This is a genomic window from Nocardioides imazamoxiresistens (genome assembly GCF_032378595.1).
Classification (GTDB): Bacteria; Actinomycetota; Actinomycetes; order Propionibacteriales; family Nocardioidaceae; genus Nocardioides; species Nocardioides imazamoxiresistens.
The window spans coordinates 1-55,240 of the sequence record NZ_JAVYII010000006.1 but is presented as its reverse complement, the minus strand read 5'-3'; the positions used below and the strand labels follow the sequence as shown (position 1 = coordinate 55,240).

Genomic DNA, 55,240 nt, shown 5'->3' with positions numbered 1-55,240 from the left:
TCGGCGACCCCCGTCGCCTCGCCCTGCGCCGCCGCGGCGGCGGCCCGTCGACCGGGGTCGTGATGGCGCACGGCGACCTCGTCGTGATGGGCGGCAGCTGCCAGCGCACCTGGGAGCACGCCGTGCCCAAGGTGGCCCACGCCGGCCCCCGCCTGTCGGTGCAGTTCCGCCCGGCCGGGGTGTTCTGAGTCCTGGCACGCTGGAGGCCATGACGGCCTCCGCCTCCGACATCGAGCGCACCACCCGCGACCTGCTGGCCCGTCGCCGCGACGGCGCGACGATCTGCCCCTCCGAGGTGGCCCGCGCGCTGGGCGGCGAGGGGTGGCGCGACCTCATGGAACCGGTACGCGGGGTGGCCGCGGACCTGGCCGACCGCGGCGAGGTCGTGGTGACGCAGGGCGGCGAGACGGTGGACGTACGCACCGCGAAGGGGCCCGTGCGGATCGGGCTGCCGCAGGGCTGAGACGCGCGGAGGCCCCCGCTCCGTGACGGAGCGGGGGCCTCGCGGTGCTTCAGCGACGGGCGGGACTCAGAAGTCCATGCCGCCCATGCCGCCGGTCGGGTCGCCCGCGGGGGCGGCCTTCTCCGGCTTGTCGGCCACGACGGCCTCGGTGGTGAGGAAGAGCGCCGCGATGGAGGCGGCGTTCTGCAGCGCGGAGCGCGTGACCTTGGCCGGGTCGATGATGCCCTCGGCGACCAGGTCGACGTACTCGCCCGTGGCCGCGTTGAGGCCGTGGCCCGGGGTCAGGTTGCGCACCTTCTCCGCCACGACGCCGCCCTCGAGGCCGGCGTTGATGGCGATCTGCTTGAGCGGGGCCTCGATGGCGAGACGCACGATGTTCGCGCCCGTCGCCTCGTCGCCCGTGAGCTCGAGCTTGTCGAACGCGGAGGCGCCGGCCTGGACGAGCGCCACGCCGCCACCGGCGACGATGCCCTCCTCGACGGCGGCCTTGGCATTGCGCACCGCGTCCTCGATGCGGTGCTTGCGCTCCTTGAGCTCGACCTCGGTGGCCGCGCCGACCTTGATGACGGCCACGCCGCCGGCCAGCTTGGCGAGGCGCTCCTGGAGCTTCTCGCGGTCGTAGTCCGAGTCGCTGTTCTCGATCTCGGCGCGGATCTGGTTGACGCGACCGTTGATCTGGTCGCTGTCGCCCGAGCCCTCGACGATGGTCGTCTCGTCCTTCGTGACGACGACCTTGCGCGCCTGGCCGAGGAGCTCGATCCCGGCGGTCTCGAGCGAGAGGCCGACGGTCTCGGAGATGACCTGGCCGCCGGTCAGGATCGCGATGTCCTGCAGCATGGCCTTGCGGCGGTCGCCGAAGCCGGGGGCCTTGACGGCCACCGACTTGAACGTGCCGCGGATCTTGTTGACGACCAGCGTGGACAGGGCCTCGCCGTCGACGTCCTCGGAGATGATGAGGAGCGGCTTGCCGGTCTGGATGACCTTCTCCAGCAGCGGCAGCAGGTCCTTGACGTTCGAGATCTTCGACTCGACGAGGAGGATGTAGGCGTCCTCGAGGACGGCCTCCATGCGCTCCATGTCGGTGGCGAAGTAGGCCGAGATGTAGCCCTTGTCGAACCGCATGCCCTCGGTCAGCTCGAGGTCGATGCCGAAGGTGTTCGACTCCTCGACGGTGATGACGCCTTCCTTGCCGACCTTGTCCATCGCCTCGGCGATGATCTCGCCGACGGACACGTCGGCCGCGGAGATGGCCGCGGTGGCCGCGATCTGCTCCTTGGTCTCGATGTCCTTGGCCAGGTTCAGCAGCTGCTCGGAGACCGACGCGACCGCAGCCTCGATGCCCCGCTTGAGGGCGATCGGGTTGGAGCCGGCGGCCACGTTGCGCAGGCCCTCGCGCACCAGCGCCTGGGCGAGGACGGTCGCCGTCGTCGTGCCGTCACCGGCGACGTCGTCGGTCTTCTTCGCGACCTCCTTGACCAGCTCGGCGCCGATCTTCTCGTAGGGGTCCTCGAGCTCGATCTCCTTGGCGATGCTCACACCGTCGTTGGTGATCGTGGGGGCGCCCCACTTCTTCTCGAGCACGACGTTGCGGCCCTTGGGACCGAGGGTGACCTTGACGGCGTCGGCGAGCGTGTTCATCCCACGCTCGAGGCCGCGCCGGGCCTCCTCGTTGAAAGCAATGAGCTTCGACATGTCTCCTGCGATTCCTTGTCTGCTGGAGATGCGGACAAGCCCGGCGGTCGCCCGCGACGGACGATCAGACCGACCGGCGGACCCTTCCCGCCGTCGCTGCTGACCTCGACCTCCGAGCCGAGATGCTGCGTAGCACTCTCAGAGGGAGAGTGCCAGCGTCATGTTTAGCACTCGCCCCCTGCGAGTGCAAGCAGCCGGGCTCAGCGCAGCCGGGCCGCGACGAGGTCGGCGAACCGGGCGGCCATGGCCGTGTCGACCTCGAGGTAGAGGCCGGGCTCGATGAGCTCGAGCTCGCTGACCACGAGGCGGCCCTCGTGCTCGAGGAGGTCGACGCGGGCGTACGCGAGGTCCGCGGCGTGGCGGGCGGCCGCGGCGCGCACCGCGGCCTCGGCGACCGCGCCCGCCTGCTCCGCGACGGGGACGCCCCGCGTGGTGCCGCCCAGGTGGCCGTGCACCCGGATCTCGCCCGCCGCCGGCACCTTCTCGACCTGGACGACCGCGCGGCCCTCGAGCACGAACACCGAGGTCTCCCCGCGCGTGCGCACCGACTCGACCAGCGGCTGCGCGACCCACGGCCCGGCGGTGAGCTGCTCGAGCACGGGGTCCAGCGGACCGGTGGCGACGACGACGCCGACCCCGCCGGCGCCGGTGGCCGGCTTGACCACCGCGGAGCCCCATCGCTGCGTGACCTCGGTCAGGACCGGGACCAGGGTGCGGTCGTCCAGCGGCACCGTCGGCACCACGGCGACGTCCTCGCCGAGGCCGACCAGGTAGTCCTTGACCGCGTTCCAGGCGAAGACGTCCGGACCGTTGAGCACGGTGGTGACCGCCGCGGTCGCGCGGGCCCAGTCGAGGAACTCCCCGAGCCGGCGGTGGTAGTCCCAGGTGGCCCGCACGGCCACCAGGTCGGCAGCGGCCCAGTCGACCGCGGGGTCGTCCCACACCGCCCAGGCGGCCTCGATCCCCCGCTGCTCGAGCTCGGCGACGAGGAGGTGGCCGCCCTCCTCCCCCTGCGGCATCAGCTGGAAGGTGGCGAGGAGGACGCGGGGACGGGTGCTCATGGGCGCGACCCTAGGACCGTCACCGGTGCGCGGACGAGCCGGCCTGGCTGTCGGTCCGGCTGTCGGGCGGGCCGTCGGGCTCGACCTGGTCGTCGATGCCCCAGTCGTCGAGGTCCCCACCCGCGTACGCCCGCGGCGCGGCCTCGTCGACGACCTCCGGCGCGTGGTGGCCGAACGGCACCTCGCCGACGTGCCCGAGGGCCGCGAGTACGGACGGCAGCACCGCCTTGGCGGTGCGCCGGTAGCCGGCGGCGCTGGGATGGAAGCGGTCCAGGCTGAACATCTCGTCGGGGTTGGTGATGAAGAACGGGCCCACGACGTCGGCGAGGGAGACGGCCCACGCCCCGGAGGCGAGCGCCGTCGCGCGCTGGGCCGCGGCCAGCTGGCGGGAGGCCCGCGCCCCCAACGCCCGCAACGGCTGCGGCACCGGTCGCAGCGCGCCGAGGTCGGGGCAGGTCCCCACCACGACGCGGGTCCCCCGGGCCTGCAGCTGCTCGACGGCCTCGCGCAGGTGCAGCGCGGACTCGGCGACCGGGACCCGGTGGGTGACGTCGTTGCCGCCGACCACGACCACGGCGACGTCGGCGGCGTAGTCGGCGGGCAGCGTCGCGAGCTGCTCACCCAGCATGCTCGACTCGGCGCCGACGCGCGCGACGGTGCGCAGCCGCACCGGGCGCTCCGCGTGCCGCCCGACCAGCTTGGCCAGGCGCGCGCCGAAGGTCTCGTTGGGCGCCTCGGCGCCGAGCCCGGCCGCGATGGAGTCGCCGACCACGAGGAGCTCGACGGGGTCGCCGGCGTACCGCTTGCGGTAGACCTTGTCGGCATCCAGCGCCGTCTCGCCGAGCGGCTTGCCGATGATCCGGCGGGCCGCCGCCGCCTGCCGACGCAGCAGCGAGCGCCCGCCGTAGCCGACCGCGACTCCGAGCCCGCCCGCGGTCGCGGCGAGCACCGCCGCGACCTTTCCCTTCGAGGACATGGGGACGGAGGTTGCCGGCCCCGCGCGAGCACCGGGTGAACGCACCCCGAACGCGCCGCGAGAACCCCGTGGAGGTTCCCCGCGGACGGGCGTCCCGAGATTCTCGCGGGTGGGTGTCGATCGGGACGGACCTCGCGCGTCATCTCGGTGGAAGACTGACCGGACGGACCAGGAGAGCGGGGAGACGGCATGAAGTTCGTGGTGCTGATGACGGAGGACGACCACTACGCCAAGTGGGACGCGGCGGACGACGAGCTCAAGCAGCGCGTCGTCGCCGACTTCCACGCCTTCGACGCGGCGGTCGCCGCCCGGGGCGAGGTGCTCGGCGGCGAAGCGCTGGCGGCGCCCGACCAGGCCCGCACCGTGCAGCCGGCGCCCGAGGGCGAGCGGGCGGTGACCGACGGTCCGTTCGCCGAGACCGTCGAGCAGCTCGGCGGCTTCTACCTCGTCGAGCTGCCCGACCTCGAGACGGCCGTCGAGGTCGCGCGACTGCTCCCGCGAGAGTACACGATCGAGGTCCGGCCCGTAGTCGGGATCGACGTCTGAGCGAGCAGCAGGCCCTCGACGGCGTCGCTGCGGCCCACCGGGAGCACTGGGCCCGGTTGCTGTCGCTGCTGGCGGCCAGGTTCGCGCGGCTCGACCTCGCCGAGGACGCCCTCGGTGACGCGTTCGAGGCGGCGGCGCGGACCTGGCCGCGCGACGGCGTGCCGGCCAACCCGCCGGCGTGGCTGCTCACCGCCGCCCGCCGCCGGGCCCTCGACCGGCTGCGCGCCGAGGCCGTCGCGGCGCGGTCCGTGCCGGAGCTCGTCGTCGAGCACGAGGCCCGGGAGGAGGCGCAGCGGGTGATGGCGGACGCGGGCGAGGAGGTCACCGACGAGAGGCTGCGACTGGTGCTCCTGTGCGCCCACCCACGGCTGCCCCGCGAGAACGCCGCCGCGCTGACGCTGCGGCTCGTGCTCGGCGTGTCCACCGAGGACGTGGCGCGGCTCTTCCTCGTGCCGACCGCGACGATGGCCGCGCGGCTGACCCGCGCGCGCAAGCGGCTCGCCGGCGCGGAGCTCGCCGTGCCGTCGGGCGCGGCCCTCGCCGAGCGCACCGCGGTGGCCGCGGAGGCGGCGTACCTGGCGTTCACCGCGGCCTACGCCCCCGGCAGCGGCGACGACGTCGTGCGCGCGGACGGGGCCGGCGAGGCGGTGCGCCTCGTCCGGGTGCTGCGCGACGTGGCCCCGCCGGGCGCGGCGGCCGACGGTGAGCTCGACGCCCTGCTCGCGCTCGTGCTGCTGCAGCACTCGCGTCGCGACGCCCGCGTCCGCGACGGTCGACTCGTGCTGCTGGCCGACCAGGACCGGCGACGCTGGCGCCACGACGAGGTCGCCGAGGCCCTCGCCCTGCTCACCCCGCTGACCCGGGCGCCGGCCGCGCCCTACCTGCTGCAGGCGCTGGTCGCCGCGGAGCACGCGGTCGCACCCACCCCGGGGGCGACGCGCTGGGACCGGGTGGTGGCGCGCTACGACGAGCTGCTCGCCCTCGCCGGGTCCCCCGTCGTGCGCCTCAACCGGGCGGTGGCCCTGGCCGAGCGGGACGGCCCCGACGCCGGGCTCGCCGCCCTGGCCGGGCTGACCACGCGCGACCTGCCGGGCCACCGGCTCCCCGCCGTGCGGGCCGAGCTGCTGGCCCGCACGGGCCGGGACGACGATGCGGTCGCGGCGCTCGAGGCGTACGACACCGCACTGACGCTCTGCCGCAACGAGGCGGAGCGCGCCCACCTGCTGCGGCGCCGTGACGAGGTCAGCAGCCGCCGGCGACCGCGGGGATGATCGAGACCTGGGCGCCGTCGGGGGTGGCGGTGGCCAGGTCGTCGAGGAAGCGGACGTCCTCGTTGCCGACGTAGACGTTCACGAAGCGACGCAGGTCGCCCTCGTCGTCGAGCACGCGGCCTTTGATACCGGGGTAGCTGGCGTCGAGCGCCTCGAGCACCTCGCCCAGCGAGCCACCCTCGGCGCTCACCTCGGAGGCGCCGCCGGTGTAGGTGCGCAGGATGGTCGGGATGCGGACGGAGACGGGCACGTCGGTTCCTCGTTCTCTGGTCGGGGCGGTCGCGCTCAGGCGAGGCCGGTAGCGGCGAACGCGGCGTAGGTCGGCGCGATGGTCGCCGCGGGGGCCACGCTGCCGGCGACCGCGTCGAGCGTCTTGAGGCCGTGGCCGGTGTTGATGACGACCGTCTCCAGGTCCGGGTCGAGCTGGCCGGACTCCACCAGCTTCTTCAGCACACCGACGGTCGTGCCGCCCGCGGTCTCCGTGAAGATGCCCTCGGTGCGGGCCAGCAGCACGATGGCCTCGCGCACCTCGTCGTCGCTGATGTCCTCCACGACGCCACCGGTCCGGCGGCACACGTCGAGCACGTAGGGCCCGTCGGCCGGGTTGCCGATCGCGAGCGACTTGGCGATGGTGTCCGGCTTGACCGGGCGCACCACCTTCTTGCCGTCCTTGAACGCCGCCGAGACCGGCGAGCAGCCGGTGGCCTGGGCGCCGAAGACCTTGTACGGCTTGTCCTCCACCAGCCCGAGGTCGATCAGCTCGCGGAAGGCCTTGTCGACCTTCGTCAGCTGCGAGCCCGAGGCCACGGGGATGACGATCTGGTCGGGCAGCCGCCAGCCCAGCTGCTCGGCGATCTCGTAGCCCAGCGTCTTCGAGCCCTCGGCGTAGAACGGACGGACGTTGACGTTGACGAACGCCCAACCCTCCTCCTCGCCGGCGATCTCGCTCGCGAGCTTGTTGACGTCGTCGTAGTTGCCCTCCACCGCGACCAGGGAGTCGGTGAACACCGCGGAGTTCACGACCTTGGGGGTCTCGAGGTTGCTGGGGATGAACACGACCGTCTTGATGCCGGCCCGGGCCCCGGCGGCCGCGACCGCGTTGGCCAGGTTGCCGGTCGAGGGGCAGGCGAACACGCGGGCGTCGAGCTCGCGGGCCGCGCTCAGGGCGCAGGCGACGACGCGGTCCTTGAACGAGTTCGTCGGGTTGGTCGAGTCGTCCTTCACCCACAGCTTGCTCAGACCGAGGGTCGCCGCCAGGTTGTCGGCGGCGAGCAGGCGGGTGAAGCCGGGCTCGGTGTTCGGGCTCGACTCGATGTCGCTCGGCACCGGCAGGAGCGCCTTGTAGCGCCAGATGTTGGCCGGCCCGGCGGCGATCTCCTCGCGGGTCACGGCCGGGAAGTCGTAGGACACCTCGAGCGGGCCGAAGCACTCCGGACACGCGTAGAAGGGGCCCAGGGCGACCTGGTGGCCGCACTCGCGGCAGGCCAGCGCGGTGGCGTTGCCGAAGGCGCCCTCACGCAGGCCGGGCGACGGTGCAGGGGTGGTGGTCTCGGTCTCGACGACGGACGCGCTCATGAGTCCTCCTCCTCATCTTCCCCGCGACGGCTCTCGCCCCGGGCCGGATTTAGCACCGTCTCCGCGACTGCGCCCGATGGGCGCAGGGAGATCGCGGCGGTTGCCGGGACGTCAGCGGGCCGTTCCCTCAGTCCCTCTCGATGAGCTGGTCAGAGCGTAGGGACGGCGCGGCGGGCACGCCTAATCGCCGTCCCGAGATGCGGGACGGTGCGCCACATGGTGAGACTCGGTCGTCGTCGGCGGGTCGGAACGGGCGGCCCTCTTCGACCGACGCATCGCGCCCCGCCCTGCCCCGCCGACGAGAAAACGCGGACCGGTCTCGGGAGAACGCGGACGCACGGGCGCCCGGAGGCGGTCCGGGTCCGCGTTTTCCCGCGCACGGTCCGCGTTTTCTTTCGCGGCGCGGCGCGGCGGGTCGGGCCGGCAGGGCGGAAGGGTCGGACAGACAGGTGGTCGCTCAGGTACGCACGGACGCGGCGTCGGCAGTGAGCCCGCGCAGCAGGTCGAGCACGCCCTCGGGGCCGGCGACGACGACGTCGGCGAGCTCGGCGAGCGCGCTCTGCTCCTCCGAGGCCGAGCAGACCAGGAGGGTCGGCATGCCCTGGCGGCGCAGGTCGTCGACCGCCTTGAACGCCTCGACGTCGCCGAGGTCGTCGCCGGCGAACAGGAAGGCGCCGGCGCGGGTCTCGCGCACGAGGGTGCGCACGGCCTCGCCCTTGTGCATGCCGGGGGCGCGCACCTCGATCACGCTGCGGCCCGGCTCGACGCCGAGGTCGTTGGCGGCGGCCAGGTCGGAGACGCTCGGGAGCAGCCGCTCGAAGGCGCCCTGCGGGTCCGCCAGGCGCCGGGTGTGCACGGCGATGGCGAGGCCCTTCTCCTCGACGTACGCGTCGGCGGCGTCCGCCTCGCGCAGCACCCGGGGCAGCCCGAGCAGGAAGGTGGACAGCCCGTGCGGGGGGCGCGGGGAGCGGACGCGGCGGTCCTGGGTGTCCCAGCGCTCGTTGCCGTACTGCCCGAACACGAACAGGTCGCTGCCGGCGTCGTGGACCAGCTCGCCCACCTCGTCCAGGCCGCCGAGGGCGAGCACCTGGCGCGCGGGGCGGCCGGTGACGACCGCCAGGGCGCGCACGTGCACGGCCAGGTCGACGAGCACTCCGGGGGCGTCGTCGTGGATGTGGGCGACCGACGGGTCGTCGACGATGGGCGAGAGCGTGCCGTCGAAGTCGAGACCGACCACGGCGCGCGACGCGGCGCGTACCAGCTCGGCGTAGCGCCGCTGCGCCTCCGGCGAGGAGAACTCCATGAGGGCTAGTGCACCACGTCAGCGGGGTGCCGCGCCCATCAACGAGGCCCTCCGAGCCCCCGGCGGGGCCCGATCGTGAGGGAACTCTCGCCGGGCTCAGCCCTGGTCGGTGTAGTCCGCGGTGAGGATGACGGTCAACCGGTCGCCGCGCATCGGGTCGACCGCGGGCATCAGGCGCCCGATGCCGAGGTCCTCGGCGAGCAGCTGCGCCTCGGGCTCGAGCCGCTCGGGGAAGTAGACCGTGGTCGAGGGGATGGTGCCGACCCAGTTGTCGGACCCGACGACCTGCCAGCCGAGCGCCGTGGTGGCCTCCGCCGTGGTGCCGGCCAGCCCGCTGACCCGCGAGTTGTTGTAGACCTCGACCACGACCTGGCTGCGGTCGATCTCGGGCTCCTCCGGCTCCTCGGGGGCCGGCGCCTCGGTCGTGGGCTCCTCGGTCGGCTCGGCCGTGGTGCTGGTCGGGGCCGGCTGCGCGGCGGTGCGGATCTCGTCGTCGCCACCACCGCCGGTCACGACGAAGGCGAGCGCGGCCATGGCGACCGCGATGACGCTGAGGGCGACGAGGGGGGCGGGGTACGCGACGCCGCGCTGGTCGGAGGAGGTGCGCACGGCCGGCCTCAGGCGTCGAAGCCGAGGCGGCGGGCGGAGCGCTGCCGCTGGCGGGCGGCACGGAGGCGACGCAGGCGGCGGACCAGCAGCGGGTCGGCGGCGAGGGCCTCCGGCTTGTCGATCAGCGCGTTGAGGACCTGGTAGTAGCGGGTGGAGCTCATCTCGAACTTCTCCCGGACCGCCTGCTCCTTGGCCCCCGCGTACTTCCACCAGTGGCGCTCGAACTCGAGGATCTCGAGGTCACGGTCGGACAAGGCGTGGGTCTCCGGGGTGTTCCGCTCGTCTGCGGCGACGGCGTTCGCTGCATCCATGGTCAGGGCTCCTCGAAGGGTACGGGCGGTCGCGCGGCTGGCGTGAAGTGAGAGCGACCCTGCTCGATGGTAGGTGACGAACCACAACGGTGTCATTCGATGCGGTACGCCCGCGCGTCGCGGCCGCAGGCGCCCCTCCCGGCTCGCACGGACGACTAGGGTTGCGGTCGTGGCACCCACCCGCACCGCCGACCTGGTCATCGTCGCCAACCGCCTGCCCGTCGACCGCACGACGCTGCCGGACGGCTCGCAGGGCTGGCGCCGCTCCCCCGGCGGCCTGGTCAGCGCGCTCGAGCCCGTGATGCGCGCCGCCGACGGCGCCTGGATCGGCTGGCCCGGCGGCACCGGCGACGAGGACCTCGAGCCGTTCGTCGAGGACGGCCTGCAGCTGGTGCCGGTGGGGCTGAGCGCCTCCGAGGTCGAGGAGTTCTACGAGGGCTTCTCCAACTCGACCCTGTGGCCGCTCTACCACGACGTCGTGGCCAAGCCGGAGTTCCACCGCGAGTGGTTCGACGCCTACGTCCGGGTCAACGAGCGCTTCGCGCGCCGCACCGCCGAGATCGCCTCCGAGAACGCGACGGTGTGGGTGCAGGACTACCAGCTGCAGCTCGTGCCCCAGATGCTGCGCGAGCTGCGCCCCGACCTGCGCATCGGCTTCTACCTGCACATCCCGTTCCCCCCGAGCGAGCTCTTCCAGCAGCTGCCCTGGCGCCGTCAGGTGCTCGAGGGCCTCCTCGGCGCCGACCTGGTCGGCTTCCAGCTGCCGGCGGGCGCCCAGAACTTCATCCGCCTGGTGCGCCAGCGCGTCGGGCACAAGACGCACCGCGACACGGTCTACCTGCCCGACGGCCGCACCGTGCGGGCCGCCGCCTTCCCGATCAGCATCGACACCGCCGGCTTCGAGGACCTGGCCCGCTCCGAGAAGGTCGAGCAGCGCGCCCAGGCGATCCGCGACGCGCTCGGCAACCCCGCCAAGATCTTCCTCGGCATCGACCGGCTCGACTACACCAAGGGCATCTTCGCCCGGCTGCGTGCGTTCTCCGAGCTCATCTCCGACGGCCACTTCGGCGTCGAGGACGCGGTGTTCGTCCAGGTCGCCACGCCCTCGCGCGAGCGGGTGGAGCAGTACCGGATCCTGCGCGACGACATCGACCGGCTCGTCGGGCGCATCAACGGCGACCTCGGCCGGATCGGCCGCCCGGCCATCTCCTACCTGCACTCCTCCTACCCGCGCGAGGAGATGGCCGCGCTCTACCGGGCCGCCGACGTCATGGTCGTCACGCCCTACCGCGACGGCATGAACCTCGTGGCGAAGGAGTACGTGGCCTGCCGCTACACCGGCGACGGCGCGCTCGTCCTCTCGGAGTTCGCCGGCGCCGCCGAGGAGCTGCGCCAGGCGTGGCTGGTCAACCCCTACGACATCAACGGCATGAAGCAGGCCCTGCTGGCGGCGTACCGCGCCGACCCGAAGGACGTCGCGCGCCGGATGAAGGCGATGCGCAAGACCGTGAGCGAGAAGGACGTCGCCTTCTGGGCCGACCGGTTCCTCACCGACCTCGCGGCCACGCGCCCCGAGCACGGCAAGACGGTACGCCCGGCCCGTCGCTCCTGAGCGGGTCCCGCGGCCCGCTCAGTCGACGTACCCGTAGACCTCGCGCAGGCTGCGCCGCTCGGTGACGCCGTCGACGATGTCGACGTCGTCGACGGTGATCCGCGCGGGGTGGTCGACGCCCACGGCCTCCGCGACCTTGAGCAGGTCGCGGCGCAACGACACGAGGTAGTTCGCGACCCGCTCGGCCTTGAGCGGGACGTCCAGGCCGCGCACGAAGCGCGGGTCCTGCGTCGCGACGCCGACGGGGCACCGGTCGGTGTGGCACTTCTGCGCCTGGATGCAGCCCAGCGCCAGCATCGCCTCACGCCCGACGTTGACCAGGTCGGCGCCGAGGGCGAAGGCCACGACCGCGTTCTCCGGGATCCCGAGCTTGCCGGCCCCGATGAACGTCAGGTCGTCGGAGAGCCCGGCGGCGTCGAAGCGTCGGCGCACCTCGGCGAACCCGATCCGGAAGGGGTAGGCGACGGCGTCGGAGAAGATCAACGGCGCCGCGCCCGTGCCGCCCTCGCCCCCGTCGACGTTGACGAAGTCCACGCCCCGGTCCCCCGCGCTCATCTGGGCGACGAGCTCCTCCCAGAAGTCGAGGTTGCCGACCGCCGACTTGATCCCGACCGGCAGCCCGGTCGCGTCCGCGATCGTCTCGACGAGGTCGAGCATGGAGTCGACGTCGGAGAAGGCGGTGTGCCGGCTGGGCGAGGCGCAGTCCTTGCCCACCTCGATGCCGCGGATCTCGGCGATCTCGGGCGTCACCTTCGCGCCCGGCAGCAGGCCGCCCAGGCCCGGCTTCGCGCCCTGCGACAGCTTGATCTCGATGGCGCGCACGGGTGCGGACGCGACGAGGTCGACGAGGCGGTCGAGGTCGAAGCGGCCCTGGGCGTCGCGGCAGCCGAAGTAGGCCGTGCCGATCTGGAACACCAGGTCGGCGCCCCGACGGTGGTAGGGCGAGAGCCCGCCCTCGCCCGTGTTGTGCCACGCCCCCGCCCGCGCCGCGCCCTCGTCGAGCGCCTCGACGGCCGCGTGCGAGAGGGAGCCGAAGCTCATCCCGGAGATGTTGACGACCGAGGCCGGGGTGAATGCGTGCCGGCGTCCCCGGGGGCCGCCGAGCACCTTGAGCCCGGGCAGCGGCACGCCCTCCTCGGAGTGGGGGTGGGTGCCCGGCCCGACGCCGAAGGTGCGGTGCTTGACGATCGGGTAGCCCACCGTGCGCTCGACGTCGTTGTCGGTGCCGAAGCCGACGTAGGCGTTCTCCAGCTTCGAGCTCGCGTAGACCCAGCGCCGCTGGTCGCGGGTGAAGGGCCGCTCCTCGTCGTTGGACGCCACGACGTACTGCCGCAGCTCGGGCCCGAAGCGCTCCATGAGGTAGCGCGCGTGACCCACGACGGGGTAGTTGCGCAGCACCGCGTGGTGGCGCTGCGTGAGGTCGTACGCCGCGAGGCCGCCGAGGGCGGCGGCGCCGAGGCCGAGCAGGGAGCGGGTTCTCACGACGCCAAGCCTGCCCCACGGGAGGTGACCGGCGAGTACCTTCGGCCCATGGACCTCCTCCCGAAGCCGGACCAGGTCGTCTCCGCGACCGGCAACGTGGCCCACAAGCTGCTCTACGGCGGCCTCGCCGACCTGCGGCCGATGCCCCGGGTGCTGATCGACGACGGGCAGCTGCGCGAGGTCTACCACTACCGGCCGGACCCGGCGGTGCCCGAGACCGGCGACCCCGTCCTGCTGGTCACCCCGCTGGCCGCGCCCTCCTCGTGCTTCGACCTGCGCCGCGGCTGCTCGCTGGTCGAGCACTTCGTGGCCCAGGGGCGTCCGACCTACCTCGTCGAGTACGGCCAGGTCTCCTTCAGGGACCGCAACCTCGGCATGGAGCACTGGATCTCGGAGGTCGTGCCCACCGCGATCCGGGAGGTCGCGGCCCACGCGGGCGGGCGCTCCGTGCACGTCGTCGGGTGGAGCCTGGGCGGCATCTTCGCCGCGCTGACCGTCGCGCACGACCCGGCCCTGCCGGTGGCGTCGCTGACCGTGCTCGGCTCACCGTTCGACCTGTCGAAGGTGCCGCTCATCGCGCCGCTGCGCCCGCTGCTCAACCTGAACCTGCCACCGCAGCTGCGGGCGGTCACGCGGGCGTACCAGACCCTGGGCGGAGCGCCGCGCCCCCTCGTGCGCTGGGCCTTCCAGCTCACCGCGTTCCAGAAGCTCGTGACGAAGCCGCTCGCGCTGGTCCAGCACCTCGACGACACCGAGTTCCTCGCGCAGGTCGAGGCCGTCGACGACTTCACCGCGAACATGATCGCCTACCCCGGCCGGTCGTTCGGGCAGCTCTACCACCGGATGTACCGCGGCAACGCGCTGCTCTCGGGCACCTTCGAGCTCGACACCCCCGACGCCCCGGGCTCCCCCGACGGGACGACCACGATCCACCTCTCCGAGATCTCGTGCCCGGTCCTGGTCTTCGCCGGCGCCACCGACGGGATCGCCCCGGTCAGCGCCGTGCGGCCGCTGACCGAGCTGCTGACCGGCGCCCGCGAGGTCGGCTTCGAGGTCGTGCCGGGCGGCCACCTCGGGATGCTCACGGGCCGTGCGGCCCGCACGACCACCTGGGTGGCTCTCGACGAGTGGCTCGACCGCTGGTCGACGCCCCGCCCCCTCGACGGCTCGGAGCCGGACCCGGACGCACCGCCGAGCGCACCCCGCGCCGACCGGATCGGCTCGAACCGGACCCGCCGCTACGGCTCGGCGGCGTCGCGTGCCTTCGGCTGAGCCCTCACCGGCCGGGCCACCGGGCGAGGCACTCCCCCTCGGCGTGCGGGCGGGGTACGGCGCGGGCTCGGTCGCCACGGGCGCGTTCGGCACCGTGCCGGGGCTGATGCTGCTGCCCTACCTGACCGACGAGCTCGGCCTCGCGGCGCTGTGGGCGGGCCTGGTCGTGGTCGCGCCGAAGGCCTGGGACGTGCTGCTCAACCCGGTCGCCGGCCGGATCACCGACCGCACCCGCGACCCGCGCGGTCCACGGCGCCCCTGGCTGCTGCGGGCCGGGCTGCCCCTCGCCGTGCTCTTCGCCGCGATCTTCGCCTCCCCCGGCCTCGGCAGCGCCGGTCTCGAGGCCGTCTGGGTGCTGGTGTTCTTCCTGGCCTGCGCCACGGCGTACGCGTTCTTCCAGGTGCCGTTCGTCGCGATGCCCGCCGAGATGACGGCCTCCTACGACGAGCGCACGCGGCTGATGACCTGGCGCGTGGCCCTGCTGGCGCTGACCATCCTCGTCACCGGCGCGAGCGCGCCCGCGATCCGCGACGCGGTCGGCGGCCGCGACGGCTACCGCCTGATGGGCGTGGTGGTCGCGGCGGTGATCGTCGTCGGCGTGGTGGCCGCGTACGCCGGCACCCGCCGCGCCCCGGTCACCGCGCCCGCCGCCGGGGCGGGGAGCCTGCGCGAGCAGCTGCGGCTGGTCGCCGGGGCGCGCGACTTCCGGCTGCTGCTCACCACGTTCGTCCTGCAGGCGCTCGCGACCGGGACGATGCTGGCGGGCGTCGACTACGTCGCCCGCACCGTCCTGGAGCGCCCGGGCGCCGCGACCGTCCTGTTCGTGTGCTTCGTCGGTCCGGCACTGGTGCTCACCCCGGTGTGGACGGCGTACGGCGAGCGCGTCGGGAAGCGGCGCGGCTACCTGCTGGCCTCCTTCGTGCTCGCGACGGGGGCGCTGCTGCTCGTCGGCGCGCAGGTGGTGCCGGCGGCGGTCGTCTTCGTCGCGGTGGCGCTGGTCGGGGTGGGCTACGCCGGCGCCCAGGTGTTCCCGCTCGCGATGCTGCCCGACGCCGCGGCCCTCGACGCCCGGCGCACCGGCGAGAACCGCACCGGCGTCTACACCGGGGTGTGGACCGCCGGCGAGACGCTGGGCCTGGCGCTCGGGCCCGGCGTCTTCGCGGTGGTGCTGGCGCTCGGCGGCTACGTCTCGGCCACCGGCGGCGGCGCCGAGCAGCCCGCGTCCGCCGTCACGGCGATCGTGCTCGGCTTCTCGCTGCTGCCCGCCGCGCTCGTGCTCCTCAGCCTGCTGTGGCTGCGGCGCTACTCCATCGACGCCGCGACCCTGGCTGCCGCCGGTCCGGTCCCGTCCGACCCCGAGGAGGTGGGGCGGTGAGCCTCGAGCCCATGAGCCCCGACGAGGTCCGCGCCCGCCTGGCGCGGCTGCAGTCCGACGACCTGCCCACGCACGGCGGGCGCACCCTCGCCTACGTGTACGACGGCGGGCTCGCCGACGTGGACCGGCTCGGACGCGAGGCCGTGGCGGCGTACGCGGCGACCAACGGCCTCGACCCGACCGCCTTCCCCAGCGTGCTCACGCTGGAGAACGAGGTCGTGGGCCGCACCTGCGACCTGCTCGACGCGCCGGCGAGCACGGTCGGGACGGTCACCTCCGGCGGCACGGAGTCGGTCCTGCTGGCCGTGCAGGGCGCCCGCGACGCGCGCGGCGACCTGCGGGAGGCGGGCGTGCGCCCCCGGATGGTGCTGCCCTCCACGATCCACGCGGCCTTCCTCAAGGCGGCCCACTACTACGACGTCGAGGCCGTCGTCGTGCCCGTCGGGGCGGACTTCCGCGCCGACGTCGACGCGATGCGCGCGGCCGTCGAGGCCGACCCGCACCGCACGGTGCTGGTGGCCGTCAGCGCGCCGTCGTACGCCCACGGCGTCGTCGACCCGGTGGCCGAGGTCGCGGCGGTGGCCGCGGCCCACGGGGTGCGCTGCCACGTCGACGCGTGCATCGGCGGGTGGGTGCTGCCGTACGCCCGTCGGCTCGGCCGGGCGGTGCCGCCCTGGACCTTCGAGGTCGAGGGCGTCACCAGCATCTCGGTGGACCTGCACAAGTACGCCTACGCCCCCAAGGGCACCTCGGTGCTGCTGCACCGCACTCCGGCGCTGCGCCGCCCGCAGTACTTCGCGAACGCCGACTGGCCCGGCTACACGATGCTCAACACGACGCTGCAGTCGACGAAGTCGGGCGGGCCGCTGGCCGGGGCGTGGGCCGTGCTGAACGCGATCGGCGACGACGGCTACCTCGACCTGACCCGCCGCGTCCTCGACGGCGTGGACACGGTGGTCGCCGCCGTGCGCGACCTCGACGGCCTCGCGCTCGTCGCCCCGCCCGACTCGACCCTGCTCGCGCTCGCCGCCGACGGGTCCTGCGACGTGTTCACCGTCGCCGACGAGCTCGCCGAGCTGGACTGGCTGGCGCAGCCGCAGCTGACGCACGCGGGCCGGCCGCCGACGCTGCACCTCTCGCTGAGCGCGGCCACCGACGCGACCGGGCTCGTCGCGGCCCTACGCACCGCGGTCGCGGCGGCGCGGGAGCGGGGGCCGGTGCGCATCGACCCGGACGTCGTGGCGTTCGTCGCGGCCCTCGACCCGGCGACGCTGGGCGACGAGGAGCTGGACGGCCTGCTCGCAGCGCTCGGGCTCGCAGCGGGCGCCGATGGCGGTGCCCCGGCCCTGCCGGAGCGGATGGGCGAGGTCAACGCGCTGCTCGACCTCGCGTCCCCCCGCCTGCGCGAGGCCCTGCTGACGGCGTTCCTGGACCGTCTGGCCCGGCCCGTGCGGCTCGCGCCCGCGGACCCGGCAGAATCGGGCGGGTGAGCCTCGACGGACTGGTGGAGAAGGGCCTCGTCGCGCCGGACTGGGCCGAGGCCCTGCGCGGGGTCGACGCGACGATCGACGACCGCGTCGGCGCGATGGGTGCGTTCCTGCGCGAGGAGCTGGCGGCCGGACGACCCTACCTGCCCGCGGGCGACGCCGTCTTCCGCGCCTTCCAGCGGCCCTTCGCCGAGGTGCGGGTGCTCGTCGTCGGGCAGGACCCCTACCCGACGCCCGGGCACCCGATCGGCCTGTCGTTCGCCGTCGCCCCCGACGTGCGCCCCGTGCCCCGCAGCCTGGAGAACATCTACCGCGAGCTGCGCGACGACCTCGACGTGGCCACCCCGGACCACGGCGACCTCACCGCCTGGGCCGACCAGGGCGTGATGCTGCTCAACCGCTGCCTGACCGTGCGCCCCGGCGCCTCGGCGTCGCACCGCGGGAAGGGCTGGGAGCACGTCACGGCCACCGCGATCACCGCCTGGGTGCGCCGTGGCGGCCCCCGCGCCGCGATCCTGTGGGGCCGCGACGCCCAGACGCTCGTGCCCCACCTCGGCGAGGTGCCCCACGTGGCCTCGGCGCACCCCTCGCCGCTGTCGGCCAGCCGCGGATTCTTCGGCTCGCGGCCGTTCAGCGCGGTGAACGCCCTGCTCGTCGAGCAGGGCGGCGACCCGGTCGACTGGCGACTCGCCTGAGGTCCAGGGGTCGGCCCCGCAGCATCGTCGTGTCCGGGCGGTCCGGCGCTGCCACGAAGCCCCGGCCGGCGTAGAGCCGCCGGGCCGGGTTGCCCGCCTCGACGCTGAGGCTGACCCGCAGGCCGAGACGGTCCGCCGCCGCGAGCGCCTCGTCGAGCAGCAGCCCGCCGATCCCGGCTCCGCGGTAGCCCGAGAAGACGCACAGCCCCAGCTCCGGCACGCCGTCGGCGACGAAGCCGTGGCCGGGCGCGGAGGCGTCGAGGAACTGCAGCCAGACCACGCCGACGTCGCGGCCCTCGAGCCGCGCGGCGAACCCGAGGTCGCCCCGGTCGGGGTCCAGGACCGTGTAGCACCGCAGGTCGGGTCGACGGTCCACGTCCGCCAGCGTGAAGCGCTCGGGGCCCACCCGGTTGAGGTTGACGTGCGTGGCGGTGCGCAGCAGGTGCTCGTCGGCCGGCTCGAGCGGGCGCAGCACGACCTCGGGCACCGTCAGCCGTCCAGCGTGCGCAGGCCGGAGGTCTCGAGGTTGCCGCGGATGGTGGCGGCGATCGCGGTGAGCTGGCGCACCTGGTCGCGGCTCAGCCCGTCGAGCACCAGCTGCCGCACCGTCCCGACGTGGCCCGGCGCGGCCTCGACGAGGACGGCGTACCCCTCCTCGCTCAGCGTGCACTCCGTGACCCGTCGGCTCGTCGGCGACGGCGAGCGCTGCACCCAGCCGCGCGCCTCCAGCTTCTTCACGACGTGGGAGAGCCGCGAGAGCGACGCGTTCACCCGGCCGGCGAGCTCGCTCATCGGCAGCCGGCGCCCCGGCTCGTCCGAGAGCATCGCGAGCACCTGGTAGTCGAAGTGCGTCATGCCCGAGTCGCGCTGCACCTGGGAGTCGAGCGCGGGGCCGAGCCGCAGCAGCACGCCCACGAGGGCCAGCCACGCCTCCTGCTCCTCGGCGTCCAGCCACGGTGCGTCGTCGGTCACGTCCCGCACCCTAGGGCCTGGGCGTCCGGCTGGACCTGAGACCCCGCCGCACCAAATGCTTGAACCTTCAATCGTTCTCGCCTACGGTGGACCCGGACGAAGGAGACGACGTGACCGCCACGGGGACCACCACCACGAGCACCACCGACCGCATGCCCGCCCTCTACATCGGGCACGGCGCACCGCCGCTGCTCGACGACCCGACGTGGTCGGGCCAGCTGTCGGCGTGGGCGGCGACCCTGCCCCGCCCGAAGGCCGTCCTCATCGTCAGCGCCCACTGGGAGTCGGCCCCGGTCAGCCTCAGCGCGTCGGGGCCGGGCGTCGAGCTCGTCTACGACTTCGGCGGCTTCCACCCGCGCTACTACCAGATGCAGTACCGCACGCCCGACGCCTCGGCGCTCGCCCGCCGCGTCGCCGCGATGATGCCGGACGGCGAGCCGGTCCACCAGCACCGCACGCGCGGGCTCGACCACGGCGCCTGGGTGCCGCTGAAGATCATGTACCCCGAGGCCGACGTCCCGGTGCTGCAGATGTCGCTGCCCACCGACGACCCGTACCGCCTGCTCGCCCTGGGTGAGCGTCTGCGGCCGCTGCGCGACGAGGGCGTGCTCATCGTCGGTTCCGGGTTCCTCACCCACGGGCTGCCCTTCCTGCGCGACTTCAGCATCGGGGCGCAGGCACCCGGCTGGTCCGTCGACTTCGACCTGTGGGCGGCCGACGCCCTGGCCCGCGGCGACGTCGACGAGCTCGCGGCGTACCGCTCCAAGGCCCCCGGCATGCCCTACGCCCACCCGACCGTCGAGCACTACACGCCGCTGTTCATCACGCTCGGCGCCGCGCTGCAGCCCGACGCCCCCGGCGACCAGCGCATCGACGGCTACTGGATGGGGCTCTCGAAGCGGTCCCTGCAGGTCGCCTGAGCGCCCCACGCGGGCGCGCCGTGCGAGACTCGCGCCCGTGAAGATCCTGTCCATCCAGTCGTCGGTGGCCTACGGCCACGTCGGCAACTCCGCCGCCACGTTCCCGCTGCAGCGCCTGGGCCACGAGGTGTGGCCGGTGCTGACCGTCCACTTCTCGAACCACACGGGGTACGGCGCGTGGCGCGGCCCGCTGCTGGCCCCCGCCGACGTCGCCGACGTGATCACTGGCATCGGCGAGCGGGAGGTGACCGGTCCGGACGGACGGGCGGTCAGCGTGCTCAGCACGGCCGACGCGGTGCTGTCGGGCTACCAGGGCGCCGAGGAGGTGGGGGCGGTCGTCCTCGACGCGGTCGCCCGCGTCAAGGAACTCAACCCCCGCGCCGTCTACTGCTGCGACCCGGTGATGGGCGACGTCGGGCGCGGCATGTTCGTTCGCCCCGGGATCCCCGAGTTCATGCGCGACGAGGTGGTGCCGCACGCCGACGTCCTCACCCCGAACCACTTCGAGCTCGACTTCCTGGCGGGCACCACGACCCGCACGGAGGCCGAGGTGCTCGCCGCGGTCGACACGATCCGCGACCGGGGCCCCCGCGACGTCCTCGTCACCAGCGTCATCACCGACGAGACCCGGGAGAACACCCTCGAGGTCGTCGCCGTCTCCGACGACGGCGCCTGGGCGGTGACGACCCCGCAGCTGCCGATCGCCCCCAACGGCTGCGGCGACGTCACCTCGGCGCTCTACCTCGCGCACCTCACCACCACCGGCTCCCCCGCCACGGCCCTGGAGCGCACCACCTCGACCGTCTTCAGCATCCTCGAGGCGACGATCGCGGCCGGGACCCGCGAGATCCAGCTGGTCGGCGCCCAGGCCTCGATCGCCGCACCGCCGGACCGCTTCGCCGCCCGCCAGCTGCGCTGAGACCGACGCCGTGCTGAGCCGCGACGTCGAGGTCGTCCTGCCCGGTCGCACGCGCGCCCGCGTGGTCGAGCGCGCGCGGGCGTACGAGGGCCGCCGCTGGACGGGTCTGTGGGTCCGCGTCGACGGCGACCGCGTGACCGCCCGCGACCTCGGCGGTGGGCGGTCCATGGAGGACGGCGTGCTGCGCGGCCGGCTGCTGCAGGAGGGCGACGACGTCGTGATCCGCGGCCGGATGCGGTGGGGCAACCTGGTCGCGTTCCTCGGGCTGTGGCTGGTCATCGGGGCGGCGATCCTGGCGATGGCCGTCCACTACGGCGACGGCGTGATCTACCTGGCCGCCTGCCTCCCGCTCGGCTTCGCGGTGCTGTGGGTGCGCTGGATCCTCGGCGTGCGCGAGGAGCACGAGACGCGGCTGCGCCGGCGGCTGCAGGAGGCGCTCTGAACGACGGGCCGTCCGGGCCCCGAGCCGCGTGAGAGACTCGAACTCTCGACCGCTCGCTTACAAGGCGAGTGCTCTACCAACTGAGCTAACGCGGCGGGTCGCTCGCGCGACGCGCTCATCGTAGTCACGGCCGCGGGAGCGTCGCGCGCCGCCGTGCGCGTCACACTTCCACGGCGCCGGAGTCACGCCGTAGGGTCCTGGGACGGAGGTTCCCCATGGCGCTGCGCATCACCGCGAACCGGCCCGACCCGGCCATCCTGTCCCTGCCCTGGGACACGCCGCTCGAGGACTGGACCGACCACGTCGTCCGGCTCCCGCAGGGGATCTCGCGGCACGTGGTGCGGATGGTGCAGCTGCCGGGTCGCCGCGGCGTGGGCGGGGCGACGTACGCGGTCAAGGAGACCCAGGAGCCGATCGCCTTCCGCGAGTACGCCACGCTGCGGGACCTCCAGCGCGCGGGCCAGCCCGCGGTGGTCCCGCACGGGGTCGTGGCGGGGCGCGCCACCAAGGACGGCGAACCCCTGCCCGCCGCGCTGATCACCCACCACCTCGGCTACTCCCTGCCCTACCGCAGCCTCTTCGCGCACGGCGCCAGCGCCGACAACGTCCCCGCGCTCGTCGACGCCCTCGTCGTGCTCCTCGTCCGGCTGCACCTGCGCGACTTCTACTGGGGGGACGTGTCGCTGTCGAACGTGCTGTTCCGCCGCAGCGCCGGAGGATTCGCCGCGTACCTCGTCGACGCCGAGACCGGCGAGTGGCGCACCACGCTGTCCGACCGGCTGCGGGAGTACGACGTGGAGGTCGGCTGCCAGAACGTGTTCGCCGAGCTGATGGACCTGCAGGCGGCGGGCTCGCTCGCGACCGACGCCGACATCCTCGCCGTGGTGCGCCGGATCGAGGAGCGCTACGCGGCCCTGTGGACCGAGCTCACCGAGTCGGAGGAGTTCTCGACCGCAGAGATGTGGCGCATCGAGCAGCGCATCGACCGGCTCAACGAGCTCGGCTTCGACGTCGAGGAGCTCGACATCGTCACCGACTACGACGGCGACCGCGTCGAGATCCAGCCCCGGGTCGTCGAGGCGGGGCACCACTGCCGCGAGCTGCAGGCCCTGACCGGGCTGGTCGTCGAGGACGCGCAGGCGCGCCGCCTGCTCAACGACCTCGCCGCCTTCACGGCCCACCACGACCTGGGCGGCGCCGACCGCATGCAGACGGCCCACCGCTGGCTCTCCGAGGTCTACGAGCCGCTGACCCGCATGCTGCCGGCGGACGCCCGCGGCGAGATCGAGCCGCCGGAGATGTTCCACCAGGTCCTCGAGCACCGGTGGTTCCTCTCCGAGCAGGCCGGGCACGAGGTGGAGATCTTCGCGAGCGCCCGCGACTGGATCTCGAACGTCCTCGAGCAGGGCCGCGCGACCACGGCACGGGCCTCCGAGACCGCCGAGCGGCTGGCGGTCCACGACGACGGGGCGTAGGTCCGCGCGGCGTAGGTTGACTGCCATGACGCTCTCGACGCGCCGCCTGGGCCCCGACGACTCCGCCGCGGTCCACGACGCGTCCGTGGCCCTCGGGGTCGAGGCCTTCGGGTCCTGGCCCGCCCACCTGCCGCGACCCAGCGCGCCCGCGCCCGGCGCCTGGCCGGACGGCGTCGCAATGTGGGCCACCTTCGACGAGGCGCACCCCGACCCCGCCACCGGAGAGCCCCCGCTGGTCGCCCGCGTGCGCACCCACGACTACACCTCGTGGTTCGGCGGCGCCGCGATCCCCACGAGCGGGTACGCCGGGGTCGCGGTCGCCGTGGAGCACCGCGGCGCCGGCCTGCTCGCCGACCTGTTCCGCGCCTCGCTCACCGACCTGGTCGCCGAGGGCGCCGTGCTGTCCAGCCTGTTCCCGACCGCGCCCGGCATCTACCGCCGCCTCGGCTACGAGACGGTGACCGCGCTTGACGAGCTCGAGCTGCCCGCCGCGTCCCTGTCCGGGCTGCGTCCGGAGCCCGAGGTGCGGCTGCGCCGCGCGGGCCTGGCGGACCTGCCGGCCGTCGCGGCGACCTACGACGCCTGGGCCCGGCTGCAGAACGGGCCCCTGACCCGTCGCGGCCCACTGTTCCGCATCGAGAAGCTGCTGAACGACGTCACCGGCGTGACGCTCGCCGAGGTCGACGGCCCCGACGGCTCCCGCGTGGTCGGGTACGCCTCCTGGGAGCGCGGCAGCGGGTACGGCCCGGACAAGGTCCTCACCGTCCCCGACCTGGTCGCGCTCACGCCCGGCGCCGCGCGGGCCCTGTGGCGCGCCGTCGGGACCTTCGCGCCGGTCACCGGACGGATCCGGGTCAGCACCTCCGAGCCCGACACGACCCGCCTCGTCCTGCCCGGGACCGGCGGCGACCGGGTCGCCACCCATCCCTACATGCTGCGCGTCCTCGACCTGCCGGGTGCGGTCGCGCCGCGCACCTTCACGGTCGACGGCCGCGTCGACCTCGCCGTCGCCGGCGACGTCCTGGGGCTCGTGGACGGGTCGTGGCGCCTCGAGGTCTCCGGCGGCGTCGCGCAGGCACGGCGTACCGACGGCTCCGCCGACGCGCCCACGCTGAGCGTGCAGGGCCTGGCGCTGCTGTACGCCGGCACCCTCGGCACCGCGAACCTGCGCCTGGCCGGCCACCTCACCGGACCGGCGCACGCCGACACCCTGCTCGACCTCTGGTTCGGCGGGCGCCAGGTGCACGTGCGCGACTCGTTCTGAGCCGGGCCCGAACCTGGTCCGGTCGGGCTCAGCCCTGGTCGTCCTCGGGGCCGGCCGTGTCCTCGGGCGCCTCGGGCGCGTCGGAGCCGCCCGGGATCGTCGGGTCGTCCGGGTCGGCGGGGGCGGTCGGGTCCGCCTCGGGGTCGGTCGTCGCGTAGTCGAGCGGCTGGTACTCCCCCACGTCGAAGCGGCCGTTGGTCTGCAGCACGACCCACTGCATGCCGACCGGACGGCCGTCGCGGTAGGTGATGAGGGTGGTCTCGGCGGGACGGCGCGGCTTGCTGCCGACCGCGATCGCGTACGCCGCGCCACCGGTCGTGCCGCTGGTGTAGGTGTAGCCGACCTCGCCGTTCTCGCCCTCGACGGCCGTGGGGCCCGAGCGCACGTGGATGTGCCCGCCGATCACGAGGTCGACGCAGCCCTCCGCCAGCGCGTCGCGCCCCAGGGCGGCGTCGTGCACCAGCAGGGTGGCGATCCGCTCGTCGGCCTCGCAGCTCGCCTCGGTGATCCGGTCGCGCACCTCGTCGAAGGACAGCCCGGGCTCGTCGCGCCAGTTGCCGAGACCGCTGGAGCGCGGGTCGTCGACGCCCATCAGGACGCTGCCGCCGGGGCCCTCGACGATGTCGCCCTCCGCGAGGCGCGTCCAGCCCAGGTCGCCGAGGTAGTCGCCGACGAAGGAACCGTGGTCGTGGTTGCCGACGACCGAGTAGCGGTCGAGGTCGGAGAAGGCGTCGTTCACGGAGTCGAGGCTGAACGCCTCCCAGGGCTGGCCCGACGAGGTGTCGTCGCCGGCGTTGTAGACCGCCGTGGCTCCCCCGGCGTCGCCGATGGCGCGGGCGACGGGGTCCATGCCGATGTTGTCGTGACGGTCCGAGACCAGCACGACCACCGTCTCGTCCTCCTCGGGCTGGCGCAGCTCGAGGTCGGCCGCCTCCTCGGCGGCCTCGGAGTAGAACGTCTGGGACTGCTCGTAGGTCGAGATCGCGCTCTCGACCAGCCGTCGCGACTGCACGGTCGTGACGTCGGAGCGGACCTCGATCCCGGCGACCTCGGCGGGCAGCGTCACCGCGCCCTCGAGGAAGGAGTCCAGCGACTGCCAGTCGTCGGCGTCGTCCTGGGCCTGCGTGGTGGTCAGCGGATCGCCCTGCCACGGCTGCACGATCAGCACGCCCGCCGCGACGAGCGCGGCGACGGTGGCCGCGCCCTGCCAGCTGACGCCGCGGCGCAGCAGGTAGCGACGGCGCCCCTGCCCGACCAGCAGCCACAGGCCGACGGGCACCAGGCCGGCGACGGCGCCGCGCAGGGCGGCCGCGAGCGCCATGTCGACGACGAGGTCGCTGACCTTGTCGATCTGCGCGTCGGGCTGGGAGGCGATGAACGCGTAGCGCTGCACCAGCTCCTCGGTGGACGTCGCCTCGGTCTTCCCGAGCGCGACCTCCACGCCGACCGGCGAGTCGAGGTCCATCCGCAGGTCCGGCAGGACCGCACCGGGGCGCACGACCGCGAAGCCGTCGAGCGTCGGTCGCACGACCGCGTCGTGGCCGGCGACGACCGACTCCCGGCTGCTGTTGACGAACAGCAGCAGGGACACGGTCACGGCGACGACCGCCCAGACCGCGAGCAGGACGAGGCCCGTGACGAGACGACCGGCGTGCCGACCCACGGTGCGCAGCCGGCGCTCCCGGGCCGGGTCCGGCTGCGGGGTCGGTTCCGGCTGCGGGTCCGGCTGCTGGTCCGGCGGCGGGGTGCTCACGCCTGCCGACGCGCCTGGGCGACGGCGTACAGCGCCACCGACGCCGCGACGCCCGCGTTGAGGGACTCGAGGTCGTTCGCCATCGGGATCGAGACCAGCTGGTCGCAGTGCTCGCGCACGAGGCGCGACAGACCGGCGCCCTCCGAGCCGACCACGACCACGAGCGGGCCGTCGCCGAGCTGCAGCTCGGGCAGCTCGACCTCGCCCTCGGCGGCGAGGCCGATGATCATCAGGCCCGCGTCGGCGTACGCCTTGAGCTGGCGGTTGAGGTTGACCGTCTGCGCCACGGGGATGCGGGCGGCCGCGCCCGCGGAGGTCTTCCACGCCGAGGCCGTCATGCCGGCCGCGCGGCGCTCGGGGATCAGCACGCCGTGGGCGCCGAACCCGGCGGCGGAGCGGATCACCGCACCGAGGTTGCGGGGGTCGGTGACGGAGTCGAGCGCCACGACCAGGGGCGGCTCGCCCAGCTCCTCGGCGCGGTCGAGCAGGTCGTCGGGGTGGGCGTACTCGTACGCCGGGATCCGGGCCGCCAGGCCCTGGTGCACCGCACCCGAGGTGAGCCGGTCGAGCTCGGCGCGGCTGACCTCGAGCAGCGCCACGCCCGTCTCCGCGGCGAGCTGGAAGGCCTCGCGCAGCCGTCCGTCGCGCTCGGCGCCCTCCGCGACGTAGACGGCGGAGGCCGGGACGCCCTCGCGCAGCGCGTCGACGACGGAGTTGCGCCCCGCGATCCACTCGGCGTCGCCGCCGCCGCCCTTGGTGCGGCGCTGCTGGGGCGGGCGGCGGTTGGCGGCCCGCTGCGCGGCGGCCTTCGCCTTGTACGCCTTGTGGTACTCGCGCTCGTCCGCCCGCGGCGTCGGGCCCTTGCCCTCGAGCCCGCGGCGCACGCGCCCGCCGGACCCGGCGGTCGGGTTGCCCTTCGAGGACTTCCGGATAGCGCCCTTGCGCTGGGAGTTGCCGGCCATCTGGGGGTGCTCGCTTCCGGGCGTGGAGGACGGGACGATCGTGGGTGATCCTACGGTCGAGCGCCGACGGCGCCCGATTCGACGCCGGAGATCGCCGCACCACCGGTCACAGACGTCCCACCCGTAACGGCTGACAGCGGCCGCCGGCCGACGTACCGTGGCCCGATGACCCGGCGGACCCTCCCCACCGACACCGCGCTCCCCCACCCCCGGCCCGAGACGCGGCCCGTCCCCGCGGCGTTCGAGCGCCGCACCGTGCTGCGCGCCCCCGCCCTCGCGGCGCTGGCGGCCGGCGCCGCCGGCGTGGCCGGCTCCCTGGGCGCGCAGGGCCTCACGAACGCGGCGGCCGCGGCCGAGAACCGCCAGATCGCCTTCCGCCACTGGATGAACCGCCGCTGGCTGAGCGAGGGCACGACGCAGGGCCTGACCTTCGACGGCGCCGGCCGGCTGGTGATCGCCTCCAGCGGCTGGACGCGCACGACCCACGAGGGCCGCCGCTACGCGGGCGGCACGTGGCACTCCCCGTGGGTGACGGAGTCGTTCGCGTTCACCGAGCTGATCGCCTCCTGGAAGGCCACGACCCCCGACGACTCCTTCGTGGTGGTCAAGGTCGCCGGGCGCGACGGCTCGGGGCGCACCTCCTCCTGGGACACGCTCGCCTACTGGGCGGCCGGCGACCTCAAGGTGTCGCGACGCTCCTACGGCCCGCAGTCCGACGACCTCGCGAAGGTCTCGGTCGACACCTGGCAGTCGCACTCCTCGGCCGGGCTGCGGGCGTACCAGCTGCGCGTCTCCCTCTACCGCCTTGCCGGCGCGAACACGCCGTCGCCCGCCCTGTCGGCCGTCGGCGCGATGACCTCGCGGCTGCCGAGCACCTGGTCGCCGTCGAGCCACAAGGGCGTCGTGCGCACCCTCGACGTGCCCGGCTACTCGCAGATGATCCACACCGGCCACTACCCGTCCTTCGGTGGCGGCGGCGAGGCCTGGTGCTCCCCCACGTCGGTGTCGATGGTGCTGGGTTACTACCGCCGGCTGCCGTCGGCGAAGTCGTACGCCTGGGTGCCCTCGGGCCACCCGGTGCCGTGGGTCGACCACGCGGCGCGGATGACCTACGACCACACCTACAAAGGGTGCGGCAACTGGTCGTTCAGCGCCGCGTACGCCAGCCAGCTCGTCGACACCGCGTACGTCACGCGGTTGCGCTCGCTGCGCGAGGCGGAGGAGTTCATCGCGCAGGGCATCCCGCTGGTGGCCTCCATCCGGTTCGGCCGCGGCCAGCTGACCGGGGCACCCATCTCCGCCTCCAACGGCCACCTGCTGGTGATCGTCGGCTTCGACCGCTCGGGCAACGTCGTGGTCAACGACCCCGCGGCCCCGAAGGCGGCGTCGGTGCGCCGCACGTACCGCCGCGCGGAGTTCGAGCGCGCCTGGCTGCCGACGTCCGGCGGGCTGGTCTACGTCATCCACGACGCCGCGCACACGCCGCCGAGCCGGGCGGGCCGCAGCAACTGGTGAGCCCGGCGCCGCGCCGGCGTCAGTCGGGCTCGACGACCTCGACCTGGATCTCGTGGAGGCCGACGGCGCCCGTGGCGGCGTCCCCGGACGCCTCGTCGCCCGACGCGTCGTCCTCGTCGGCGTCCTCCTGCTCGACGCCGACCCGGTCGCGCACCCGCACGCGGACGCGGTGCGTCCCGGGCGCCAGGTCCAGCGTGGTCCGCCACTGCGCCCACGCGTCCGTCTGGCTCGCCGCCCCGAGGGCGGCGAGCTCCCAGCCGCCGCCGTCGACCTCGACCTCGACCGCCCCGACGCCGATCGGCGGCGCCCACGCGACGCCGCCCACCTCGACCGGGCCGGCCACGAGCTCGGCGCCGTCGGCGGGGGTGTCGATCCGCGACGCGATCCGCACCGGCGCCCGCAGCGGCCGGTCCTCGTCCCAGGAGGCCTCGACGACGTCGAGACGCGTGACCTCCCAGTCCACGACCCACTTGCAGGCGGACACGCCGCCGTAGAGGCCGGGCACGACCGTGCGGGCGGGGAAGCCGTGCTCGAGGGGCAGCGCCTCGCCGTTCATGGCGAACGCGAGCAGCGCGCGCCGGCCCGGGTCCTCGAGCACCTGGGTGGCGGTGACGCAGCGCCAGCCGTCGTCGCCGGTCTGCACGACGGCGTCGGCCCCCGTGCGTACGCCCGCGAGCTGCAGCAGCCGGTGGGTCGGCACGCCGGACCACCAGGCGTTGCCGACCTGACCGCCGCCCGGCTCGTAGGTCAGCCCGACGAGGGTCACCCACTGCTCGCGCACCGCCATGCCGATGAGCTGCTCGTAGCTGAGCACGACCTCGCGCTCGACCTCGCCGTGGATCCGCAGCGTCCACTCCTCGGCCGCGATCGCGGGCACCACCACGGCCGCGTCCTGGCGGTAGAAGTCGTCGTTCGGGGTGGTCCAGGGCGCGACCTCGTCCAGCCCGACGGCGACGTCGGCGGGCTCCTGCGGGGCCGAGATCATGGTGAGCCGCAGCAGCCGCCGGCCCTGCTCGACCGCGCGCCGCCCCCGGCCGACCACCTCGCCGACCACGGCGGCGGCGAGGCCGAGCGCCGCGGTGGCGGCCGCGGCGCCCAGGACCGTGCGCCGGTTCGCCGCGACGCGCGCCGGGGCGTCCGGCGCGGCCTCGACCTGCGGCGCCTCCGTCGGGTCCGGGTCGAGGCCCTCGTCGGGCCCCTCGTCGGGGCCCGGGACGCCCTGCCGGCGCAGCACGCGGCGCAGGACGGTCAGACCGGCCCCGAAGCCGAGCACCCCGAGGAGCACCGGCACGACGTCGACCAGGGAGGAGTCCGGGCGCAGCCACTCGCTGCCGAGCCCGAGCAGACCCACGAGGAGCGCCAGCACCGCCGGTCGCCGCGAGCCGTCCGCCGCGGCCACGCCCGCCGAGGCGGCGAGGGCGACGAGGGCGCCGACGAACAGGACGACGAGGAGGGGCCCGGTCGCGATCGCGACGAGGTCGATGCCGTTGTGCACGACGAACTCGTCGGGGAGCAGGACGACCACGGCCTCGCGGAAACCGAGGACCGGACCGTTGCGCAACGTCAGCGCACCGGCGGCGAGCTCGCCCAGGCCGGCACCCAGCGCGGCCGCGGCGACGCCGACGACCGACCAGAGCAGCCGAGCCTCCCGCACCTTCCCGTCCTCCCGCCTCACGTCCAGGCGCACCCCGGCTCCCGAGCCCCGGCCGGGCGGCGGGGTCGGGCATGATGCGCACCGTGACCGTACCGGGCGCCGACCCCACCCCGATCCTCCCGACCGTCCCGCGGGTCGGGATCGGCACGGACGTGCACCGCTTCGCCGAGGGCGCCCCCATGCACCTGGCCGGGCTGCACTTCCCCGACGAGGCCGCGGGCCTCGAGGGTCACTCCGACGCCGACGTCGCCGCGCACGCGGCTTGCGACGCCCTGCTCTCGGCGTGCGGGCTGGGCGACCTGGGCAGCAACTTCGGCACCGCGGAGCCCGCGTGGGCGGGCGCGTCGGGCGTCGCTCTGCTGGGCGAGACGGTACGCCGCGTGCTCGCGGCCGGCTTCGTCGTCGGCAACGTCGCGGTCCAGGTGATCGGCAACCGCCCCCGGCTCTCCCCGCGCCGCGCGGAGGCCGAGGAGGTCCTGTCCGCCGTCGTCGGCGCGCCCGTGACGGTCTCGGCGACCACCACCGACGGTCTCGGTCTGACCGGCCGAGGGGAGGGCGTCGCCGCGATCGCGACGGCGCTCGTGGTCCCCGTCCACGCCGACTGAGGCGCCCTCAGGACCGCGGGTCGGGACCCGCGTCGGGCTGGTCGGGCTGGTCGGGCTGGTCCCCGAAGAGCATCCGCGCCTGCTCGCCGGTCAGGGCGCCGAGCTCCTCGCCCACCACGCGCTGGATGACCTGCGCCAGCTCCCAGCGGAACGACGCCAGCACGGCCTGGCTGACGATGGACAGCAGCGCCTCGATGCTGCGCACCAGCTCCTCCCAGCGCTCCTCCGGCATCCCCGCGGAGATGAAGTCGCGCCACACGTCGTCGCGGAACGCCTCGACGTAGGAGGTCGCCATCGCGCCCAGCCGGTCCTCGGCCTGGTCGAACAGGTCCAGCACGCGGTGCTGCGCGAGCCCCATCCGCATCGCCTGGGCGCCGGCGCGCACGAGGGCGGGCCGCAGCATCCGCACCGTCTCGTCGTCGACCCTCGCCAGCAGCTTGCGCTCGACGAGCCGCTCCACGAACTCGGGATCGTGGTCGATGCCCGCGAGCTCCGAGAGCGCCCCGACGGAGATCTCCTCCGCCTCGATAGCGCCGCCGATCGGGCGCGTCAGCAGCGTGAGGAGGTCCAGCGCATGGGTCTCGGGCACGTCCGGGTTGTCGACCAGCGCCTTCTCCACGGCCGTCAGCGTGTAGCCGCGCTCGAGCAGGTCGCGCACCAGCGCGAGCCGGGCGACGTGCTCCTCGTTGTAGTAGCCCTTGCGCCCCACGAGCCGCGGCGCCGCCAGCAGGCCCCGGGTCGCGTACGCGCGGACGTTCCGCACGGTCATCCCGACCCGCGCGGCGAGCTCGTCGATCGTCAGCTCTCCTCGTCGTGCACTCATCGCCCGGTCATTCTCGCAGGCCACCCCTCATGCGGCGACCGTGCGACCCGGCGCGGCGTGCTCAGGCCGCCGGGAGCGCGCCGGGACGGACCCGACGCGCGGCGGCGTCGAGCAGGCGCGCCCCGGCCAGGTAGCGGCGCGCCACGAGGGCGACCACCATCGGGTGGGCGCCGACCGGCTCCGCGACGGCGTCGGCGCCGGCGACCTCGGCCCCCGCGCGTACCCGGTCGAAGACCTCCCCCGGGCCCAGCACCCACGGGGCGACGACGACTCGTCCGGCAGCCGCGCGGCGCACCTCGACGACCCGGTCCGCGAGCGGGGCGTCGGCGTCGAGCAGGCCCGCCGTGCGCACGTCCGCCCCTCCCCTGCGGGAGCGGAGCAGCGCTGCGGCGGCCCTCAGGTCGTCGTCGGCTCCGGCCAGGACCACCGTGTCCCGCTCGCGCAGCCCCACGGCGGCCACGCGGCGCACGAGGGCGTCGACCACGAGGGGGTGCGCGCCGAGCGGCGGCGTGACGGCGACCCGGCCCGCGACCGCGTGCCCGCCGAGCCGGGCGACCTCCGCGGGCCCGGACCCGAGCGCCAGGGGGACCACGACCGCCCGCAGGCCGGCCTCGTCGAGCCGGACGAGCAGCCGTGACAGGTCGCGGCGGTCGCCGACGGGCAGGTGCACGAGGTCGCCCTCGGCGCTCGGCGCGACCTCCCGCTCGACCGTCGCCCGCGAGGTGGCCGCCGCCCGCGGCACGCCGCCGAGGCGGCGCGCGGCCTGCACGGCGACGGCACGCGCCACGATGTGGTCCGCGCGCCCGGCGACGGACGGGGTCACGGTGACCAGCACGGGACGCTCGCTCACGCGACGGCCTCCTTCTTCCGGCTGCCGACGAGCACGACGCCCTCGACGATCTTGACGGCGTAGACGGGCACGGCGACGCCCTCGTCCTCGCGGCAGCGCCCGGTGCGCAGGTCGAAGGAGCGGCGGTGCACGGGCGAGGCGACGAACGGCACGCCGTCGCGCGAGCCGACGATCCCGCGGGCCAGGACGGAGGCGTGGGCGAACGGGTCGTGGTTGCCCAGGGCGTGGACCGAGTCGTCGCCGAGCCGGAACAGGGCGATCGCCTGGCCGTGCACCAGCGCCGTCGCCCCCCGCTCGATCTCGAGCTCCGTGACCCGGCAGACCGGTCGCCAGTCGCGTGCGCCGCCCATCACCCTCCCTCGCCCGTCTCCCGTCGGTGGCTCGGAAACTAGGCTCCGTACGTCAACCACGCGTGTCGGCGTGTAACACCCGTGAAAACAACCTGGCGGCCGGGCCGCCGGACGGAGGACAGATGAGCGTCGCCGCGGTGGTGCTGGCGGGCGGCTCGGGCACCCGGGTCGGGGCCGAGGTCAACAAGGTGCTCCTGCCGCTGGCCGGCGCGCCGCTGCTGGCCCGCTCGGTCGCGACCGTCGCCGCGCTGCCGGACGTCGCGGTCGTCGTGGTGGTCGCCCGCGCCGGCGACGAGGAGGCGGTGGCCGCGGCCGTGGGCCCCCACGTCGGCGCCGGTCCGGAGGTCCGACTGACCGTCGGCGGCGCCACGCGCCACGCCTCCGAGGCCGCGGCCCTCGCCGCGCTCACCGACACGGACGTCGACGTGGTGACGGTCCACGACGCGGCCCGCCCGCTCGCCGACGCCGACCTGTACGCCCGCGTGGTCGCCGCCGCGAGGGAGCACGGCGGGGCGGTTCCGGCGGTGCCCCTGCCCGGGCTCGTGCGACGCGACGGCGGGCCCGTGCCGGGGCTGGCGGGCGACGCTGTGGCCGTGGGCGTGCAGACCCCGCAGGGGTTCCGCGCCGACCTGCTGCGCGAGGCGTACGCCCACGCCGCCCGCACGGGCTTCGAGGGCACCGACACCGCCGCCTGCGTCGCCGCCCACCTCGCCGCCGACGGCGGGGGCGACGGGCAGGGTGGGAGCCGCGCGCGCATCGTGGTCGTGGGCTCGTCGCCGACGAACCTCAAGGTCACGTACGCCGAGGACGTCGCCGTCGTGGCGCGTCTGGCCTGAGGGGACACGGTTGCCCGAGCACCCCGAACACCCCGAGCACCCCGAGCACCCCGAGCACCCCGAGCACCCCGAGTACTCCGAGGACGAGCGTTGGCTGGTCGTCGACGGGCGGCGCTGGCGCCGCACCGATCCCGCCCTGCCCGAGGACCTGGTCGGGGCGCTGACGTCGCACCTGGGCCGGGGACGATCCGGGGTGCGCACGGCCAAGCGGGCGGGTGACGAGGACGCGGTCGCCGCCGCGCGGCGCCGGGTGGGCCTGGCCAAGCACGGTCTGGGCGAGCGGGGGCCGCGCTGGTGGGAGGAGCCCGAGGCGGACCGGCTGGCCCGGGCGCGCGAGCGGTTGGCGGAGCTGGACGCGCTCGACGAGGACCCGGACGCGCCGCAGGCGTGAGCGCTGCGCCTCAGCGGGCGGTGAGCGCCTCCAGCACTCGCACGTCCTCGGGCGAGGCGACCCGGCGGCCCGCCGCCGGCACCTCGACGAGCACGACCGGGTAACGGGCCTGCAGCACGGTCGTGAGCGCCGCGAAGTCGACGCTCGGCAGGCGCTCGAGGTCGGCGACCACCCACGGCGGCAGCACGACGGGCGAGGCGACCGCCGCCAGGTCGTCACGGTCGACGGTCTCGCCGAGCTCGCCCGCCCGGGCGATCTTCACGGTGTCGGTGACGGGGCGGACCCCGACGACCACGACGTCCTCGGCGGCCGAGCGTCGCACGCACCGCGCGATCTCGTCGGCGTCCAGCAGGGGGCACAACGCGTCGTGCAGGACGAACGGCGTACCGGCCTCGCCCACCGACTCCTGCACGACGGTCCACGGGGTGCCGAGCGCCACGGCCTCCACCCCCGCGGCACCCAGGGCCCACGAGGCGCAGGCGACCAGCGACTCGCCGTGCACCAGCGAGAACGGGAGCGAGCCGCGCTCCTCCTCCACGACCGCGCCCAGGACGTCGCCGTCCAGCGGGTCGGCCAGGGGCTCGAGGGACGCGGGGGTCAGGTCCGGGGTCGAACCGGCATCGGGGTCGGACACCCGACCGAGCCTAGGTCATCCGGCGGTCGGCCCCGGGTACGCCGACGGCCCCGGGCGCGGAGCCCGGGGCCGTCGGTGCGGCTGCGCTGCAGCCGTGGTTCAGGAGGCCAGCACGTCGTCGAGGATCGACTCCGCCTTGTCCTCGTTCGTGCTCTCGGCCAGGGCCAGCTCGGAGACGAGGATCTGGCGCGCCTTCGCCAGCATCCGCTTCTCGCCGGCCGACAGGCCGCGGTCGCGCTCGCGGCGCCAGAGGTCGCGGACGACCTCCGCCACCTTCATGACGTCACCGCTGTGCAGCTTCTCCAGGTTGGCCTTGTAGCGCCGCGACCAGTTGGTGGGCTCCTCGACCTGGTCGGCACGGAGGACGTCGAACACGCGGTCGAGGCCCTCCTTGTCGACGACGTCGCGCACACCGACCAGGTCGAGGTTGCACGCCGGCACCCTCACGACCAGGTCCTGCTGGGCGACGATCCTCAGCACCAGGTACTGCCGATCTTCTCCCTTGATCTTCCGCATCTCGATGTCCTCGATGACTGCGGCCCCGTGATTGGGATAGACGACCGTTTCGCCGACGGTGAAAGTCATATGTCAGGTTCCCCTTCCTCGACCTCCGAGTCTACCACGGCTCTCATCTGCCTCTCAGGGCCGTTTGCGCAGGTCAGCGGGCCAAACAGGGGTTGACAAGGGGCCTCGGGGTGTGCCGCGAGGCCGTCGGGTCGCACAGGCGTTCGTCCCGTCGGCGCCGCGATCGGCCGGATGAACGCCCGCCGGCAGGGTCCTCCGCACGACGGTCGCGACCTGCGCCGTTACCGTCGCGCGAACGGCCGGCGTGGCCGATACTGCGGGACATGGCGGCAGCGACGACGAGCGACGAGGACGCGACCACGACGGCGTCCCCGACGGCACCGACGGCACCGGTCGAGGACGCCCCGAGCCCGGGTGGGGCCTCGCGGGGCGCGACGGCCCGGGCCCGCCTCGCGGCCTCCTTCGGCCGCGGCGACGGCTCCGCGACCCCGCTGCCCTACCTCGGCACCCTCGTCGCGCTGGTGCAGGCGAGCCACCCACGCCAGCTCGTCCTCACCGCCGGCGGCGTCGCGCTGGCCGCCTTCCTCGCCGGTCGCCCGCTCGGCGAGGTCGCCCTCGTCCTGGCCACCGTCGCGGTGGGGCAGGCCGTGCTCGGCTGGCACAACGACATCGTCGACGCCGAGGACGACGCCCGCGCCGGGCGTCCGGGCAAGCCCCTGGCCACCGGACGCCTCGACGTCCCGACCGCCTGGTTCGCCGTCGCCGTCGGCGCCCTGGCGCTGGTGCCGCTCGCCGTGGCGAACGGCTACCTGGCCGCGGTCGCGTACGCCCTGTCGGTCGCGGTCGGCCTCGTCGGCAACGTCGTGCTGCGCGGAGGACCGCTGTCCTGGCTGCCGTGGGCGGTGGCGTACGCGCTGTACCCCGCGTACCTGTCGTTCGGCGGGCTCGGCGGGCAGCACGAGGGCGAGGCGCCGACGTGGGCGCTGGTCGCGCTCAGCGCCGTGCTCGGCGTGTGCGTCCACGTGCTGCGCGCGCTGCCCGGGCTCGTGCAGGACAACCGCGACCGCCGCCGCCACCTGCCGCTGCGGCTCGCCGTGCGCACCGGGGCACCGCGGCTGCTGGTCCTCACGATGGTGGCCACCGCCGTCGTCGTGGGCGGGCTCGCCGCCGTCGGCGCCACGCTGGGCCTCACCGCCTGAGGTCGTCGACCACCCGGGTCGCGGCACGATCCGCCCGAGCCGGACGCTAGGCTGTGGCCCGCCGCGCACCTCCGGGTGCGGAGGCGACTCTCGACCACCGCCGACCGTGAAGGTTCCCACGATGCAGCGCACTCCGGCACGCACCGTCTCCCCCTCGTCGCGACGACGCCGCCGCGCAGGTCTCGTGCTGGCCGCAGGCCTCGCCGTGGCCCTGTCCGGCTGCGCGAAGGTCACCGGCTTCAACGTCGAGACGGACCTCCCCTACGTGCCGGCCCACGGCGCCAACTACCGCGTCGCCTCCGTCGAGGCGCCGGTCGACGTCACCGGCATGGTCATCGTGTCGGGCCAGGACGGCAGCGGCACCCTCATCGCGACCTTCGCCAACAACGACCCCGAGGCGCACCCGACGCCGGCGATCGAGGGCGGGGACGGCGTCACCATCACGGGCTACACCTCGTTCGAGCTGCCGGCGAACGACTTCGTGAACCTCGCGCTCGACTCCTGGGCCGACGAGAACGAGCCGATCGTCGTGCGCAGCTCCGACATCACCCCCGGCGCGATGATCCCCGTGACCGTCGGCGAGGGCGACCTGGCCGAGGGCCTCTGGGTCCCGGTGGTCCCCGACAGCGAGACGACCTCGACGCTGGCGCGCACCGACGAGCACCACGAGGAGGAGGGCGCCGAGGGCGGCGAGGGTGCCGACGGGGCCGAGGAGGAGGACCACGGCACCGGCGACAACATCGGCGAGGACGACGCCGTCAACCCGTGGGCGGGCCTCGACCGCAGCGCCGAGCCGCAGGCCGGGCGTGCCACCGTCGACCCGACCGCCGACGCCACCGACGACGCGACCCAGGGCTGATCACATGACCTACACCCTCGTGCTGCTCCGCCACGGCGAGAGCGAGTGGAACGCCAAGAACCTCTTCACCGGCTGGGTCGACGTGGCCCTCACGGAGAAGGGCCGCGGCGAGGCGGTGCGCGGCGGCGAGCTGCTGCGCGACGCCGAGGTGCTCCCCGACGTCGTCCACACCTCGCTGCAGCGCCGCGCGATCAACACCGCGGCGCTCGCGCTCGACGCGGCCGACCGCCACTGGATCCCCGTGCGGCGCTCGTGGCGGCTCAACGAGCGTCACTACGGCGCGCTGCAGGGCAAGGACAAGAAGCAGACCCTGGAGCAGTACGGCGAGGAGCAGTTCATGCTCTGGCGCCGCAGCTTCGACACCCCTCCCCCGCCGATCGACGACGCCGACGAGTTCTCGCAGAGCGGCGACCCGCGCTACGCCGACCTCGGCGACGAGGCGCCCCGCACGGAGTGCCTCAAGGACGTCATCGCCCGTCTGCTGCCCTACTGGGACTCCGCGGTCGTGCCCGACCTGCGCGAGGGCCGCACGGTCCTCGTGGCCGCCCACGGCAACAGCCTGCGCGCGATCGTGAAGCACCTCGACCAGATCTCGGACGAGGACATCGCGGGTCTCAACATCCCGACCGGCATGCCGCTGGTCTACCGGCTCGACGAGGACCTGCGTCCCACCGTGCCCGGCGGGGAGTACCTGGACCCCGAGGCCGCCGCGGCCGCCGCCGCGGCCGTCGCCAACCAGGGACGCTGAGCCCCGGGCGTACGCCCGAGCCGCCGCACGGCCGCGGAACCGGAAGTCTCCGGTCCGCGGCCGTTCGCGTTCCGGGTCGGCGCCACTACCGTTGACCTCTTCCGCCCCACCCACCCGACCGGTGGGGCCGCGCAGCAGAGGAGACCCGGGTGACGGCGGCGCCGAGCGAGGCCACGGACCAGCAGGCCAGCGCGTTCGCGAGCGCCCTGCGCGCCGCGGTCGAGGACAGCGGCCTGGGCCTCGAGAGCATCCAGCGGCGACTCGCGCAACGGGGCGTGCGGATCTCGGTGGCGACCCTCAGCTACTGGCAGACCGGGGCACGCACGCCCGGGCGCCGCGCCTCGCTCGAGGCCGTCGTCCACCTCGAGCAGCTCTTCGGCCTGGAGGCCGGCGCCCTGGTCTCCCTCGTGCCACCGCCCCGGCCGCGCGGCCCGGTCGTGCGCCGCACCGACGAGGTGACCCTGCCCCGGTTCGCCGCACGGGCCGCCGTGCGGCGGGTGACGGCCGCGGTGGAGAACCCGCACAGCGTGCTGCTGACCCGGCTGTCCCACCACGACGAGGTCGTCGTGGACGCCGAGCGACGGCTCGCCTCGGCCCGCACCCGGATCGTCGGCCGCGCCGACGACGAGGGGCTGACCGGGATGGGCATCACCCAGTTCCTCGACGACCCGACGGCCGGGACGCCCCGCCTGACGGTGCACGGCGGCGGTCGGGTCGAGGTCGAGGAGCAGGACGCGCAGCACCGGGTGGTCGGGGTGCGCCTGGCCTACGACGTCCCGCTCGCCCGCGGCGAGACGGTGCTCGTCGACTACGAGCTCAGCACCGACGGGCCCGGGCCCCGCGACACGTCGTTCGACGCCAGCTGCAGCCTCGTGGTGCGCGAGTACGTCCTCGTCGTGCGCTTCCCGCCGCACGACCCGCCCACGCGGTGCGAGGCGTACCAGGTGCTGCGCGACGGCAGCCCCGTCTTCCCGCGCCGCCGGGTGCGCGTCGACGAGCGCGGGCACGCCGTGCTCGTCGCACTCGACTGCCCGCCGGGCACGGTCGGGATGGCGTGGTCGTGGGACGCCTGACGCGCCGGCGACGTCAGCGGCGTCAGCGCGGGACGGCCACCGGGTGCTCGCCCGTCACCACGAACACGACGCGGTTCGCCACCGAGACCGCGTGGTCGGCGATCCGCTCGTAGTAGCGACCGAGCAGGGCGAGGTCGACCGCGGCCTCGACGCCGTGCGGCCAGTCGTCGTTGAGCATCGCCGAGAAGGTGGCGCGGCGCAGCTGGTCCATCTCGTCGTCGATCAGCGCCAGGTCGGCGGCCGAGGAGACGTCGCGCTCCGCGATGATCCGCTGCACCTGCGCGGTCATCGTCTCGGCCACCTTGGCCATCCGCTCCAGCAGCGGGCGCACCGGGCCCGGGACCGCGAGGTCCGGCACGCGCAGGCGCGCGATCTTCGCGACGTGCACCGACAGGTCGCCCATCCGCTCGAGCTCGGCGACCATCCGCAGCGCGGCGACCACGATCCGCAGGTCGCCGGCGACGGGCGCCTGGAGCGACAGCAGCGAGAACGCCTGCTCCTCGATGCCCTCGCGCAGACGGTCGAGGGTGGCGTCGTCGGAGATGACCTGCTCGGCAACGGCGACGTCACCCGTGAGCAGGGCCTTGGTCGCCTCGGCGACCGAGACGCGGGCGAGACCGGCCATCGTGGCCAGGTCGTCGAAGAGGGAGTCGAGCTGATCGTGGAAGACGTCGCGCATGGGGGAAACGGTACGGGCGCGGCCGGGGCGGGGGCCGCCGGAACCGGTTCCCACCGCGTGAACGCGTGGTGAACACTGCTGCGGCGGACTTCGCGGCGACCGGTGGCAGCGAGCAGGATGCGTACGATCACCCCGTGGACCCGACGACCCAGGCATTCGTGGCTGCCCTCCTGGGCGCCCTCGTCGCCGGTTCCGCAGCCTTCGCGTGGCACGTCAGCGAGCGCCTGCAGCGCTCCCCCGAGCCCGAGGAGCCGCGGCTGCCGACCGGTGTCGCCGGCGTGCTGTCCGTGCTGCGCAGCAGCGCCGTGGTCGTCGACGAGAACGACAGCGTGCTCAAGGCGAGCGCCCCGACGTACGCCCTGGGGCTGGTGCGCGGCCGCGACGTCGTCGACGAGGACCTCGCCGGCCTGATCCGCGACGTGCGCCGCGACGGCCAGATCCGCGAGCGCGAGATCACCAAGACCCGCCCCGGCTACCCGACCCGCACGGTCGTCACCCGCGTCGCGCCCCTGCGCGGGCAGCTGGTGCTGGCGCTGATCGAGGACCGCACCCGCGAGCACCGGGTCGAGGCCGTGCGCCGCGACTTCGTCGCGAACGTCAGCCACGAGCTGAAGACCCCGGTCGGCGCCATCCGGCTGCTCTCCGACGCGGTCGTCGAGGCCTCCGACGACCCGGAGGCCGTCGAGCGCTTCGCCCGCCGGATGATGAAGGAGAGCGAGCGGCTCTCCACGCTCGTGCAGCAGATCATCGAGCTCTCCCGCCTGCAGGGCGACGACCCGTTGGAGCACGCCGACCCGGTCGTCGTGGCCGACGTGGTCGAGGCGGCGGTGGACGCCAGCGCCATCGACGCGCAGAACCGCGACGTGACCGTCTCCCACGCCACCGCGGAGGACCTCGTCGTGCTCGGCAACCGCGAGCAGATCGAGATCGCCGTCGGCAACCTGGTCAAGAACGCGATCACCTACAGCCCCACGGGCGCGACCGTCGCGGTGACGGTGCGCGGCGACGACGACGCCGTCGAGATCTCGGTGACCGACCAGGGCATCGGCATCCCGGCGACCGACATCGACCGGATCTTCGAGCGCTTCTACCGCGTCGACCCCGCCCGGCACCGCTCGACCGGCGGCACCGGCCTCGGGCTGTCGATCGTCAAGCACATCGCGGCCGTGCACGGGGGCGACGTCAGCGTGTGGTCCGTCGAGGGCCAGGGCTCGACCTTCCGCCTGCGCCTGCCCCGCGGCCACGACATGCCCCACGAGGACGTCCTCGCCGAGCGCGGCGACCGCGAACCGGTCGACGTGCCCGGGGACGCTCGCGACCTCCTCCACGAGGTCCCCACCCGCCCATCCGCCCAGCACCAACCGGCACAGCAGGAGGAACGCCCGTGACGCGGGTACTCGTCGTCGAGGACGAAGAGAGCTACAGCGACGCTCTCGCCTACATGCTCCGCAAGGAGGGTTTCGAGGTGGCCATCGCCGCCGACGGCAACACCGCCCTGACGGAGTTCGACCGCAACGGTGCCGACATCGTGCTGCTCGACCTGATGCTCCCCGGCATCCCCGGCACCGAGGTCTGCCGCCAGATCCGCCAGACGTCCACCGTCCCGGTGATCATGGTCAGCGCGAAGGACGACGAGGTCGACAAGGTGGTCGGCCTCGAGCTCGGCGCCGACGACTACGTCACCAAGCCCTACTCCCCCCGCGAGCTCGTCGCCCGCATCCGCGCCGTGCTGCGCCGCGGCAGCGAGCCCGACCTGTCGCCCTCCACCCTCGAGGCAGGCCCGGTCCGCATGGACGTGGACCGGCACGTGGTCACCGTGGGCGGCAGCGAGCAGCGCCTGCCGCTCAAGGAGTTCGAGCTCCTCGAGATGTTCCTGCGCAACCCCGGCCGGGTGCTCACCCGCGGGCAGCTGATCGACCGCGTGTGGGGCTCGGACTACGTCGGCGACACCAAGACCCTCGACGTCCACGTGAAGCGGCTGCGCGCCAAGCTGGAGCCGGACCCGAGCGAGCCGAAGTTCCTCGTGACGGTGCGCGGGCTGGGCTACAAGCTCGACCTCTGAGCAGGTTGGCGCCGGATCGACGCTCCGTGACCGTCGCCGACCGCGACGTCGGCGCGCAGGAGCACTAACGTCGGCGGACGTGAGCACCGAGACCTCCCCCGCCGCCGACCCGAGCTGCCCGCCGGAGTCGGCGCTCGCGCCGTCGTCGCCGGGCGGCACGCCGTCGTTCGCGGCCGCCGCGGCGGCGGTCACGCTCGTGCTCTGGGCCTCCGCGTTCGTCGCGATCCGCCACCTCGGCACCGACGTGCCCCCGGGCTCGCTGTCGTTGGGGCGCCTCGTGGTCGCGGCCCTCGCCCTGGGAGTCCTGCTCGGGATCCGGCGCGTGCGCACCCGGCGGGCGCCCCGGTGGCCGGAGCGTCGCCACCTGGGCCTGGTCCTGCTGTGCGGGGTCGCCTGGTTCGGGATCTACAACGTCGCCCTCAACGCCGCCGAGCAGCGCATCGACGCCGGCACCGCGGCGCTGGTCGTGCAGATCGGGCCGATCATCGTCGCGCTGCTCGCGGCCGTCTTCCTCGACGAGCCGCTGCACCGCTGGCTGGTGGTCGGTCTCGGCATCGGCTTCGCCGGTGTCGTGGTCATCGGGCGCGCGTCCTCCGGCGCCGAGCACGGCGACCTCCTCGGCGTCCTGATGGCCGTCGTGGCGGCGCTGACGTACGCCGTCGGGGTGCTCAGCCAGAAGCCGCTGCTGGCCCGCGCGGGAGCCCTCGAGGTCACCTTCGTCGCGACCGTGGTGGGCGCGGCCGTGTGCCTGCCGTGGAGCGGCGAGCTGGTCGGCGTCGTGCGCGATTCCTCTCCCTCGACGCTGCTGTGGATCGGCTACCTCGGCCTCTTCCCGACCGCGATCGCGTTCAGCACCTGGGCGTACGCCCTGGCGCGCACGAACGCCTCGACCATGGCGCTCTCGACGTTCCTCGTGCCGTTCCTGGCCGCGGGGATCGCGTGGGTCGCGCTGTCGGAGGTGCCGCCGCCGCTCGCGTTCGTCGGCGGGGCGCTGTGCATCGTCGGCGTGCTGGTCTCGCGGCGCCGGCCGCGGGCCCGGGCCTGAGCGGGCGGCCGGGCGGGCGCCAGCCGCGGGCTCAGTCCTCGAGCCAGCCTCGGAAGGCCTCGAGGTTGCGCGTCGACTCGCCCCGCTCGCGCCGCCACTCCCACTCGCGCCGGATCGACGTGGCGAAGCCCAGCTCGAGGATCGTGTTGAACGACTCGTCGGCGTAGGTGAGCACCGAGCCGAGGAGCCGGTCGAGGCCCTCCGGGGTGAGCGTCTCGAGCGGCAGCCGGGCGTCGAGGTAGATGTCACCGGTGCGATCGACCGCGAAGGCCACCGCGTACATCCGCAGGTTGCGCTGCAGCAGCCAGCGGTAGACGCCCTCGTGGTTCTCGTCGGGGTTGCGGCACACGAACGCGTGCACCCCCAGCGCGTGCCGCCCCACGTCGAGGCGCACCGGGATGGTCAGCTTGCGCTCGCCCGGCAGCGAGAGGGACAGCACGCCGGGCGCCGTCTCCTCGTGCTCGATGCCGCCGGCCTCGAGGTGCTCGCGCACCATGGCCACGGCCGCGGCGTCGACCTGCTCGGCCGGGCCCGCGGGGTCGGTCGGGTCGGTCGGGTCGGTCGGGTCGGCGCTCACCGGTCGGCCCCGACCCGCATGCTGCGCGCTGCGTGCTCGTACGCCTCCAGCGTGACCTCCGCGCAGCGCTCCCAGGCGAAGCCGCGGGCGTGCGCGAGCGCTCCCGCCGACAGCGAGAGCCGCAGGTCGTCGTCGCGCAGCAGGCGCCGCAGGGCCGCGGCCCAGTCGCTCGGCTCGTGGGTGTCGACGAGCATCCCGCTGACACCGTCGTCGACCGCCGTGACGAGGCCGCCGACGCCGGCGGCGAGCACGGGCGTACCGGCCGCCTGCGCCTCGAGCGCGACCAGCCCGAACGACTCGTTGTAGGACGGGACGGCGACGAGGTCGGCCGCCGCGTACCACCACGCCAGCTCGGCCTGGGTCACCGGCGGCACGAAGCGGACGACGTCGTCGAGACCCAGGCTCGTGACCAGGTCCGCCAGTGCGTCGGGCCGCTCGCGACCCGAGCCCGACGGCCCGCCCACGACCGGCACCACGAGACGCGGACGCAGGCCGGGGTCGCGCTCGAGCAGCGCGGCCACCGCGCGCACGAGGACGTCGGGGGCCTTGAGCGGCTGGATGCGTCCGGCGAAGAGCACCACCCGTGCGTCGGCGGGCAGACCGAGGGCCGCGCGCACCGAACCGCGGTGCTGCGGCCGGAAGCGGGACAGGTCGACGCCCGGGTGGATGACCCGCACACGATCCGGCGGGGCACCGTAGAGGCTGACCAGCTCGTCGGCCTCGCGGTCGGTGTTCGCGACCAGCAGGTCCGCGGCGTCGACGACCTGCTCCTCGCCGATCACCCGGACGGCGGGCTCCGGCTCGTCGCCGGTCGCGAGCGCCGCGTTCTTCACCTTCGCCATCGTGTGCATCGAGTGCACCAGCGGCACGCCCCAGCGGTCGCGCGCCAGCGCGCCCACCTGCCCGGAGAGCCAGTAGTGGCTGTGCACGGCGTCGAAGTGCCCGAGCGGCGCCTCGGCCCCGGTGCGCAGCACCTCACGCGCGAAGGTGCACAGCTGCGCCGGGAGGTCCGCCTTGTCGATGCCCTCGTAGGGGCCGGCGACCAGGTGCGAGACGCGGACGTTCTCCGCGACCTCCACGACGGGCGCGTTGCGCGACGAGGTCGCTCGCGTCATCACGTCGACGGCGACGCCGAGCCCGCCGATGCGGCGCGCGAGCTCCAGGACGTACACGTTCATCCCGCCCGCGTCGCCCGTGCCCGGCTGGTCCAGCGGTGAGGTGTGCAGGCTGATCATCGCGACCCGCTTCACCCGCCACCTCCTCGTCCCTCGGCCCCCGCCGTCCGTCTCGGCGGCCCATTCTCCACCGTCGCGGCAAGTCGGGGAGACTGGGCGTCATGTCGACCCCCGCCACCCCCGCCACCCCCGTTCCGTCCGCTCCGGCCGCCCCGTCCGACGCCTCCGGGAGCGCGCGCCGCACCGCCGTCGTCACCGGGGCCAGCAGCGGCATCGGCGCCGCGAGCGCCCGGGCCCTGGCCGCGGCCGGGTTCGACGTCGTCTGTGCGGCCCGCCGGGTCGAGCGCATCGAGGCGCTCGCCGCCGAGATCGGCGGCCGGGCCGTGCGCTGCGACGTCACCGACGCCGCCGACGTGGCGGCCCTGGCCGAGGTCGTCGGCGGCGAGCTGCACGTGCTCGTCAACAACGCCGGCGGCGCGTTCGGTTCCGAGCCCGTCGAGCGGGCGGACGCCGACCAGTGGCGCGCGATGTACGAGGTCAACGTCATCGGCCTGCTGCAGGTCACCCAGGCGCTGCTGCCCGCGCTGCGGGCCGGGGGCGACGGCCTCATCGTCAACATTGGCTCGACCGCCGGCCGGATCGCCTACGAGGGGGGCGGCGGCTACACCGCCGCCAAGCACGGCACCCAGGTGGTCACGGAGACCCTGCGCCTCGAGCTGTGCGGCGACCCGATCCGCGTCAGCGAGATCGCCCCCGGCATGGTGCGCACCGACGAGTTCGCGCTGGTGCGCTTCGGGGGCGACCAGGCCGCGGCCGACAAGGTGTACGAGGGCGTCGCCGAGCCGCTCGTCGCCGAGGACGTCGCCGACGCCGTGGTGTGGATCGCCACCCGGCCGAGCCACTTCAACGTCGACGAGATGGTGATCCGCCCGCGCGCCCAGGCCGCCCAGCACAAGGTGCACCGCGTCAGCGGCTCCTGACCGGGCTCAGCGGCTGCGCTCGGCGATGTCGGCGAGCCGACCCACGTAGCCCTCCCACCACTCGTCGTCGACCGGCGGCAGGTTGTCGTTGCCGTCGGCCAGGCCCCGGCCGCCGTCGAGGCTCTCGCGCACCACGTCCGCGTGGCCCGCGTGCCGCGCCGTCTCGGCGAGCAGGTGCACGAGGACCTGGTGCAGCGTGACGTCCTCCTCCCACCACGGCACCCGGCCGCGCGCGTCGAGGTCGAGCGCGGCGATGGTGGCCTCGCTGTGCGCCGCGACGCGGCGGTAGAGCGCCGCGATCTCCGCCGGCGTCTCCTCGGCCGTCGCCCACATGTCGGCGTTGGGCTCGGCGTCCGGGCCGTCCGCCTCGACCATCCAGGCGGGCGGGTCCGGCAGCGGGCGCCCGAACACCTCGCCGAGGTAGCCGGCCTCCGTGAACGCCAGGTGCTTCACCAGGCCGAGCAGGTTCGTGCCGGTCGGGGTCGCCGGCCAGCGCTGGTCGCGCTCCGAGAGGCCGTCGAGCTTCCACAGCACCGTCTCGCGGTGGCTGTGCAGGTAGCGACGCAGGGTCTCCTTGGGATCGTCCATGGCCCGGACCGTACGCGCCCCCGCCGACGACGACCGGGCAACGTCGTCGCAACCTCCCGGGAGCCATCCTCGACGGGTCACGTGACGCCGGTCACACGGGCTCCGTGGCGCGACAGGGAGGAGCGGGTCGGTGCCAGCAGACCTCGATCGCGGGTGCCGGGTCGCCCGCACGTCCTCGGCGAGGGCGGCATGACCGCGGTGGCGCCCGAACGGCCGCTCGGACGGTCCGACCACCACCACGGTCGCGGGGCCGGCGCTCCGGACGACGCCCGCGAGCAGCCCGGGCTCGTCAAGTTCCACGCCCCCGAGATCGTGTTCGGGGTCGGCTCGCTCGCCGAGGCCGGCTTCGCCGCCGCCCGTCTGGGAGCCCGCCGGCCGTTCGTGGTCACCGACCCGGGCATCCGCGCTGCCGGCTGGGTCGACGAGCTCGTGACGCACCTGCGCGCCGCCCGTCTGCACCCCGTCGTCTTCGACGCCGTCTCCCCCAACCCCCGCGACCACGAGGTGCGGGAGGCGTACGCCCGCTACGTCGACAGCGAGGCGGACGTCGTCGTCGGCATCGGCGGCGGCTCGGTGATGGACGCCGCGAAGGCCGTCGCGATCCTGTCGGGGAACGGCGGCGACATCCTGGACTACGCGGGCGTCGACCGGGCGACCCGGCCGATCCCGCCGATGCTGATGATCCCGAGCACGTCGGGCACCGGCGCCGACGTCAGCCAGTTCTGCATCGTGACGGACACGGCGCGCTCGGTGAAGCTCACCATCATGGGCCGGGCCCTGGTGCCCGACATCTCGGTGACCGACCCGCGGCTGCTGGTGACGATGCCCTCCGAGCTCAACGCCGCCACCGGGCTCGACGCGCTCACGCACGGCATCGAGTCCTTCGTCTCGCTGGCCCACAACCCGCTGGCCGACAGCCACGCGCTCAACGCCGTCGGACTGGTCTGCCGGCACCTGCGCACCACGATGACCGACCCCCGCGACCACGCGGCGCGCGCGAAGATGGCGCAGGCCAGCCTCGAGGCCGGCCTCGCGTTCACCAACGCCATCCTCGGCGCGACCCACGCGATGAGCCACCAGGTCGGCGGCCTCCTCGACGCCCCGCACGGCGTGGTCAACGGGGTGCTGCTGCCCCACGTGATCCGCTACAACGCCCGCGCCACCCCCGACCGGTTCGTCGATCTCGCCGGCGCGGCCGGCCTCGACGTGGACGGGGTCGGCGGGGAGCGGGCGGCCGAGCTGCTGGCCGCGCACGTGCGCCGACTCGCCGACGACGTCGGCGTGCCCGACGGGCTCGGCGCGCTCGGGGTCACCGCCGAGGACGTCCCGCGCCTGGCGCGCACGACCCTCGACGACGCGTGCCTGACCACGAACCCGCGTGCGGCCTCCGAGGCCGACGTCGAGATGCTGTTCCGCGAGGCGCTGTGAACGGCCGGCGGCCGTGACCGTCGACCACCCCGCGCGGCCCGACCTGGCCGCGCTCACGGGCGTACGCTCCGGCAAGGAGTCCTACTACCGCGCCTACGTGCGCTCCGACGAGCGCACGCAGCGGGCCGTGCGGGCGATGGACTCCATCTCGCGGGCACTGGTACGCACGGTCGAGGGGCCGCGGGGCCTGCTGGAGGAGGTCGTGCGCGCGGCGAGCGCCCACCTCGAGGCCGAGTGGACCCTGCTGGCGGTCGCCGACGCCCACCTGCCGGGTGCGCGTCCCCGCTTCCTCGCGATCGGCGCGGACGGCGAGGTCGCCGACGACGACTCGACGCTGCCACCGTTCGTGCGGCGCGAGCTCGGCGCCGTCCGGGCCGGTCACGCGGTGCGCTCGTCGGAGGACGACCGGTGGGTGCGGGTGCCGATGATGCTGGAGGGCCGCCGGATCGGCAGCCTCGTCGCGCTGCACGGCCTTCCCGTCGAGCCGGAGCCGGGCGACCTGTCGGTGCTGCGGGTGCTGGCCAACCAGGCGGCGGTCTCGTTGCACACCTCGGAGCAGTACCACGCCGGCCTGGCCCTGCACCGACGCGCGCAGCGGCTCTACGACGAGGCGCAGGCGCAACGGCGCGACCTCGAGGCCCGCACGGCCGAGCTGCGCCACGCCGAGCAGCGCCTCCTGGTCGCCCACCAGCGCGAGCTCGTCGACACGGAACGTCACCGGATCGCCCGCGAGCTGCACGACTCGGTGACCCAGTTCGTGCTCTCGGCGGGCATGGCCGTCGAGGTGGCCCGCGGCGACGCGGAGCTGATGGGCGCCGAGGGCGTCCTCGCGCAGCTCACCACGGCCAAGGCGCTGACCGGCGAGGCCGTCGACCAGCTGCGGCGGGCGATCTACGCCTTGCACCGGCCCCACAGCGAGACGGTGGCCACCCTGCCCGAGCTGATGCACGAGCTCACCGACCACCACCGCCACCACCTGGCCGTCGCCGTGCGGGTCGAGGGCGACGTCCAGGAGCTGCCCGCGGACGCGGACCACGAGCTGGCGCGGGCGGTGGGCGAGGCGCTGTTCAACATCGTCAACCACGCCGAGGCGACCCGGGCCGTGGTGCGCGTGCGCTACCGCCGCGACCAGCTCCTGGTCACGGTCGCCGACGACGGCCGGGGCGACCCGGTCGCGCTCGCCCGGATGCTGCGCCTCGAGCGGGGGGCCAGCGCCGACGGGCGGCACCGCGGGCTGGTCAACATCGAGGCCCGCGTCGCCGAGCTCGGCGGGACCCTCGCCTTCCGGCGGGCCCGCATCGGCGGCGTCCGCGTCGAGCTGCGCGTGCCCCTGCCCCTCACCCCCGCCCGCCCGTCGCGTCCCGCCGTCATCTCCGGGCTCGTCCGCCCGGCCGCCGCCCACCGAGAGGAGCCGTCATGACGATCGCGCCCCAGCAGCCCACGACGCAGCCGCCGACCCGCCGGGACACGGTCGGCATCCTCCTCGTCGACGACCACGCCATCGTGCGCCAGGGGCTGCGCTCGATCCTCGAGCGCGAGCCCGACCTGCGCGTGCTGGCCGAGGCGTCGACAGCGGCCGAGGCCCGTGCGGTGGTGCGTCACGTCGCCCCGGACATCGTCCTGCTCGACCTCAAGCTGTCGACGTCGTCGGACACCGAGGGCCTCGAGCTGTGCGCGCAGCTGGTCGAGGAGCACCCCGGTCTCGGCGTGCTGGTGCTGACCACCTTCCTCGACGACCAGCTGGTGCTGCGCGCGATCCGGGTCGGGGCCCGCGGCTACGTCGTCAAGGACGTCGACACCTCCGGTCTGGTGCGGGCCATCCGCGACGTCTCCCGCGGCGGCAGCGCGTTCGACGCCCGCAGCGCGGCCGCCATGGTGCGCGGCCTCAACGCGCCGGCCCCCGCCGCCAACCAGCAGCTCACCGAGCGCGAGCTCGAGGTGCTGCAGCTGCTGGCCCGGGGCCACTCCAACCGCGCGATCGGCGAGCGGCTCTTCATCTCCGAGACCACCGCCAAGTTCCACGTCGGCAACATCCTGCGCAAGCTCGAGGTGTCCCGGCGCGCCGAGGCCGTCTACGCGGCCAGCAAGCTGGGCGTGATCTGACGGGCGTGATCTGACGGGTGGGGGGGCAGGCCGGCCCAGGTCAGCGGTCCAGGTCGACGACCAGCCAGCCGCCGTGCAGCTCGTGCACGTCGTAGGGCCGGCCGGTCGCCGCCCCCCACGCGTCGAGGTCGGCGAGGCTGATCGTGCGCACGTGCCCCCACGTCTCCTCCGCCACGTCCTCCAGCGGCACCGCGACCACGACGCGGCGCCGCGCCAGGCGCAGGGCCTCGGCCAGGACCTGCCGGCCGTGGTCGGCGTCGACGTGCTCGAGCAGGTGCAGGACCAGCACGTTGTCGAAGGCGGCGTCGGGGTGCGGGTGGTGCGCCGCGTCGGCGACCAGCGTCCGCACCGGCAGGTCGAGACGCCGGGCCGTCTCCCCCAGCAGCCGCACCGTGCCCGGAGCGAGGTCCGAGGCGGTCACCGAGCGGCCGGCGGCAGCGAGCCGCAGGCTGAGGAAGCCGAAGCAGCAGCCCGTCTCGAGCACCGAGCCGTCGGCGAGCAGGCCCTCGGCGTGGGCGTAGACGGGGGCGTACTCCGCGATGGTGCCGTGCGCGCCCCCGGGCCCCGACGGGTGCGTGCCGGCGCGCTGCTCCGCGTCGAGCCGCTCCATCGTGTTGCGGTAGAACAGCGCCCAGGCGGCGGCCGGGTCGGGCCGCACCGACCGCACGACGCCGGTGAAGACCCGCTCGAACATCGCGACCCCGCGCAGCCAGCCGGGCCCGAAGAGCTCCGTGGACACGAGCCCGGCGATGTCGTCGTCGACCTGCTCGTCGCGCAGCACGTGCTCGATCCGGATCCGCCGCCCGTCGCCGGCCGGGGTGAGGTCGAAGTGGGTCGTGCGCACCGTGTGCAGCCCGCGCCGCGAGCGGTGCCCGCCCACCGCGCGTACCTCCACGACGTCGTCGCGGTAGGCCCCGTCCGCCGCCACCGGCGTGAAGGGGTCCAGCGGCCGCACCTCCGCGACGCCCGGCGGGTCCAGCCCCGCCCGGCTCATCGCGTCCGCCCGGCGGGCAGCAGGTCGGTCACCTTCTCCAGGCCGGCGAGGTTGCGCACGACCTGCACGCGGCTGCAGTGCTCGGAGTACGCCGGCAGGTCGCAGCGCCCCAGGGCCCACGAGTAGCGGGGCTCCGGCGTCAACCACACGGTCTCGCGGGCGCGGCGGCTCAGCTCGGCGAACGGCTCGAGCCCGGGGTCGCGGCCGTTGCTGCGCCCGTCGCCGAGGACGACCAGCGTCGTGCGGCGGGTGATCGCGCCGCCCCACGTCTCGAGGAAGGAGCCGAAGACGTTGCCGTAGTCGGAGTCCGCGTCCACGTCCAGGACGCCGCCCGCCGGCAGCCCCGCGAGCACCAGGGACAACGCCTCCTCGGTGCGGTGCTCGGCGAAGAGGTCGGTCGTCTCCACGCAGTCGGCCACGAAGGCGAAGGTGCGCACCGACGCGGCGACCGACTGCAGGCCGTGCACGAGGTGCAGGGTGAACCGGGCGGCGGAGCGCACGGACAGGGAGACGTCGCACAGCACCATCAGCCGCGGACGGTCCTCCACCTTCGAGACCGTGACGGGCCGGAAGGGCACGCCGTCGTACTTCATGTTGGAGCGCATCGTGCGGCGACCGTCCACCACGCCGCGGGCCGCGGCCCGCCGCCGAGGACGCGGGGCACCGTGCAGGGACCGCAGCAGGCGCCGCAGCGCCTCCTCCAGCGCGGCCCGCTCGCCCTCGTCGACCGTCTCGGCCTGACGGGCCTCGATCTCCCTGCTCTCCAGGTCGACGTCCATCGCCATCAGCGCCTCGAGGTGCTGCTTCAGCTTCTCGGGCAGCGCTGCGAGGAACGGCGCGAGGGCCTCGCGCAGGGCCGCCAGCGTGGCGGCGTGCTCCGGGTCCTCGGGCTCGTCGGTGTCGTCGGCGCCCTCGCCGTCGTCCAGCCACGCCAGCAGCGTCAGCTCCTCGGCCACCGTCAGCTCGGTCTCGAGCTGGAGGCCCGGGCGGCCGGCGATCTCGCCCGGGTTGCCCGGGTTGTGCATCCGCTGCGTCGAGATCTGCACGCGTGCGGCCTCGCCGATCGTGGCCTGCTCGTCGTCCGAGATGATGATCTCGTCGGTCATCGCGGCCATGTCGATCTTGTTGGCCTCCTGGTGCAGGTTGTACTGCTGCGCCAGGTCCTCCGGCTTGAAGAACTCCTTGATGTCCTTCGGCTTGTCGTGGCTGTGGCCGTCCTCGGGCAGGTCGCCGGGCGTCTCGGAGAGGGTGAACCGGTCCAGCTCGCCGGTGTCCGCGAGGTCGTCGTGGGTGTGGTCGTGGCCGTGCTCCGCCGGGGCGTCGACCACGGCCCGCAGGCCGAAGAAGCGGTCGAAGACCCGCTCGTACGCCGGCAGGTCGCGGCGGTCCTTGACCAGGCACACGGCGAGCGCCGAGCGGAGCACCTCCCGGTCGTCGAGCACGCCCGGCGTCGCGACGGCGTGCATCGCGTCGATCGCCTCGGCGGTGCTGACCCGCACGCCGTGCAGACGCAGGAGCCGGACGAAGCGGTGCAGGGCGCCTTCCATCGTGCGTTCCCTCCCTCGGGCGGTCCGTCAGACGGGTCGCTTGCGCGACCCGGCGGCGAAGGAGCGCGAGCCCTGCCCACTGGAGACGGCGCGGCCGTTGACCGACGTCGTCCCCTGCGCGCCGTAGTAGCCGTCGTCGTGCCGGCCCGGCTGGTCCTTCGAGGCGCGGACGTCCTTGCCGCTCGGGCCGTCGGCGTCGTCGGCTGCCGGCGCTGCCGGGGCCGCCGGGGCGGCGTCGTCCCCGTGTCCGTGGCCGTGACCGTGGCCGTGCCCGTGGCCGTGTCCGTGTCCGTGTCCGTGGAGGCTGTCGGGCACGACCGCGTTGGGGTCCGCGAGCCGCGGCACCTCGCGCAGCGCGCGGGCCAGGTCGCGCTCGTACTTGACGACCACGTTGAGGGTGCTCGAGAGCACCTCGGCGGAGAGCTCGGAGACGCCGAGGACGGCCAGCGTGCGCGCCCAGTCGATGGTCTCGGAGATGCTCGGTGCCTTGCGCAGGTCCAGCTCGCGCAGCTGGCGGACGACCTCCACGAGCCGGGTGGCCAGCGTCGCGGACAGGCCGGTGTCCTTGCTGGCGATGATCTCGAGCTCGCGCTGCGCGTCCGGGTAGTCGAGGAACAGGTGCAGGCAGCGGCGCTTGAGCGCGGCGGACAGGTCGCGCGTGTTGTTGGAGGTGAGCACGACGTACGGCTTGCGCTCGGCCACCACGGTCCCGATCTCGGGGATGGAGATCTGGAACTCGGCGAGCAGCTCGAGCAGCACCGCCTCGAGCGCCTCGTCGGCCCGGTCGACCTCGTCGACCAGCAGCACCACGGGGTCGGGCGAGGAGATCGCCTCGAGGAGGGGCCGCGGCGCGAGGAAGCGGTCGGAGAAGAACACCGAGTCCTGGGCCGCGATCCGCTCGATCGCCTCGTCGAGCGTCGAGGTGTCGGCGACGACCTGGCCGATCTTCTCGCGCAGGATCTGGGTGTAGAGCAGCTGCTTGCCGTAGTCCCACTCGTAGAGCGCCTTGGTCTCGTCCTGGCCCTCGTAGCACTGCAGGCGCACGAGCCGGCGACCCGTGACCGCGGCGAGCGACTGCGCGAGCTGGGTCTTGCCCACCCCGGCCGGCCCCTCCAGCAGGACCGGCTTGTCCAGGCGGGTCTGCAGGAACACCGTGGTGGCCAGGCGGTCGTCGGCGAGGTAGCCCGCGTCGGCGAAGCGCTGCTTCACGTCGTCGACGGAGTCGAGCTGCTGCTCGTCCGCGTCCTGGCGGTCGGTCGGAGTGGTGGTCATCGACGGCTCCTGGCTCGCGCTGGTGGGTCGGGAGGTGGGTGCAGGCGTGGGGCGGGTGCGGCCGGCGCCCGGCCGGGGTCGGGCGCCGGCCGGGGCGTCAGGACAGGAGGTCGTCCAGGTCGCCGGTCATGCAGTGCTCGACGACGGGGCGGACCGTCTCGAACGTGCACTCCTTCGCGTTGCCCGGGGTGCAGGCGTCGCCGAGGACGTGGTTCGTGATCCGGTCGACGTCGTCGGCGTCGCCCTTGATCACGGGGGCGTTCTCGTAGAACTTCGTCGGGCCGGTGCCGAGGCGGTTCTTGGAGTACGAGTCGGCCGTGACGTCGACGAACCGCTCCGGGATGCCCACGTCGCGCAGCAGGCGGATCGCGGCGGCGAGCGCGGCGTCGGCGGCCTGCGGCTTGGTCATGCCGTGGGTGTCGATGCCCATCGCCTCCGCGATGTCGGCGAAGCGGCCGTAGACGGCCGGCATGTTGAACGCCCACACCCGCGGCAGCGCGATCGCGTTGTTGAGGCCGTGGTGGGTGTCGTAGAACGCCGAGACCGCGTGGCTGATCGAGTGGATGATGCCGAGGCCACCGGAGTTGAAGGCCTGGGCGGCGATGTACTGGGCGTACATCATGCCCTCGCGTCCCTTGAGGTCCTGGCCGTTCCAGGTGGCCTCGCGCAGGTTCTCCGCCGTCAGCTTGATGGCGCGGATGGCGTTGCCGAGGCTGGGCTCGAAGTTGAGGCGCGAGACGTACGGCTCGGAGGCGTGCGCGAGCACGTCGAAGCCGCACTGCGCGGTGTAGTCGACCGGGCAGTCGAAGTAGAGCACCGGGTCGTCGATCGCCAGCGTCGCCACCGACGCGTCGTCGAACGCCACGTACTTGTGCGGGTTGTCGGGGTCCGTCGTCGTGTCGGTGATGACGTAGGCCCACGACGTCTCCGAACCGGTGCCGGCGGTCGTGGAGACCGCGATGTGCGGCGGGTTCTTCGGGTTCTCGGACATGTTGAAGCCCTCGAACTCGTTGACGTTGCGGCCGTCGTGGGCGACCGAGACGCGGGCGCCCTTGCAGGCGTCGTGCGAGGAGCCGCCACCGATGGAGACGAACGAGTCGCACTCGTTCTCCTGGTACAGCGCCACGGAGTCCATGACGTTGTAGTCCTTGGGGTTGGACTCCACCTGGTCGTACACGACGACCTCGAGCCCGTGGTACTTCATCGACTCCACGATCTTGTGCACGATGTCCGTGCCGCGCAGGCCCGACGTCATGACGAGCGTCTTGCGGAAGCCGAGCTTGAGGGCCTCGGGCCCGATCATCTCGTGGGCTCCCGGCCCCATGAGGGCGCGCGGGAACGGGTGGAACTCCTTGATGGGGAACGGCTTGAGCAGCTCGTCGACCTGCATGGCAGACCTCCTGGGATCGGCGGATGTGGCGCTCGTCACGGACGCTAGGTCCGCCGTGCGGGGCGGCGACAGGCCAGGATCGCGATCCCGGTCGGAGGGCGGGGGGACCCACCTGCCCGGCCGGACAGGTGCGTCGCTGGACCCGCCCTGCCCACCGCGCCAGCGCCGCCGCGTCGTGGGTCGAGGCGGCCCGGGCGGGGGCGTCGAGCTGCGGGTTGTGCCGCGGTCCGGGGCGTCGAGCTGCGGGTTGTGCCGCGGTTCGGGGCGTCGAGTTGCGGGTTCTGCCGCGGGGTGTGGGTGGGGGTACGCGCGGGAGGGTGCGCAGGTGGGTTGACCTGCGGAAACGTTCTCCACAGATCGGTCAGCGATCCTGGTTATCGAACGCACGTTCGAGTAGAATTCGGGGTATGGATCGAGGGACCCAGCAGCACACCAACAGCCCGTCGCGGGTTGCGCTGCTAACTGTCGCGTCCGAGGCGATGCGGGCCCAACGCGCTGCCGAAGCGGCCGCGTTCTTCGCGGCTGCCGACTACGCCGATGCCCACCTCGACGTGCTGCGCGGCGGCTCGCCCAGCAACGCGGTGGTGGGTGACCCGATCGGCCCGTTGGGCATGTGGGTCGACGACGAGGAGTCCCTCGCGGCGGTGCCGGGTGGGGACCGGTGGCTGGCGTACGGCGGACCCGGTGCCCCGTTGGTGTCGGAGTTCGCGGTTCTCGAACTGATCACTGCGATGGGTCTGTCGCAGGACGCGGGTCGTGCGCTGGTCGGTGATGCGGTCGAGGTCCGACACCGCCTCCCGCTGATCGCGGACCGGGTCGCCTCTGGTGGGGTGCAGGTGTGGCGGGCCCGGCGGATCGCTCGCGCCACGCGGACCCTCACCTTGGAGGGTGCGGGGTTCGT

The 55,240-nt window shown here is 74.4% G+C and carries 56 protein-coding genes, 1 tRNA gene, 1 pseudogene and 1 riboswitch (1 of these 59 cut by a window edge); of the genes and pseudogenes, 30 read left to right on the top strand and 28 right to left on the bottom strand.

Annotation, left to right across the window (positions count from 1 at the left end; genetic code table 11):
• Positions 1–188, top strand: the 3' portion of a protein-coding gene (locus RDV89_RS14035; RefSeq protein ID WP_315733707.1) for an alpha-ketoglutarate-dependent dioxygenase AlkB. It extends 448 nt beyond the left edge of the window; 188 of the gene's 636 nt are visible here — the last part of the coding sequence; its start codon lies beyond the left edge, outside the window; its stop codon occupies positions 186–188.
• A 20-nt stretch (positions 189–208) separates the two neighbouring features.
• On the top strand, positions 209–463 hold the full coding sequence (locus tag RDV89_RS14030; RefSeq protein WP_315733705.1) for a DUF3253 domain-containing protein: 255 nt from the start codon (positions 209–211) through the stop codon (positions 461–463).
• 66 nt (positions 464–529) lie between these two features.
• Here RDV89_RS14030 and groL read toward each other — a convergent pair whose 3' ends face one another.
• From groL to RDV89_RS14015, 3 genes are all read right to left on the bottom strand, one after another.
• Entirely contained in the window at positions 530–2,155 is a 1,626-nt protein-coding gene (gene groL, locus RDV89_RS14025; RefSeq protein WP_315733703.1) for a chaperonin GroEL, read from the bottom strand.
• Between the two features lie 200 nt (positions 2,156–2,355).
• A complete protein-coding gene (locus tag RDV89_RS14020) occupies positions 2,356–3,216 on the bottom strand; it encodes a DcsG N-terminal domain-containing protein (protein WP_315733701.1) in 861 nt (286 codons plus the stop codon).
• A gap of 19 nt (positions 3,217–3,235) precedes the next feature.
• Positions 3,236–4,192, bottom strand: a complete 957-nt coding sequence (locus RDV89_RS14015) for an SGNH/GDSL hydrolase family protein (protein WP_315733699.1) — start codon at positions 4,190–4,192, stop codon at positions 3,236–3,238.
• 189 nt (positions 4,193–4,381) lie between these two features.
• Here RDV89_RS14015 and RDV89_RS14010 point away from each other — a divergent pair, with 189 nt between their 5' ends.
• Together RDV89_RS14010 and RDV89_RS14005 are read left to right on the top strand one after the other, a co-directional pair.
• A complete protein-coding gene (locus RDV89_RS14010; RefSeq protein ID WP_315733697.1) occupies positions 4,382–4,738 on the top strand; it encodes a YciI family protein in 357 nt (118 codons plus the stop codon).
• A 56-nt stretch (positions 4,739–4,794) separates the two neighbouring features.
• Positions 4,795–6,009, top strand: a complete 1,215-nt coding sequence (locus tag RDV89_RS14005; RefSeq protein ID WP_315733696.1) for an RNA polymerase sigma factor — start codon at positions 4,795–4,797, stop codon at positions 6,007–6,009.
• Here the strand turns inward: RDV89_RS14005 and RDV89_RS14000 are convergent.
• The 5 genes from RDV89_RS14000 to RDV89_RS13980 all read right to left on the bottom strand — a co-directional run bounded on the left by RDV89_RS14000 (position 5,981) and on the right by RDV89_RS13980 (position 9,807).
• Positions 5,981–6,259, bottom strand: a complete 279-nt coding sequence (locus RDV89_RS14000) for a MoaD/ThiS family protein (protein ID WP_315733694.1) — start codon at positions 6,257–6,259, stop codon at positions 5,981–5,983. The genes RDV89_RS14005 and RDV89_RS14000 overlap by 29 nt on opposite strands.
• A 35-nt stretch (positions 6,260–6,294) precedes the next feature.
• Positions 6,295–7,584: a threonine synthase gene (gene thrC / locus RDV89_RS13995; protein ID WP_315733692.1), complete on the bottom strand. Its 1,290-nt coding sequence runs from the start codon at positions 7,582–7,584 to the stop codon at positions 6,295–6,297.
• 9 nt (positions 7,585–7,593) lie between these two features.
• A riboswitch (SAM riboswitch) is annotated at positions 7,594–7,731 on the bottom strand.
• A gap of 310 nt (positions 7,732–8,041) precedes the next feature.
• A complete protein-coding gene (gene otsB / locus RDV89_RS13990) occupies positions 8,042–8,887 on the bottom strand; it encodes a trehalose-phosphatase (RefSeq protein WP_315733690.1) in 846 nt (281 codons plus the stop codon).
• A 96-nt stretch (positions 8,888–8,983) separates the two neighbouring features.
• Positions 8,984–9,496 (bottom strand): LytR C-terminal domain-containing protein, encoded by a 513-nt coding sequence (locus tag RDV89_RS13985; protein WP_315733688.1) that lies wholly within the window; start codon positions 9,494–9,496, stop codon positions 8,984–8,986.
• An 8-nt stretch (positions 9,497–9,504) separates the two neighbouring features.
• Positions 9,505–9,807: a DUF3263 domain-containing protein gene (locus RDV89_RS13980; protein ID WP_315733686.1), complete on the bottom strand. Its 303-nt coding sequence runs from the start codon at positions 9,805–9,807 to the stop codon at positions 9,505–9,507.
• A gap of 169 nt (positions 9,808–9,976) precedes the next feature.
• Between RDV89_RS13980 and RDV89_RS13975 the strand changes: the two genes are divergently transcribed.
• Complete coding sequence (locus RDV89_RS13975) at positions 9,977–11,419, top strand: alpha,alpha-trehalose-phosphate synthase (UDP-forming) (RefSeq protein ID WP_315733684.1); 1,443 nt, start codon at positions 9,977–9,979, stop codon at positions 11,417–11,419.
• Positions 11,420–11,437: 18 nt separating this feature from the next.
• Here the strand turns inward: RDV89_RS13975 and RDV89_RS13970 are convergent, their stop codons facing one another.
• Positions 11,438–12,901: an FMN-binding glutamate synthase family protein gene (locus RDV89_RS13970; protein ID WP_315733683.1), complete on the bottom strand. Its 1,464-nt coding sequence runs from the start codon at positions 12,899–12,901 to the stop codon at positions 11,438–11,440.
• A 48-nt stretch (positions 12,902–12,949) separates the two neighbouring features.
• Between RDV89_RS13970 and RDV89_RS13965 the strand changes: the two genes are divergently transcribed.
• Genes RDV89_RS13965 through RDV89_RS13950 form a run of 4 tightly spaced genes read left to right on the top strand, consistent with a single transcriptional unit; the run spans position 12,950 to position 17,730 of the window.
• Complete coding sequence (locus RDV89_RS13965) at positions 12,950–14,173, top strand: alpha/beta fold hydrolase (RefSeq protein ID WP_315733681.1); 1,224 nt, start codon at positions 12,950–12,952, stop codon at positions 14,171–14,173.
• Complete coding sequence (locus RDV89_RS13960) at positions 14,160–15,548, top strand: MFS transporter (RefSeq protein ID WP_315733679.1); 1,389 nt, start codon at positions 14,160–14,162, stop codon at positions 15,546–15,548. The genes RDV89_RS13965 and RDV89_RS13960 overlap by 14 nt, the downstream gene beginning before the upstream one ends.
• Positions 15,545–17,038, top strand: a complete 1,494-nt coding sequence (locus tag RDV89_RS13955) for a pyridoxal phosphate-dependent decarboxylase family protein (RefSeq protein WP_315733677.1) — start codon at positions 15,545–15,547, stop codon at positions 17,036–17,038. Before RDV89_RS13960 ends, RDV89_RS13955 begins: the two co-directional genes overlap by 4 nt.
• Entirely contained in the window at positions 17,026–17,730 is a 705-nt protein-coding gene (locus RDV89_RS13950; RefSeq protein WP_315734252.1) for a uracil-DNA glycosylase, read from the top strand. The genes RDV89_RS13955 and RDV89_RS13950 overlap by 13 nt, the downstream gene beginning before the upstream one ends.
• On the opposite strand, the gene RDV89_RS13945 is transcribed toward RDV89_RS13950, so the two are convergent.
• Positions 17,666–18,217 (bottom strand): GNAT family N-acetyltransferase, encoded by a 552-nt coding sequence (locus tag RDV89_RS13945; protein WP_315733675.1) that lies wholly within the window; start codon positions 18,215–18,217, stop codon positions 17,666–17,668. The genes RDV89_RS13950 and RDV89_RS13945 overlap by 65 nt on opposite strands.
• A 2-nt stretch (positions 18,218–18,219) precedes the next feature.
• On the bottom strand, positions 18,220–18,702 hold the full coding sequence (locus RDV89_RS13940) for a MarR family winged helix-turn-helix transcriptional regulator (RefSeq protein WP_315733674.1): 483 nt from the start codon (positions 18,700–18,702) through the stop codon (positions 18,220–18,222).
• Positions 18,703–18,812: 110 nt separating this feature from the next.
• Between RDV89_RS13940 and RDV89_RS13935 the strand changes: the two genes are divergently transcribed.
• From RDV89_RS13935 to RDV89_RS13925, 3 genes are read left to right on the top strand one after another with little or no spacing between them, the layout of a single operon-like run.
• Positions 18,813–19,622 carry a dioxygenase family protein gene (locus RDV89_RS13935; RefSeq protein ID WP_315733673.1) on the top strand — a complete coding sequence of 270 codons (810 nt, stop codon included), beginning with the start codon at positions 18,813–18,815 and terminating at the stop codon, positions 19,620–19,622.
• 37 nt (positions 19,623–19,659) lie between these two features.
• Positions 19,660–20,541, top strand: coding sequence for a pyridoxal kinase PdxY (gene pdxY, locus RDV89_RS13930; protein ID WP_315733672.1), 882 nt, complete (start codon positions 19,660–19,662; stop codon positions 20,539–20,541).
• 10 nt (positions 20,542–20,551) lie between these two features.
• Entirely contained in the window at positions 20,552–20,983 is a 432-nt protein-coding gene (locus tag RDV89_RS13925) for a hypothetical protein (protein WP_315733671.1), read from the top strand.
• A 22-nt stretch (positions 20,984–21,005) separates the two neighbouring features.
• On the opposite strand, the gene RDV89_RS13920 is transcribed toward RDV89_RS13925, so the two are convergent.
• A tRNA-Thr gene (locus RDV89_RS13920) sits at positions 21,006–21,078 on the bottom strand.
• Between the two features lie 120 nt (positions 21,079–21,198).
• Between RDV89_RS13920 and RDV89_RS13915 the strand changes: the two genes are divergently transcribed.
• Both RDV89_RS13915 and RDV89_RS13910 read left to right on the top strand, forming a co-directional pair.
• Complete coding sequence (locus tag RDV89_RS13915) at positions 21,199–22,458, top strand: DUF4032 domain-containing protein (protein WP_315733670.1); 1,260 nt, start codon at positions 21,199–21,201, stop codon at positions 22,456–22,458.
• A 25-nt stretch (positions 22,459–22,483) separates the two neighbouring features.
• Positions 22,484–23,722, top strand: coding sequence for a GNAT family N-acetyltransferase (locus RDV89_RS13910; RefSeq protein WP_315733669.1), 1,239 nt, complete (start codon positions 22,484–22,486; stop codon positions 23,720–23,722).
• Positions 23,723–23,750: 28 nt separating this feature from the next.
• Here RDV89_RS13910 and RDV89_RS13905 read toward each other — a convergent pair whose 3' ends face one another.
• Together RDV89_RS13905 and rlmB are read right to left on the bottom strand one after the other, a co-directional pair.
• Positions 23,751–25,475: a metallophosphoesterase gene (locus tag RDV89_RS13905; protein WP_315733668.1), complete on the bottom strand. Its 1,725-nt coding sequence runs from the start codon at positions 25,473–25,475 to the stop codon at positions 23,751–23,753.
• Positions 25,472–26,437: a 23S rRNA (guanosine(2251)-2'-O)-methyltransferase RlmB gene (gene rlmB, locus RDV89_RS13900; protein WP_315733667.1), complete on the bottom strand. Its 966-nt coding sequence runs from the start codon at positions 26,435–26,437 to the stop codon at positions 25,472–25,474. Before rlmB ends, RDV89_RS13905 begins: the two co-directional genes overlap by 4 nt.
• 165 nt (positions 26,438–26,602) lie before the next feature.
• Between rlmB and RDV89_RS13895 the strand changes: the two genes are divergently transcribed.
• Positions 26,603–27,952, top strand: coding sequence for a C39 family peptidase (locus RDV89_RS13895; RefSeq protein ID WP_315733666.1), 1,350 nt, complete (start codon positions 26,603–26,605; stop codon positions 27,950–27,952).
• Between the two features lie 19 nt (positions 27,953–27,971).
• Here the strand turns inward: RDV89_RS13895 and RDV89_RS13890 are convergent, their stop codons facing one another.
• A complete protein-coding gene (locus RDV89_RS13890; protein ID WP_315733665.1) occupies positions 27,972–29,606 on the bottom strand; it encodes a molybdopterin-dependent oxidoreductase in 1,635 nt (544 codons plus the stop codon).
• Positions 29,607–29,689: 83 nt separating this feature from the next.
• Between RDV89_RS13890 and ispF the strand changes: the two genes are divergently transcribed.
• Positions 29,690–30,211 carry a 2-C-methyl-D-erythritol 2,4-cyclodiphosphate synthase gene (gene ispF, locus RDV89_RS13885; RefSeq protein WP_315733664.1) on the top strand — a complete coding sequence of 174 codons (522 nt, stop codon included), beginning with the start codon at positions 29,690–29,692 and terminating at the stop codon, positions 30,209–30,211.
• Between the two features lie 7 nt (positions 30,212–30,218).
• On the opposite strand, the gene RDV89_RS13880 is transcribed toward ispF, so the two are convergent.
• From RDV89_RS13880 to nirD, 3 genes are all read right to left on the bottom strand, one after another.
• Positions 30,219–31,034: a MerR family transcriptional regulator gene (locus RDV89_RS13880; protein ID WP_315733663.1), complete on the bottom strand. Its 816-nt coding sequence runs from the start codon at positions 31,032–31,034 to the stop codon at positions 30,219–30,221.
• A 61-nt stretch (positions 31,035–31,095) separates the two neighbouring features.
• Positions 31,096–31,884 (bottom strand): sirohydrochlorin chelatase, encoded by a 789-nt coding sequence (locus RDV89_RS13875; protein ID WP_315733662.1) that lies wholly within the window; start codon positions 31,882–31,884, stop codon positions 31,096–31,098.
• The gene (nirD, locus tag RDV89_RS13870) at positions 31,881–32,234 is read right to left on the bottom strand and encodes a nitrite reductase small subunit NirD (RefSeq protein WP_315733661.1); all 354 of its coding nucleotides are present in this window, start codon (positions 32,232–32,234) and stop codon (positions 31,881–31,883) included. The genes RDV89_RS13875 and nirD overlap by 4 nt, the downstream gene beginning before the upstream one ends.
• Before the next feature lie 122 nt (positions 32,235–32,356).
• Between nirD and RDV89_RS13865 the strand changes: the two genes are divergently transcribed.
• Complete coding sequence (locus tag RDV89_RS13865; RefSeq protein WP_315733660.1) at positions 32,357–33,070, top strand: 2-C-methyl-D-erythritol 4-phosphate cytidylyltransferase; 714 nt, start codon at positions 32,357–32,359, stop codon at positions 33,068–33,070.
• A gap of 10 nt (positions 33,071–33,080) precedes the next feature.
• Entirely contained in the window at positions 33,081–33,461 is a 381-nt protein-coding gene (locus RDV89_RS13860) for a hypothetical protein (protein WP_315733659.1), read from the top strand.
• A 10-nt stretch (positions 33,462–33,471) separates the two neighbouring features.
• On the opposite strand, the gene RDV89_RS13855 is transcribed toward RDV89_RS13860, so the two are convergent.
• Positions 33,472–34,095, bottom strand: coding sequence for a 2-C-methyl-D-erythritol 4-phosphate cytidylyltransferase (locus RDV89_RS13855; RefSeq protein WP_315733658.1), 624 nt, complete (start codon positions 34,093–34,095; stop codon positions 33,472–33,474).
• A 99-nt stretch (positions 34,096–34,194) separates the two neighbouring features.
• Positions 34,195–34,680, bottom strand: a complete 486-nt coding sequence (locus RDV89_RS13850) for a CarD family transcriptional regulator (RefSeq protein WP_315733657.1) — start codon at positions 34,678–34,680, stop codon at positions 34,195–34,197.
• A gap of 263 nt (positions 34,681–34,943) precedes the next feature.
• On the opposite strand from RDV89_RS13850, the gene RDV89_RS13845 reads away from it, so the two are divergent.
• The 4 genes from RDV89_RS13845 to RDV89_RS13830 all read left to right on the top strand — a co-directional run bounded on the left by RDV89_RS13845 (position 34,944) and on the right by RDV89_RS13830 (position 38,499).
• Entirely contained in the window at positions 34,944–35,819 is an 876-nt protein-coding gene (locus tag RDV89_RS13845) for a UbiA family prenyltransferase (protein ID WP_315733656.1), read from the top strand.
• A gap of 121 nt (positions 35,820–35,940) precedes the next feature.
• Positions 35,941–36,678 (top strand): hypothetical protein, encoded by a 738-nt coding sequence (locus RDV89_RS13840; RefSeq protein ID WP_315733655.1) that lies wholly within the window; start codon positions 35,941–35,943, stop codon positions 36,676–36,678.
• A gap of 4 nt (positions 36,679–36,682) precedes the next feature.
• Positions 36,683–37,426, top strand: coding sequence for a phosphoglyceromutase (locus RDV89_RS13835; RefSeq protein ID WP_315733654.1), 744 nt, complete (start codon positions 36,683–36,685; stop codon positions 37,424–37,426).
• Positions 37,427–37,575: 149 nt separating this feature from the next.
• A complete protein-coding gene (locus RDV89_RS13830) occupies positions 37,576–38,499 on the top strand; it encodes a hypothetical protein (RefSeq protein ID WP_315733653.1) in 924 nt (307 codons plus the stop codon).
• Positions 38,500–38,521: 22 nt separating this feature from the next.
• On the opposite strand, the gene phoU is transcribed toward RDV89_RS13830, so the two are convergent.
• Positions 38,522–39,178, bottom strand: a complete 657-nt coding sequence (gene phoU, locus RDV89_RS13825) for a phosphate signaling complex protein PhoU (RefSeq protein WP_315733652.1) — start codon at positions 39,176–39,178, stop codon at positions 38,522–38,524.
• A 134-nt stretch (positions 39,179–39,312) separates the two neighbouring features.
• Here phoU and RDV89_RS13820 point away from each other — a divergent pair, with 134 nt between their 5' ends.
• The 3 genes from RDV89_RS13820 (at position 39,313) to RDV89_RS13810 (ending at position 42,285) form a co-directional block, all read left to right on the top strand.
• Positions 39,313–40,566: a sensor histidine kinase gene (locus tag RDV89_RS13820; protein ID WP_315733651.1), complete on the top strand. Its 1,254-nt coding sequence runs from the start codon at positions 39,313–39,315 to the stop codon at positions 40,564–40,566.
• The gene (locus tag RDV89_RS13815) at positions 40,563–41,240 is read left to right on the top strand and encodes a response regulator (protein WP_315733650.1); all 678 of its coding nucleotides are present in this window, start codon (positions 40,563–40,565) and stop codon (positions 41,238–41,240) included. Before RDV89_RS13820 ends, RDV89_RS13815 begins: the two co-directional genes overlap by 4 nt.
• A gap of 79 nt (positions 41,241–41,319) precedes the next feature.
• Positions 41,320–42,285 carry a DMT family transporter gene (locus tag RDV89_RS13810; RefSeq protein ID WP_315733649.1) on the top strand — a complete coding sequence of 322 codons (966 nt, stop codon included), beginning with the start codon at positions 41,320–41,322 and terminating at the stop codon, positions 42,283–42,285.
• 31 nt (positions 42,286–42,316) lie between these two features.
• Here RDV89_RS13810 and RDV89_RS13805 read toward each other — a convergent pair whose 3' ends face one another.
• Positions 42,317–42,781, bottom strand: a complete 465-nt coding sequence (locus RDV89_RS13805; protein WP_315734250.1) for a type III secretion system chaperone family protein — start codon at positions 42,779–42,781, stop codon at positions 42,317–42,319.
• A gap of 77 nt (positions 42,782–42,858) precedes the next feature.
• Positions 42,859–44,112 (bottom strand): D-inositol-3-phosphate glycosyltransferase, encoded by a 1,254-nt coding sequence (gene mshA, locus RDV89_RS13800; RefSeq protein ID WP_438823282.1) that lies wholly within the window; start codon positions 44,110–44,112, stop codon positions 42,859–42,861.
• Positions 44,113–44,198: 86 nt separating this feature from the next.
• Here mshA and RDV89_RS13795 point away from each other — a divergent pair, with 86 nt between their 5' ends.
• Positions 44,199–45,017 carry an SDR family oxidoreductase gene (locus RDV89_RS13795; RefSeq protein WP_315733648.1) on the top strand — a complete coding sequence of 273 codons (819 nt, stop codon included), beginning with the start codon at positions 44,199–44,201 and terminating at the stop codon, positions 45,015–45,017.
• 6 nt (positions 45,018–45,023) lie between these two features.
• Here RDV89_RS13795 and RDV89_RS13790 read toward each other — a convergent pair whose 3' ends face one another.
• Positions 45,024–45,605, bottom strand: coding sequence for a DinB family protein (locus RDV89_RS13790; RefSeq protein ID WP_315733647.1), 582 nt, complete (start codon positions 45,603–45,605; stop codon positions 45,024–45,026).
• Positions 45,606–45,758: 153 nt separating this feature from the next.
• Between RDV89_RS13790 and RDV89_RS13785 the strand changes: the two genes are divergently transcribed.
• From RDV89_RS13785 to RDV89_RS13775, 3 genes are read left to right on the top strand one after another with little or no spacing between them, the layout of a single operon-like run.
• Positions 45,759–47,033: an iron-containing alcohol dehydrogenase gene (locus RDV89_RS13785; protein ID WP_315733646.1), complete on the top strand. Its 1,275-nt coding sequence runs from the start codon at positions 45,759–45,761 to the stop codon at positions 47,031–47,033.
• A 13-nt stretch (positions 47,034–47,046) separates the two neighbouring features.
• Positions 47,047–48,453, top strand: a complete 1,407-nt coding sequence (locus RDV89_RS13780) for a MadS family sensor histidine kinase (RefSeq protein ID WP_315733645.1) — start codon at positions 47,047–47,049, stop codon at positions 48,451–48,453.
• The gene (locus tag RDV89_RS13775; RefSeq protein WP_315733644.1) at positions 48,450–49,136 is read left to right on the top strand and encodes a MadR family response regulator transcription factor; all 687 of its coding nucleotides are present in this window, start codon (positions 48,450–48,452) and stop codon (positions 49,134–49,136) included. The genes RDV89_RS13780 and RDV89_RS13775 overlap by 4 nt, the downstream gene beginning before the upstream one ends.
• Before the next feature lie 40 nt (positions 49,137–49,176).
• Here the strand turns inward: RDV89_RS13775 and mftM are convergent, their stop codons facing one another.
• The 4 genes from mftM to mdo form a co-directional block, all read right to left on the bottom strand.
• The gene (gene mftM / locus RDV89_RS13770) at positions 49,177–50,130 is read right to left on the bottom strand and encodes a mycofactocin oligosaccharide methyltransferase MftM (protein ID WP_315733643.1); all 954 of its coding nucleotides are present in this window, start codon (positions 50,128–50,130) and stop codon (positions 49,177–49,179) included.
• Positions 50,127–51,677, bottom strand: coding sequence for a VWA domain-containing protein (locus RDV89_RS13765; protein WP_315733642.1), 1,551 nt, complete (start codon positions 51,675–51,677; stop codon positions 50,127–50,129). Before RDV89_RS13765 ends, mftM begins: the two co-directional genes overlap by 4 nt.
• 27 nt (positions 51,678–51,704) lie before the next feature.
• Positions 51,705–52,949, bottom strand: a complete 1,245-nt coding sequence (locus RDV89_RS13760; RefSeq protein WP_315733641.1) for an AAA family ATPase — start codon at positions 52,947–52,949, stop codon at positions 51,705–51,707.
• A 97-nt stretch (positions 52,950–53,046) separates the two neighbouring features.
• Positions 53,047–54,339, bottom strand: coding sequence for an NDMA-dependent methanol dehydrogenase (gene mdo / locus RDV89_RS13755; protein WP_315733640.1), 1,293 nt, complete (start codon positions 54,337–54,339; stop codon positions 53,047–53,049).
• A gap of 407 nt (positions 54,340–54,746) precedes the next feature.
• Here mdo and RDV89_RS13750 point away from each other — a divergent pair.
• Positions 54,747–55,240, top strand: a pseudogene (locus tag RDV89_RS13750) (hypothetical protein); the annotation flags it as partial.

What these genes read in the sequence shown, in the direction of transcription:
- RDV89_RS14030 (WP_315733705.1), top strand. Translation starts at nt 209, where the DNA reads ATGACGGCCTCCGCCTCCGACATCGAGCGCACCACCCGCGACCTGCTG.
- groL (WP_315733703.1), bottom strand. Translation starts at nt 2,155, where the DNA reads ATGTCGAAGCTCATTGCTTTCAACGAGGAGGCCCGGCGCGGCCTCGAG.
- RDV89_RS14020 (WP_315733701.1), bottom strand. Translation starts at nt 3,216, where the DNA reads ATGAGCACCCGTCCCCGCGTCCTCCTCGCCACCTTCCAGCTGATGCCG.
- RDV89_RS14015 (WP_315733699.1), bottom strand. Translation starts at nt 4,192, where the DNA reads ATGTCCTCGAAGGGAAAGGTCGCGGCGGTGCTCGCCGCGACCGCGGGC.
- RDV89_RS14010 (WP_315733697.1), top strand. Translation starts at nt 4,382, where the DNA reads ATGAAGTTCGTGGTGCTGATGACGGAGGACGACCACTACGCCAAGTGG.
- thrC (WP_315733692.1), bottom strand. Translation starts at nt 7,584, where the DNA reads ATGAGCGCGTCCGTCGTCGAGACCGAGACCACCACCCCTGCACCGTCG.
- otsB (WP_315733690.1), bottom strand. Translation starts at nt 8,887, where the DNA reads ATGGAGTTCTCCTCGCCGGAGGCGCAGCGGCGCTACGCCGAGCTGGTA.
- RDV89_RS13980 (WP_315733686.1), bottom strand. Translation starts at nt 9,807, where the DNA reads ATGGATGCAGCGAACGCCGTCGCCGCAGACGAGCGGAACACCCCGGAG.
- RDV89_RS13965 (WP_315733681.1), top strand. Translation starts at nt 12,950, where the DNA reads ATGGACCTCCTCCCGAAGCCGGACCAGGTCGTCTCCGCGACCGGCAAC.
- RDV89_RS13915 (WP_315733670.1), top strand. Translation starts at nt 21,199, where the DNA reads ATGGCGCTGCGCATCACCGCGAACCGGCCCGACCCGGCCATCCTGTCC.
- RDV89_RS13910 (WP_315733669.1), top strand. Translation starts at nt 22,484, where the DNA reads ATGACGCTCTCGACGCGCCGCCTGGGCCCCGACGACTCCGCCGCGGTC.
- rlmB (WP_315733667.1), bottom strand. Translation starts at nt 26,437, where the DNA reads ATGGCCGGCAACTCCCAGCGCAAGGGCGCTATCCGGAAGTCCTCGAAG.
- RDV89_RS13895 (WP_315733666.1), top strand. Translation starts at nt 26,603, where the DNA reads ATGACCCGGCGGACCCTCCCCACCGACACCGCGCTCCCCCACCCCCGG.
- RDV89_RS13880 (WP_315733663.1), bottom strand. Translation starts at nt 31,034, where the DNA reads ATGAGTGCACGACGAGGAGAGCTGACGATCGACGAGCTCGCCGCGCGG.
- nirD (WP_315733661.1), bottom strand. Translation starts at nt 32,234, where the DNA reads ATGGGCGGCGCACGCGACTGGCGACCGGTCTGCCGGGTCACGGAGCTC.
- RDV89_RS13865 (WP_315733660.1), top strand. Translation starts at nt 32,357, where the DNA reads ATGAGCGTCGCCGCGGTGGTGCTGGCGGGCGGCTCGGGCACCCGGGTC.
- RDV89_RS13850 (WP_315733657.1), bottom strand. Translation starts at nt 34,680, where the DNA reads ATGACTTTCACCGTCGGCGAAACGGTCGTCTATCCCAATCACGGGGCC.
- RDV89_RS13845 (WP_315733656.1), top strand. Translation starts at nt 34,944, where the DNA reads ATGGCGGCAGCGACGACGAGCGACGAGGACGCGACCACGACGGCGTCC.
- RDV89_RS13840 (WP_315733655.1), top strand. Translation starts at nt 35,941, where the DNA reads ATGCAGCGCACTCCGGCACGCACCGTCTCCCCCTCGTCGCGACGACGC.
- RDV89_RS13835 (WP_315733654.1), top strand. Translation starts at nt 36,683, where the DNA reads ATGACCTACACCCTCGTGCTGCTCCGCCACGGCGAGAGCGAGTGGAAC.
- phoU (WP_315733652.1), bottom strand. Translation starts at nt 39,178, where the DNA reads ATGCGCGACGTCTTCCACGATCAGCTCGACTCCCTCTTCGACGACCTG.
- RDV89_RS13805 (WP_315734250.1), bottom strand. Translation starts at nt 42,781, where the DNA reads ATGGTGCGCGAGCACCTCGAGGCCGGCGGCATCGAGCACGAGGAGACG.
- RDV89_RS13795 (WP_315733648.1), top strand. Translation starts at nt 44,199, where the DNA reads ATGTCGACCCCCGCCACCCCCGCCACCCCCGTTCCGTCCGCTCCGGCC.
- RDV89_RS13790 (WP_315733647.1), bottom strand. Translation starts at nt 45,605, where the DNA reads ATGGACGATCCCAAGGAGACCCTGCGTCGCTACCTGCACAGCCACCGC.
- RDV89_RS13775 (WP_315733644.1), top strand. Translation starts at nt 48,450, where the DNA reads ATGACGATCGCGCCCCAGCAGCCCACGACGCAGCCGCCGACCCGCCGG.
- mftM (WP_315733643.1), bottom strand. Translation starts at nt 50,130, where the DNA reads ATGAGCCGGGCGGGGCTGGACCCGCCGGGCGTCGCGGAGGTGCGGCCG.
- RDV89_RS13765 (WP_315733642.1), bottom strand. Translation starts at nt 51,677, where the DNA reads ATGGAAGGCGCCCTGCACCGCTTCGTCCGGCTCCTGCGTCTGCACGGC.
- RDV89_RS13760 (WP_315733641.1), bottom strand. Translation starts at nt 52,949, where the DNA reads ATGACCACCACTCCGACCGACCGCCAGGACGCGGACGAGCAGCAGCTC.
- mdo (WP_315733640.1), bottom strand. Translation starts at nt 54,339, where the DNA reads ATGCAGGTCGACGAGCTGCTCAAGCCGTTCCCCATCAAGGAGTTCCAC.